Below are 43354 nucleotides of genomic sequence, written 5' to 3' on the forward strand. Positions count from 1 at the left end.
GGTGTACAGGGGGTGTACGGGGGGCACCCCCCTGTTTTCGGGGCAAACTCAGTCATGGGCGACCCCCAGATAGGCGTCGATCACTTCCTGGTTGTTGCGCACCTCGTCGGGCGTGCCGTCGCCGATCTTCTTGCCGTAATCCATCACCACGACGCGGTCGGACAGGTCCATGACCACGCCCATATCGTGCTCGATCAGCGCGATGGTGGTGCCGTATTCATCATTCACGTCGAGGATGAAGCGGCTCATGTCCTCCTTCTCCTCAACGTTCATACCGGCCATCGGTTCGTCGAGCAGCAGGAGCGAGGGTTCCGCGACCAGCGCGCGCGCCAGTTCCACACGCTTTTTCAAGCCGTATGGCAGGCGCCCCACCGGTGTTTTCCGAATGGCCTGAATCTCAAGGAAATCAATGATTTCTTCGGCTTTCTCGCGGTTCGCGACCTCTTCCCGCTCGGCCTTTCCCCACCAGATCGCCTGATCGAGGAAGCTGGCCGACATGTGGTTCAGGCGGCCGGTCATGATGTTGTCCAGAACCGTCATCCCTTCGAACAGGGCGATGTTCTGGAAGGTCCGGGCGATGCCCTGCCGCGCCACCTCGAACGGGCGCATCGGTCCGCGCTTTTCGCCCAGATACCAGACCTCGCCTTCCTGCGGCTTGTAGAAGCCCGAGATGACGTTCAGCATCGAGGATTTTCCAGCCCCGTTCGGGCCGATAATGGCGCGGATCTCACCCTCTCGGATGTCGAAGGAAATGTCCTTGATCGCCACCACGCCACCAAAGCGCAGGGTGATATTCTTCATTTCCATCATGGTGTTACCGATAGTCCGGCCATCGGCGGTCACATGGGGTTCGTAGTGCATCATGGTCATTCTGCGGCCACCTGCGCTTGGCCCGCGGCCTCCACGACTTTTGCGTCGCGGATCTCCAGCGTGGCGGTGATCTTGCCCTTGCGACCGTCTTCGTAGGTCACTTCGGTTTCGGTGTATTGTTCCGACTTGCCGGTGTAGAGCGCGTCGATCAGGTCGGCGAACTTCTCTTCCACGATGCGGCGACGCACCTTCCGGGTCCGGGTCATTTCACCGTCATCGGCGTCCAGTTCCTTGTGCAGCACGAGGAACCGATGCACCTGACAGCCCGACAGCATCGGGTCTTGCGCCACGGATTTGTTCACCTCTTCAACATGTTGCTGGATGGTATCCAGAACCTGCTTATGCCCGGCCAGTTCCTGATAGGACGCATAGGCGATGTTGTTGCGCTCGGCCCAGTTGCCGACGGCGGCAAGGTCGATATTGATGAAGGCGGTGCACATGTCGCGCCCGTTCCCGAAGACCACGGCCTCCAGAATGTTCGGATAGAACTTGAGCTTGTTTTCCACGTATTTCGGCGCGAACAGGCGGCCATCGGCCATCTTGCCCACATCCTTGGCGCGGTCGATGATCCGCAGATGCCCGCTGTCTTCCTCGATGAAACCCGCGTCGCCGGTCGCAACCCAGCCTTCGGGATCTTTGGTATCGGCGGTGCTTTCGGGGTTCTTGTAGTATTCCACGAAGGTGCCCGGGCTGCGGTAGTAGATTTCGCCGCTGTCCCCGATCCTGATTTCCACGCCGGGGCTGGGAACGCCCACGGTATCGGCGCGCACCTCGCCATCGGGCTGCTGCGTGATGAACACCGTCGCTTCCGTCTGGCCATAGAGCTGTTTGAGGTTGATGCCGAGCGAGCGGTAGAACTCGAAAATCTCCGGCCCGATCGCCTCACCCGCCGTATACCCGACCCGGACGCGGCTGAAGCCGAGCGTGTTCTTGAGCGGCCCGTATACCAGCTTGTCGCCGATCCAGTATTTCAGCTTGTCACCGAAGGAAACCGGCTTGCCGTCCAGAAGCCTGGGACCGACTTTCTTGGCGTGTTCCATATACTTGTGGAACATCTTGCGCTTGAATTCGCCTGCGTCCTCCATTCGGATCATGACAGTGGTCAGCGTCGTTTCGAACATGCGGGGCGGGGCGAAGAAGTAGGTCGGACCGATTTCGCGAAGGTCGGTCATCATCGTGTCGGGCGATTCCGGGCAGTTGGTGCAGAAGCCCGTCCAGTACGCCTGCCCGATGGAGAAGATGAAGTCGCCAACCCAAGCCATCGGCAAGTAGGCGAGAATTTCTTCCGAGGGGCGCAGATGATCGAATTCGGAGGACGCCCTGGCCGTCTCGATCACATTGCGGTTGGACAGCACCACACCCTTGGATTTACCCGTGGTGCCCGAGGTATAGAGCATCACGCAGGTGTCATCGTAGCCGATCGAGGCCTCGCGGTCGGCGAGTTCCTTTTCGAACCTCTCACTGGCCGCGCGGCCCTCTGCTTGCACGGAGGCCAGAGAGTGCAGCTTGGTGTGATCATATTTCCGCAGACCGCGCGCGTCCTGATAGATGATGTGTTCGATCTGGTGCACGGTTTCCTGCACCTCGATCACCTTGTCGACCTGTTCCTGATCGCCGCAAACGACGAAGCGGGCACCGGAATGATCCAGCGCATAGGTCATCTCTTCGGCCACGGCGTCCTGATACATGGGCACCGGCACGGCCCCCACCTTCATCGCGGCAACCATCGACCAGTACATGGCAGGGCGGTTGCGGCCGACAATGGCGATATGGTCGCCCTTCTCGACGCCAAGCGCCAGGAACCCAAAGGCAATTGCCTGGATCTCCTCGGCCGCTTCTGCCCAGGTCCAGCTTTGCCAGATACCGAATTCCTTTTCCCGATAGGCGGGCTTGCTTCCGAATTGTGCAACGTTCCGTGCGAGCAGTGCAGGAACGGATTCAGGCACGCCCGAAACCGCTTTCATCTCAGCCAAGTTCTGTCCTCCCTTCGCCGGTCATCCCGGCGGCCACGCGGTTCCATGACGAAAACGAATCCGCACCTCACCGTGTTGCCGCCATGGTTGAGCGTCAATTTTTACCTGACTTTTTCCCAATCCTAACGAATTGTAACACGCGGCTGGCAGGTCTTGGCGCGAGGGAACCAAGCGTGTAGCGGAAAGGCAGGAGGAGTTGACAGATGGCCAGATCGGACGCCACTGCGCATATGACCCGTGCCGGGTTGAACCTGATCCAGCAGGCGCTGACGATCTATGACCGCGACCTGAAGCTTGCGGTCTGCAACCGGCCCTTCCAGACCATGTTCGATCTGCCAGAATCTCTGGTCACCCCCGGTGCGACATTTCGTGACACGATCCGATTTCTTGTCCAGCGCGGCGAATATGGCGAGGTGGACGACCCCGAGGGATTCGTCACCGACCGTGTGGAACAGGCCCGTGCCTTTGAACCGCATTACATGGAACGCCGCCGGTCCAATGGCAGGATGATCAGTGTCGAGGGCAGCCCGCTGCCAGAGGGGGGCTGGGTCACGGTCTATACCGACATCACCTCGATCAAGAGCCAGGAGTCGCTGCTGCGCGCCCGGTCCGAGGAACTGTCCGATCAGTTGCTGACACATGCGGAGGAGCTCTCTCGCACCAACCGCCAGCTTGCCGCCACCATCGCACAGCTGGAAGAGACCAAGCGCGGGCTGGCCGAAATGGAGGCGCGCACCCGCCTGACCACCGAAATGACGCCCGCCCATATCGGCCATGTGGATACCGATGGCGTCTACACCTTCACCAACCGGCGCCTGTCTTCGGTTTTGCCGGGGCGATCGAACGAGATCGTGGGCCTGCATTTCTGCGAAGCGCTCGGGGTCAAGACATCGCGCCGCCTGCGCCCGCATCTGGACCGGGCGATGAAGGGTGATTCAAGCGTGCTGGAGTTCACCGACGAGGACTCTGGCCGCCGCATTCGCACGGCCTTTACCCCCGATCGGGTAGGCGAAACCGGTCCGATCAACGGCGTTTACCTGCTGTCCACAGATGTGACGGAAGAGGCGCAGGCGCGCGCGGTGCTGATCCAGACCAACAAGCGCGAACTGGCGGCGCAACTTACCAGCGGCATGGCGCATGACTTTTCCAACCTGCTGACCATCATCCTCGGCCTGCAAAGCCGCCTGTCCCGGATGGACCTGCCGGAGGCCGCGAAGGAGTTGACCAGCGCCACCACAGCCGCCGCCCGCCGCGGCGGGACGCTGCTGGACCGGATCGCGCGCATCTCCGGCCCGCGGGAACTGCACCCCGCCCCGGTTGATATGCGCCGCTTTTTCGAGACCTTCGAGGCGCTGGCCCGCGCGCCCCTGGCCGACAACATCCGCCTGTCGATCACCCAGAACGTGCCCGACCCGCTGTTGATGCTGGATGAAGGATCCTTGCAGGACAGTCTTCTCAACCTCGTGCTGAACGCCCGTGACGCGATTGGCCCGGAAGGAGGAGAGATTCGCATTCGCGCGCAGAAGGTGCGGGATACGTGGCTCGATATCGTGGTGGAGGATACCGGGCCGGGCTTTTCAAAAGAAGCGCTGGAATTCGCGCTCGACCCGTTCTTCACCACCAAGGGGCAGGCGGGGTCGGGGCTTGGCCTGTCGATGGTCTTCGATTTCGCCAAGCTGTCGGGCGGCAATGTACGTCTGGAAAACCATCGCGAGGGCGCGCGCGTCACCTACCGGCTGCCCTTCCGCGCGGTGCCCCTGTCCGAGGCCACACCGATGCTGATCCTGCTGGTGGAGGATATGCCCGATCTGCGCGTGTCGGTGCGGGAGATGCTGACCGATATGGGCCATCAGGTGATCGAGGCTGCCAGCTTTGCCGAGGCCGATGCGCTGGCCGACCTGCCCGCCATCAACATGGTTCTGTCTGATATCAAGCTCTCTGGCCATACGACCGGTGTCGATCTGCTGGCAAGGCTGGCCCGGCGGCGGCCGGAACTGCGGCTGGCGCTGATGACGTCCCTGCCCGAAACACACCCGCTGCGGCAACGGGGGGCGGCCTGCTGGCCCGTTCTGTCGAAACCCTTCGACAGCGGCCAGCTTCACGCCATACTGGCGCAGGAGGAAAGCGCATGAGCGAACCGCTGGTCACCATTCTGGACGACGAACCACAGATACGGCTGATGCTGTCCGAAGCGCTGACCGAAGCCGGGTTTCGCACGGCGGCCTATTCCCGCGCGACCGAGTTCGAAGCCGCCCTGCGCAAGACCACCCCCGATGTCTGCCTTGTCGATCTGGGCCTGCCGGACCGGGACGGGCTGGCCGTGGTGCACCGGCTGGCATTGGAATCGGGCGCGTCGATCATCATCATCTCGGGCCGCGCACAAGTACAGGACCGGGTGACCGGGCTGGAACTGGGGGCCGATGACTACATCATCAAACCGTTCGACCCCGCAGAGGTCGTGGCCCGTGTGCGCGCAAGGCTCAGGGATGTGCGCAGTCGCCCGGCGCAATCCGACACCGCCCGGTTCGAAGGCTGGACCGCCTATTTCGACCGCTACGTTATGGTCGATGAAGCGGGCGAAGAGGTCAGTTTTTCCCATGCGGAAGGCGAGGTTCTGCGGCTGTTCCTCGACAGCCCCAAACGCCTGATCAGCCGCCAGCAGATGCAGGAAGCGCTTGGCGGCGCGGCGGGCGAAAGCTTTGACCGCGCCATGGATGTCCGCATCTCGCGCCTGCGCACCAAGCTGAAGGAAGACCCGAAAAACCCGCGCCTGATCAAGACGATCTACGGCGCGGGCTATATCTTCCTGGGTGATGTGAAGTGGGACTAGGCGGCGATCCAGTCGTCAACTGCCCGGTCCAGCCCGGTCCAATCGGTATATTCCCGATCTGCGGTCAGGTCCTGACCGGGGTCTTTTGCGGCGATGATCCGGCGCATGGCGAAGCGTCGGATGATATCGTAGCGCGAGGGCGTGTAGGCCCCCGCCACCTGCTCCACCCTGTCGGGGGTCCAACCGGTGGCCTCGGTCATCTCGTTGGCGATTGTTTCAAGGCCGCGCCAGTCGTCGGCATCATGCCCCGCTGCGGACAGGGAAACCGACAAGAACAGGGTGGGCAGCGTTGCCAGCAATGGCGCAGCATCGGCCACAAAGTCCGATAGCGCCTGCTGGTAGTGGCCAAGGTGAACCGATGCGGCGAGGATGACCCTGTCGAACCGCGCAACGCCTGGGTCATCTGACTCCGAAAGAGGGAGCAATTCGACAGAGTGACCGCCATCAATCAAGTGATCTGCCACATGGCGGCAAATCTTGCGGGTCTGGCCCTCGGTCGTGGCATAACCGATCAGGATCTTCATGAGAACGCCTCCTTGCCTGCGATCCGCCGGGCAAGCGGCGATGCGCCCGACATCTGGCCGCAGTCTGCGCCCGAAGCCAGGCTGACGCCTTGACGAGAGTCAAAAAGCTCAGGAGGGCGCCAGATCCGCCGCCGCACGCGCCAGAACCCTGAGGCCGGTCACCAGGTCGGCCTCGGCGGTGTCTTCGGCAAAGTCGTGGCTGATCCCGCCGATGGACGGCACGAAAAGCATTCCCACCGGCATCATCCGAGACAGGTTCGACGCATCATGCAGCGCACCGGACGGCATCGACCGCCACTTGCCGGGCGCAATTTGTCCGGCGGCTCTCGAAAGCGCCTCTTGCATCCGCGCATCCATCGGCACGGGCACCAGATCGTGGCGCAGACGGTCGGCGCTGATGTTCAGGCCGGTGCCGTTCTCGACCTCCAGCAGGACGGAGTCGATCACCCGTTCCATCCGGTCCAGCCGATCCGCATCGCCATCGCGCCACTGGATGGTGAACACAGCCTTGCCCGGCACGATGGAAGATGCATTGGGCAGAAGCCGCATATGCCCGATGGTCCAGACGGTCTGCGGCGTCACCAGATTGCGGAACCGGTCATTCAGTAGCGTCGCAATCCGCACCGCCCCCTGAAACGCATCCTTGCGCATGGCCATGGGCGTGGTGCCCGCGTGGTTCTGTTCGCCGCTCACCGTGACCTGCAATTGCCTCAGCCCCACGATAGAGGTCACAACGCCAACCGCTTCGCCAACCTGATCCAGAACTGGCCCCTGTTCGATGTGGCATTCCAGAAAGCCGGTGAACCGGTCCGGGTCCACGAAATCGGGCTTGGCAAGATGGGCGACCGCCGCTCGGCCTTCCGCAAAGCTCTGACCGTCGGTGGCGCGGAACGCGTCCGCCTCGGCCAGCGTGGTGCTGCCCGACCAGATATCGCTGCCCGTGAGGGCGCCATAGCGGCCCTCCTCGTCCTGAAAGCTGACGCAGGAAATGGCAGGGCCACCGGCCTCTCGCGATGCACGAGCCACCTCCAGCCCCATGATCACGCCGAGCGCCCCATCGAGCCAGCCGCCTTCCGGCTGCGAATCGGAATGCGAACCGATCAGCAAAGACGGGCCGTCGACCAGCCCGAAGAGGTTGCCCGCCGGGTCCATATGCGGCGCAAGCCCCGCCTCCTGCATGCGCGCGGACAGCCATTCGCGTGAGGCCACATCAGCGGGCGAGAAGGCGGGCCGGACCACGCCGGACCCCTCTGCCCCGAAGCTGCGGAGATGATGCAGATCGGCCAGAAAGCGCGCGGAATCGATATCGAAAGTCTGTCCCATGTCCCATTCCTAGCCCGTTTTATGCTATCGTCTAGTCATGGACCCTGTAACGCTTACCTTTTACGCCGTGGTGTGTGGCCTTTTGGGCCTTGTCAGCCCAAACCTTGGCCGCCCGGCAATCCGTCTTGGCATCGGGACCATTGTGGGCCTGATCGCAGCCGGTGCCCTGCCCACGATCCGTGCCAGCCTCGGGCTCTGAGACGCTTCGCCCCTTTTCTTGCGCGCCCCGACGTCCTAAGCGGGGGGCAGACGGCGCGAGGAAATCCCCATGTCCTACATCACCCTCGTGCGCCACGGTCAGGCCAATACCGAAGCGCGCGACGAAGACAGCTATGACCGGCTGAGCGAGCTTGGCACCCGACAGGCCCAGTGGCTGGGGCAGCATCTGGCGCGCACCGGTGAGGTGTTTCCGCGACTTTACTCCGGCACGCTTCAGCGCCACCGGGAAACCGCCGCAGCCATCGGGCTGGACGGTCATGCAGAGCCCCAGATTGATGCGCGGTTCAACGAGATGGAGTTCTTCACGCTGGCCACGCTCTACCGCGACCAGCATGGCGTGCCGATCCCCGAGGACCGGGAGGATTTCACCGATCATCTGCCCCGCCTCTTCGCCGCGTGGCAGGCAGGCGAGATCGACAATCCGCCGGAAAGTTTTCAGGCATTCGAAGCCCGCGTTCGGGACGGCATGGAAGAGATTGGCGCCGGCGACGGTCGGGCTCTGGTCGTGACCTCTGGCGGGGTCATCGGCATGGCCATGCGGATCACCCTCGGGCTCGACCTGATGGGATATGCCCGCGCCTGCCTCGCCGTGGAAAACACCTCGCTCAGCCGCTGGCTGCCCCTGCGCGGTTCGCTGGCCCTGACCCAATTCAACGCGCTGCCGCATCTGGAGCACCCGGAACGGCAATTCGCGCGCACCCATCTGTGAGGAAACCGATATGACACATCTCTGGGTCCGGGCCGAACAGCGCCCGAACGAGGAACGCACCGGGATCACGGCAGAGGGCGTTCGCGCCCTGATCGCGGCGGGTATCCGTGTGACGGTCGAGGAAAGCTCCACCCGCGCCGCAGGTCTGACGGGCTATGCCGAGGCCGGCGCCGAGATCGCGCCGGAAAACAGCTGGCCAGACGCGCCTGCCGACGCGATCATCTTCGGGCTGAAGGAACTGCCAGAGGACGGCACCCCGCTGCCGCACCGTCACATCATGTTCGGCCACGCCTTCAAGGGGCAGTTTTCAGGCCGTGCGCTGCTGGACCGGTTCAAGGCCGGGGGCGGGACACTCTACGATCTGGAATACCTTGTGGACGAGACCGGCCGCCGCGTCGCCGCTTTCGGCTACTGGGCCGGGTTCGCAGGCGCGGCCGTGTCGCTGAAGGCCTGGATCGCGCAGCAATCGGGCGGCATCTGCCCGCCCGTCGAGGCCTATCCCGGCAAGGATGCGTTGCTGTCCGATCTGGCCAAGGGCATGGCGGGCCTGACCGCGCCCCGCGCCATCGTCATCGGCGCGCTTGGCCGCGTGGGCACCGGCGCGGCGGATCTGTGCGAGGCCATGGGGATGAGCGTGACCAAGTGGGACATGGCCGAGACCGCCAGCGGCGGGCCGTTCCCCGACATCCTCGACCATGACATCTTCCTCAACTGCATCTTCGCGCGCCCCGGAACGCCGGTCTTCGTCCCGCGCGAGGCGCTGACGCAGCCGCGCAGCCTGACCGTGATCGGCGACGTGGCCTGCGACCCCGACAGCGATTACAACCCCGTGCCGGTCTATGACCGCGCGACCACATGGGACGCGCCCGTGCTGCGCGTTCATGACATGCCGCCGATGGACGTGATGGCAATCGACAACCTGCCCTCGATGCTGCCGGTGGAGTCTTCGCAGGACTACGCGGCGCAGCTTCTGCCCTCTCTCCTGACACTGACCGATCTGGATAGTGGGGTCTGGGCGCGGGCGAAGGCGGAATTTGACAAGCACGTCGGCTGACCCGTCGGGCAAGGCCCTACATCAGGTCGTCTTCCGCCTCGGACGGATCGACGCCGAGCGCCTCCAACCCGGCTTCCAGATGGTCCGACAGGTGCGGGGTGCCGATCAGGTAATCGGCTGTCGGCGTCGTCGCCTCGTTGCGGGCGGTGGAAAGCGCCTCGGCGAAATCCTCGGGCTCGAAACTGCCGCGCCCGATCCACATGATGGCGACAACCTCGGCCTGCTCATCCTCGTTCAGGGTTTCGAGAAACCCGCGCAATTCACCCTCGGCCCGGTCGAGCTCGTGCCCCATCAGGATGATCTGTGCGACCTTGTGGGTGGAAATGGCCAGCATGTCGGGTCCTCCGGTTCTGTCCGAGTCTAGGATTGTTGCGCGCCCGGTTCAATCCTGCGCCGGTTTTGTCAGCCATGCAATGGCAGGCCGTGTCAGCCAACCGGGCAGGATATGCAGCAGCCGCACCACGGCCCCCGCCATGGCGGGAACCGTCCGGCGGAATCGCGGCGTGCCCATATGTTCGAAGATCTCGGCGGCGGCGGCGGCAGGGGCAACCGCCAGACGGCTTCCGGGCACCCCGAGCGTGACAAGCTGCACCGCCAGCGCCGACCCCTTCGCCTCGGCGCGCAGCGATTCGGCCATCAGGCGCACCCCGGCCTTGGATGCGGCATAGCCCGACTGACGGGGCGATCCGCCGATCCCGGCTAGGCTGTCCAGCAAAACGATATGCCCCCGCCCCTCGAAGATCGGCAACGCCACGCCAAGCGCATTTGCGATCCCGGTCAGATTGGATGAGATCATTCGTGCCACAACCGCAGCGCTCCACGCTTCCGCGCCGATCACATGGTGGTCATCTATGGCATAGACCAGTCCATCGACTGCACCCAGTTCAATGGCAATCTCGGCAAGCCTGTCTTCGTCCCTGACATCAATCGGGATGTAGCTTGCGCGCCCCGGCAGCGACACCACCAGGTCTTCCAGCTTGTCCTGATCGCACCCTGACAGGACAAGGGACACCCCGGCGCGGCTGAGCTTTTCGGCAAGCGCGGCACCGAGAGACGCGTCCGCCCCTACAAGCCAGTATCGCATCCCTGCCCAATCGCGCATGTCGACCTCCGGTTTCGCGTCGGAGGGAAGGTTTCACTTCGGCGCGAGCAGGTCCAGTACAGAAGGGACGTATAAATGTCGCAGCAATGCCCTGCCCCGCAGCATGTCGGGGCAGGTGAGGATCAGTCAGCCCAGAACACGGTTGCAGATGGTCCGGTCACGCATCTGAGCCTGCCCGCCAAGCAGCGACCAGATACGGAGCATGGTTTGCGCATCGCTGGCGCGGCCCAGTTCCTCTGGGTGGGTTTCCTTCAGTTTCAGGACGCGGATTTCCGAAGTTTTGTTGATCATGACGTTCACCTGCTGGTTCACGCCCCCACAGTCCGATCAGACTGCCCTCGCAGAAGTTACCCGGGACTTAACATCGGACGGGATAAAGCGTTCAATTGTAACGGATTCACGAAAGGCAACACCATGGACAGCGGCATTTTCATCCTTCTGATTGCGCAGGGACCATGCTTTGCGCTTTGGGCGGTGCTGTCCTTTCGGGCCGTGTTCCAGATCCGCGCCATCGCAGCGAGTCGCAGCGGACAGATGTTTCCCGGCCCCGTGTCGTTTCTGTCGGCCATGGGCGTCTGGCTGAAAGACCCCTCTCACCGGCTGACGCGGGGTCTCTGGACCCTGTCGCTGCTTGGGACAATGGCACCATCCCTCGTCATTGCCTTCGAAACCGGCGGCGTGGAATAGGCCTTTCGGAACCGCGCCGGAGCCAATAGACCAACCCCATGCAACCGCTCGACTACCGCCCCCCGCAGGAACCGCTTGAAATCCTGCACCACGACCATGAGCTCCTGCTGGTCAACAAGCCAAGCGGGCTGTTATCCGTGCCCGGAAAGGGCGATCACCTGTCCGATTGCCTGATCGCCCGAGTGAAAGAGGCCTTCCCGGAGGCGCTGCTGGTGCACCGGCTGGACATGGACACCTCTGGCGTCATGGTCTTCGGGCTGACACCCCACGCTCAGCGGCACCTGGGGCTGCAATTCGAAAAGCGCCAGACCAAGAAAACTTATGTGGCGCGGGTCTGGGGCGAAATGGCCGAGAAGACCGGTGAAGTGGATCTGCCACTGATCGTGGACTGGCCGAACCGGCCGTTGCAGATGGTCGACCACGAAAACGGCAAGCCTGCACAAACCGGGTGGCGGGTCATGCGAACCGGTAACGGGGAAACACGGGTTCGGCTCTATCCGCGTACCGGTCGCTCGCACCAGTTGCGTGTGCACATGCTTGCGCTCGGCCATCCGATTCTGGGCGATCCGTTTTATGCGAAGGGGCCAGCGCGCGACTTTCCCCGTTTGATGCTACACGCGGAATCGCTGCGCCTGCGCCATCCCGACGGGGGCAAGGGAATGAACTTCTCCGTCAAGGCCCCGTTCTGACCGGGGCGCGGGAAAGGATTTTGAAAATCCTTTCAACGATCTTTCAAGATCGTTCCAGCGCCCTCTACCCGCGCAGCACCCTGTCGGTGAAGTTCAGGCGCGTGGCCACGATCGGGCAGAGCAACGGCTCCAATTCCGGCTCTCTTCGCAAGACCTCTTCCAGATCGTCCAGCCGGTTGGTGGCGATCAGTTGCAGAACATCGCTTCGCACGCTTCCATCCTGCCGCCGGGGCAAGTCGGCCACGGGCTGAACCAGTTCGGCCCGCGCCTCGGGGATAAGGGCGCGTAGTTCAGCGGCATCCATGTCCGTTTCCGCAAAGACGTAAACCCCAACTCCACGCGCGGGCAGGGCGTAGGTGCACAAGGCCACATCGCGCAGGGCATCATGCCGGGCTGCCAGATCGCGGATCGCGGGACCGTCGCGGGCGATCCGGTCTTCGGTGCCTTCTCCGTCGGACCAGTTCATCAGCCGCCGGGTAATGAAGTTGTAGACAGGCTTGGCGGTCGCCATCCAGATGCGCGACGGCAGTGACTTGCGGGCCAGCAAGCGCTTTTCGGACGCGGTCAGCAGGTCCGGCGCAAAGGCGCGTTTCTGTTTCAGAAGATGCCGCAGATCCTCTCTTGCCATGGTGCGAAACATCACCCCGCGCCGCCGGTGGACGCTGGCCAGTTGAAAATCAATCACCGCCGCGCGGCCTTCGGGCGTGCGCAGCCAGTTCTGCGGTTTGGCTATATCGTTGTGAGTCACCCCGTGCCGCCGCATCTGACGCAAAAGCCGCTTGGCGTCGCGATAGAATTCGCGATCAACCGGGCGGGCCAGTTGCAGGGGTGTCCCCTCCGACCAGCTGCGCAGCAGCCCGACCTTGTCCACGCGCAGAAGCTCTGGCGTGCCCTCGATACCCTGCACCGCCCTAAGCCCCCGTATTTCCTTGCGGGCGAGATACCATGCGATCGGCCGCGCCCAGATCGGCACGCCATCGAGCTTGCGCAGGGCCACTTTGCGGGACGGATCTTCGGCCAGATGCCCGGCGATGGTTTCCGAGAACACATCGCGTTTGAGCACCGTATCCGGCACGAAGGTCAGGGGCTGGTCAGGCATGAAGGGCGAAACCCCCGAAAAGAAAGATCCGGGGGCGGTGATACCCCCGGATGCAAAGCTTTGTCCATGTTCACCGGTCAGGCGTCGTCAGTCGACCAGCCGGACACGGCCTTGACCTCGCAGAAATCCTCCAGCCCGAAGACACCGCCTTCGCGCCCATTGCCGGATTTCTTCATGCCACCGAAGGGGCTGCCCGCGCCGCGACCCTGGCCGTTCATTTCGACCATGCCGGACCGCAGCTTCCGCGCCAGACGGTTGCGCTTGGCCCCATCTTGCGTCTGGACGTAGTTCGTCAGGCCGTATTCCGTGTCATTGGCAATCGCCAGCGCCTCGGCCTCATCCTCGAAGGGGATGATCGACAGGACCGGACCGAAGATTTCCTCGCGCGCGATGGTCATGTCGTTATTCACATCGGCAAAGACCGTCGGCCGCACGAAATAGCCCTTGTTGAACCCCTCGGGCCGTCCAAGACCACCAGCGACCAGTCGGGCGCCTTCTTCGATGCCCTTTGCGATCAACCCTTGGATCTTGTCGAACTGCATCTGGCTGACGACCGGGCCGATATGACGCCCGGACTCGCTGGCCAAGCCAACGGTGGTGGCCTCTGCCGTCGCGGCGGCAATCTCTACCGCCTGATCGTAGACCTCGCGCTGCACCAGCATGCGCGTCGGCGCATTGCAGGACTGGCCGGAGTTGTTGAAGCAGTGGATCGCCCCACGCTTCACAGCCTTCTCATCGGCATCGGCGAAGATGATGTTCGCGCCCTTGCCGCCCAGTTCCAGATGCACAGGCTTCAGCGTGTCCGCCGCGTTCTTGGAAATCGCGATGCCTGCGCGGGTCGATCCGGTGAAGCTGATTGCGTCGATGCCGGGATGCGCGGTCATCGCAGAACCCACGCCCGCACCATCACCGTTGATCATGTTGAACACACCCGCGGGCACGCCCGCCTCATCAAGGATCTCGGCCCAGACAAGCGACGACAGCGGCGCGATCTCGGACGGTTTCAGGATCATCGTGCAGCCGGTGGCCAGAGCAGGGATCACCTTCAGCGTCACCTGGTTCATCGGCCAGTTCCACGGGGTGATCATGCCGACAACGCCAACGCCCTCGTAAATGATCCGGTCATTCGGCGCATGGTCGCCCAGGGGGCGTTCGAACTCGAAATCCTCCAGCGCCTTGATGAAATTCGAGATGTGCCACGTGCCCGCGCCGACCTGAGAGGACCGGGCCATGTCGATGGGTGCACCCATCTCGGTCGAGATTGCCTGCGCCATGTCCTCGCCACGGGCCTTGTAGACCTCCAGCACCTTGCGGATCAGGTCGAGCCGGTCCTGCTTGGACGTATAGGCATAACTTTCAAACGCCGTTCGGGCAGCGGCAACGGCGGCGTCCACATCGGCCTGCCCGCCAAGCGAAATCGTTGCGCAGACCTCCTCGGTCGAGGGGTTGACGACGTCGAAATCATTGGGCTGGCTCGGGGCCACCCATTGGCCGTTGATGTAGAAATCTGTGCTCTTGGGCATGATCTGTCTCCCTTGTTCGGCGCGGAGCCTGTCATCGACTGATGCCAAGGACAAGGCCCCCCGTTCGTGACGCGACGGAGTTGCGGGAACGCCTGTCACATCCTGCCGCAGTGCGGCGGAATGTCTGTCCCTATCTATAAGGATTCTAAATCTTGGCGGTGTAACTCCCCCTCGGAATACCCATATTATAATTGACGACTGCAACCGAATAACGAGGAGCCCGAGTATGGCCCTGCGCATCAACGACACCATCCCGAACCTTACCGTCGAAACAGATCAGGGCAGCTTTGCCCTGCATGACTGGATCGGCGACAACTGGGCGATCCTGTTCAGCCACCCCAAGGATTTCACCCCGGTCTGCACCACTGAATTCGGTGCCGTCGCCCAACTGGCCGACGAATGGGAAAAGCGCGGCACCAAAGTGCTTGGCATTTCCGTGGACAGCGTGGAAGAGCATGTGAAGTGGAAGGGCGATATTGAATCCGTGGGCGGTGCAAAAGCAGGCTTCCCGATCGTTGCGGACAAGGACCTGCAGGTTTCCAAGGCCTTCGACATGCTTCAGGCCGACTATTACCTGTCCGACAACCCGACACCCGCCGACAGCCAGACCGTGCGCACGGTCTTCATCATCGGCCCCGACAAGCAGTTGAAGCTGTCGATGACCTACCCGATGAATGTGGGCCGCAACTTCGCCGAGGTGCTGCGCGCGCTGGATGCGCTCCAGACCGCCGCGCGCGAAACCGTGGCAACCCCGGCCAACTGGACCCCCGGTGGTGACGTTGTGGTGCCGCTGTCGGTCAGCGACGAAGATGCCATCGCCAAATATGGCTCGATCGACAAGAAACTGCCCTATCTGCGTATGGCAAAGCTCTCTGCCTGATCTGCCTCCGGTCGCAGTAAAGAAGAGGCCCCTGGGATGGTTCCAGGGGCCTTTTGCGTTCCGGTCCGACGTTAGACGGGGTGCAACCGGACCGGCGTTCCCACATCCACCATGTCGTACAGTTGGATCACATGGTCATTCACCATCCGGATACAGCCAGAGGATGCCGACATGCCGATAGACCAGGGTTGCGGCGTTCCGTGGATACGCAAAAGCGAATCGCCATAGCCGGTATAGAGATACAGAGCCCGCGCCCCGAGCGGGTTGTCCGGGCCGCCCTCCATGCCACCGGCGAACTGCGAATAGACCTCCGGCTCGCGCGCGATCATGCTTGGTGTGGGTGTCCAGCTTGGCCATTCGGCCTTGCGGCCAACCCGGAAAGAACCGGATGCCTGACGGCCTTCGCGCCCCACGGCAACGCCAAATCTAAGCGCCGTGTCGTTCTCATGCACCAGATATAGGAAATGTGCGCCCATATCGACATGGATCGTGCCGGGGCGGAAGCCGGGGTTGATGTCAACCATTTGCGGCTCGTACCGGCTGGACAGCTGCCAGCTTTCGGTGGCGCCCGCGATGGTCGGTGTCAGGGCCAGCGCAGCCCCGGTCGAAATGAAATGGCGGCGGGTCAGCATCGGCAGCATCCCTCCCCTTCGGTAAAATTTCTGAACTCGGCAGAGTTTGACCGATCCTTTGTGAACCGGGCAAGTCTTTGTTTGATAACGTTTCTGTAATTCCACCCCCCGCGCAGGTTTCATATCGGTGATTCAAACCTGTCACACAGCTTTGACAGGCCCACGATAGCCACCACGCCAGTTGCAACCATCGCGCAAGAGGCCGCCATGAAAGAGTCCGATCTCAGCCACCTGTCCTGGGACGAATGGGATGAACACCACGACCCCCGCCCCGAGGAAACCGATTTCGACCGCGTGGTCGAGGCGGCCCTGTCGCGCCGCGGCTTCCTGTCTGGCCTTGTGGCCTTCGGATCGGGCGCTACTGCCATGGGCGCGGGCCTGCTGAATTCCACCGCGGCTATGGCCATGGGACATGGCGCGACGCGCTTTGCCTTCACCCCGATTGCCGCACAGACCGATTTCACCGTGCACGTGCCCGAGGGCTATTCCTGGGCACCGCTGGCCCGGTGGGGTGACCCCCTGTTTTCCGACGCGCCCGCCACGCTCGACCCCGCGACCGGCGTGACCGTCGAAGCCTCTGACCGCGTTTTCGGCGAAAACACCGACGGGATGGAGCTGTTCAGCGTCGATGGTCACGAGCTGATTGCCGTGAACCATGAATACGTGAACCCGGGCGTGAACCTGCCAGCCACGGGCGGCGAGATCGAAACCGCCGAGGCCGTTCTGACGCTTCAGAACATGCAAGGCGTCACGGTCATGGAAGTGGCAAGGGGAGAGGCCGGTTGGCAGATCGTCGTCGACAGCCCCTTTAACCGCCGCATCCACCACAACACCGAAATGCGCCTGTCCGGCCCTGCCGCGGGCGATGCGATGCTGCAAACATCGGCCGATCCGACTGGCACGATGGTTCTGGGCACACTCAACAATTGCGGGTCCGGCCGGACGCCCTGGGGCACCTACCTGACCTGTGAAGAGAACTTTAACGGCTATTTCGGCTCGACCGATCCGAACTTCGAGCGCCCCGCCGCCTTCCGCCGTTACGGCATCAACCTTGAAAGCCGCTACAACTACGAACATCACGATGCGCGTTTCGATATCTCGGTAGAACCGAATGAGCCGAACCGCTTCGGCTATATCGTCGAGATCGACCCGTCGGCCCCAGACAGCACCCCGGTGAAGCGCACCGCGCTTGGCCGCTTCAAGCATGAAAACGCCGCCTGCGCGATTGCCCCCGATGGCCGTGTCGCCGTCTATATGGGCGATGATGAACGCGGCGAGTTCCTGTACAAGTTCCTGTCCAACGGCGTTTATCAGCCCGGCGGCAACACCGATGGCCTGCTCGATGACGGGCAGCTCTACGTGGCCCGCTTCAACGAGGATGGCAGCGGTGAGTGGGTTGCCCTGACCCCCGAGGCAACCGGTATGTCCGAGGTCGAAATCCTGGTTCACACCCGTATGGCCGCCTCTGCCGTCGGTGCCACCACCATGGATCGTCCCGAATGGGTCGCCGTGAACCCGATCGCGGTCGAGGCCTATTGCGCGCTGACCAATAACAGCCGCCGCGCGCTGCTGAACGACGATGGCACCATGCGCGCCAATGCAGGCGGTGACGTGATGGAACTGAACGCGGTCAACCCGCGCGAGGGCAACCGCTATGGCCAGATCGTGCGCTGGCGCCCCGCGAATGACGACCACGCGTCGGACAGCTTCGACTGGGATCTCTACGTCATGGCGGGCAATCCCGAAGTGCATGAAGACGCCTATGCCGGATCTGAAAACGTCAACGCGGGCAACCTGTTCAACTCGCCCGACGGGATGATGTTCGACAGCGCTGGCCTGCTGTGGATCCAGACCGACGGGAATGACAGCAACGAGGGGGATTTCGCGGGCATGGGCAACAACCAGATGCTCTGCGGCGATCCTGAAACGGGTGAGATCGTGCGCTTCCTGACCGGCCCCAACGGTTCGGAAGTGACCGGCCTGACCTGGTCGTCGGACCGGCGCACCATGTTCGTGGGCATCCAGCACCCCTCTGCCCCGTTCCCGGATGGCGAAGGTCAGTTGGCCCGCTCGTCTGTCGTGGCGGTCTGGCGCAACGATGGCGGGCTTGTCGGCTAAGGCCAGCCCCGACAGGATTTCAGTACCTGATTATTTGTTTCAGCCCCGGCAGGCATTGCTTGCCGGGGTTTTTCCGTCAGGCCCGTGCCGCCATCAGCGGGTTGGACTTGCGGGCGATGGAATGCTCGGCCCCGATATGGCGGCAGCCGCCATCCTCCAGATAGCCCACATGCCGCCCTGCCGCGCGCATATGGCGCGAGATGTCCTTCTCCTTGCCGAACCGGCTGTAGCCGCCAAGATCCTGCCAGGTGCTGCGGCGGATCACATGCGGGTTGAAGGTGAACCCGTACCAGCGCATGTGCACGCGCGTCATGAGCGCGTAGGACACGCCACCGATCTCTTCGTATGTCACACGGGCCGCGCGCTGTGGCTCGATCGGCATGTCATCCAGCTCCCTGACGCAGACAGAGGTCATGGTCGGGTCGGAGTCCAGCAAGGCAATGGCTTCGGGCAGGAAGTCGGTGCGGGCGAAATGCCAGTCATCCTCGATATGGAAAATATAGGGGGTGTCCACGGCCTCATACATCGCGTCCACAGCGGCGTGATGGCCGACACGACCGCCAAGATCAATGCGCCGCCCATGGGGGCAGAGCCTGTCGAACATCCGGTTCGTGGGATCATCCCCGAAATCATTGATCGCCACGATCGGCAGCAGCCGCATCTGGGGCCCAAGACTTTCAATCGTCTGTTCCAGATAGTCGGGGCGCAGCCCCATCGTCATGCAAATCGTGATCTGCCCGCTCATGCCCTTGCCTCTTCTCTCTGCCCCCGGCGGTGTGCGCTCTTGCGGGCAGGTCTGCTCGTTATCCTTATCTTTACACAGTTTTTCCCAAAACTTCGGCAAAAAAATGACCCCGGAGAAATCTCCGGGGTCATGGGTATGTATCTGATGCTTGGGCTTACTCGCCAGCGTCCGGCGCTTCTTCCTTGCCGGTTTCCTGGTTGACCATCTTCATGGCCAGCCGGACCTTGCCGCGATCGTCGAAGCCCAGAAGCTTGACCCACACTTCCTGACCTTCTTTCAGAACGTCGGAGGGGTGGTTCAGGCGGCGGTTCTCGATCTGGGACACATGCACCAGACCGTCGCGCTTGCCGAAGAAGTTCACGAAGGCACCGAAATCGACGATCTTCACGACCTTGCCCTTGTAGATGTGGCCTTCTTCCGGCTCTGCCACGATCGCGTGGATCATGTCATAGGCCTTCTGGATGGCTTCCCCGTTCGGGCTGGCGATCTTGATGATGCCGTCGTCGTTGATATCGACCTTGGCGCCCGAGACTTCCACGATCTCGCGGATGACCTTGCCGCCCGAACCGATCACTTCACGGATCTTGTCGGTAGGGATCTGCATCGTCTCGATACGCGGCGCGTGGATCGAGAAGGACCCCGCTTCGGTCAGGGCCTTGGCCATTTCACCAAGGATGTGCAGGCGGCCAGCCTTGGCCTGTTCCAGCGCCTTGGACATGATTTCGGGCGTAATGCCCGCAACCTTGATGTCCATCTGCAGGCTGGTGATGCCCGCTTCAGTACCTGCAACCTTGAAGTCCATGTCGCCGAGGTGATCCTCGTCACCCAGGATGTCGGTCAGAACCGCGTAATCGCCGTCCTCTTCCAGGATCAGGCCCATGGCCACACCGGCAACCGGGGCTTTCAGCGGAACGCCCGCATCCATCATCGACAGAGAGCCGCCGCAGACGGACGCCATGGAGGAGGAGCCGTTGGACTCGGTGATCTCGGACACGACGCGCACGGTGTAGGGGAAATCGGTGGCAGCGGGCAGAACGGCCTGAAGGGCGCGCCATGCCAGTTTGCCATGACCGATTTCACGACGGCCCGGAGGGCCCACGCGACCGGCTTCACCGACCGAGTAGGGCGGGAAGTTGTAGTGCAGCAGGAAGTTCGATTTGAAGTTCCCATGCAGGGCGTCGATGAACTGCTCGTCGTCGCCGGTGCCAAGTGTGGTCACGACCAGACCCTGGGTTTCACCACGGGTGAACAGGGCCGAACCGTGGGTCCGGGGCAGAAGGCCGGTTTCGGACACGATCGGGCGCACGGTATCCAGTGCACGGCCGTCGATCCGCTTGCCGGTCTTAACCACGTCGCCGCGCAGAACGGCGGCTTCCAGCTTCTTCAGCGCGGTTCCGAGGTTCTCATCCTCGCGCTGTTCCTCGGTCAGGGCCTCGATGATGGCGGCCTTGGCGTCGGAAACGGCGGTGGTGCGTTCCTGCTTGTCGGTGATGGCGTAAGCGGCGCGGATCTTGTCCTCGCCAGCGGCCTTCACGGCGTCGTAAAGCTCCGAATAATCGGCAGGTTGGAAGTCGAAGGGCTCTTTCGCGGCATCTTCGGCCAGGCTGATGATCAGGTCGATCACCGGCTGGATCTGCTCATGCGCGAAGGTCACGGCACCCAGCATCTCTGCCTCGGACAGCTCGTAAGCCTCGGACTCCACCATCATCACGGCGTTCTTGGTGCCGGCCACAACCAGATCAAGACGCTGATCGGGGTTGTTGCGCAGGTCGTGCATGTCGTCGACTGTCGGGTTCAGAACGTATTCGCCATCCTCGAAACCAACGCGTGCGCCCGCAATCGGGCCACGGAACGGCGCGCCGGAGATGGTCAGCGCGGCAGAGGCGGCGATCATCGCGACGATATCGGGATCGTTGACCAGATCGTGGCTCAGCACCGTGCACATGACCAGAACTTCGTTCTTGAAGCCGGGCACGAAGAGCGGGCGGATCGGACGGTCGATCAGGCGCGCGGTCAGCGTTTCCTTTTCGGTCGGACGCGCCTCGCGCTTGAAGAAGCCACCCGGAACCTTACCGGCGGCGTAGTATTTTTCCTGGTAGTGCACGGTCAGCGGGAAAAAGTCCTGCCCCGGCTTGGGTTGCTTGGCGAAGGTCACTGCGGCCATGACCGAGGTTTCACCGAGCGTGGCGATGACACAGCCATCTGCCTGGCGGGCAATCTTGCCCGTTTCCAGTGTAAGCGTTTCCTCGCCCCACTGCATGGATTTCGTCGTAACGTTGAACATGTATCGTATCCTCGATGGGAGCACTCCCAGCCCCTGCCGGGTCTCCCGATTGCGTGGCGGCCCCATTGCCGCCGACCCCAATCCTGTTCATGCGCCCGGGGTCAAAGGCATCACGTCTCAGATGGCGGGGCCATACACGGATTTTCAGCGGTTTGAAAGCAATCTCTTTCATTTCGCGGCCCGTCCCCCTTGACCGGACCCCTTGATCGGCGCACCAAGCGCCCCGCAACCTATGCGAGAGCCTGTCCCGAAATGAACCCGCGCAATCGTATCCTGCTGCTTCACACTGGCGGCACCATCGGCATGGTTCCGACCGCGCGCGGCCTGAAGCCGGAGCTTGGGGTCGTCGAGTACGCCGTTGGTCGGTTGATGGCAGAACGCGGGAATGACCTGGATATTGAGATTGTCAGGCTGGAGCCGCTGATCGACAGCGCCAACGCGACGCCCGCAGACTGGAACCGGCTGGCCGCCGAGATCGTCGCGCGGGCGGACAGCTGCGATGCGATCCTGATCACCCATGGCACCGACACGCTCGCCTTCACCTCCTCGGCCCTGACCATGGCGCTTGAGGGATTGCACAAGCCGGTGATCCTGACCGGGTCGATGATCCCGTTGGGTGGGGACAACAGCGACGGGTGGGCCAATCTGCGCGATGCACTGGCGGCAACGCAAACGGCAGAGCCCGGCGTCTGGATCCAGTTCGCAGGCAAGCTGCTGCGCGGGCCAAGGGCGCGCAAGATCCACAGTTCCGCCCCCGACGCATTTTCCGCCATGCTGTCGGACAGGCCCCCGCGCCGCGAGGGTGAGACGCTGGCACAGCATCGCTTCGGAGAGGCGCGGATTGCCGTCGTCCCGGTGGCTCCGGGCTGTGACATGCGCGTGGTTGGGTTCGCGATGGACACCTGCGATGGTGTCGTCCTGCGTTGTTATGGCAGCGGCACCGTGCCCGACGATCCACTGCTGGAACAGGGGCTGGCGCGCGCCGCAGACCGCGGCATTCCCGTGGTTGCCGTCAGTGAAACGCTGGCAGGGGGCACATCGCTTGGCCACTACGCCGCCGGGGCGGTGTTGCTGGATCACGGGGTGATCGACGGGCGCGACATGACGCTGGAGGCTGCCTATGCCAAGCTGTCGCTTGCGCTGGCAACGGTCACCGGGCGGGCAGCGCTGGCGACGTTCCTCGAAACGCCCCTTTGCGGGGAATTCGGGGCGCCATTTCCGGTGCCCTGATCGTCACTCCAGGTGGTAGCCCTGAAATTCTTTCACCGTCGACAGGCTGAGCAGCGTTTTCATCTGAGTGACTGACGGGATCTCGGACAGGCGATCACGATAGAGCTTTTCGTAGGCTTCGGTGTTTCGCGCCGCAAGGCGGATCAGGTAGTCGAACTCACCCGAGATCATGTGGCATTCCAGAACCTCCGGCATGTGCCGGATCGCCTTTTCGAAAGCCGTGATGTGTTCCTTGCGCTGGCTCGCCAGCTTGACCTCGATGAAGATCTGGATTTCAAGCCCCACGGCCTTGCGACTGAGCCGCGCCGTGTAATTCGCGATCTTGCCGCTGCCCTCCAGCAGCTTGACGCGCCGGTGGCAGGCGGACAGGGACAGGCCGACCTGTTCGGATAGCCGAGCCATTGATATCTGCCCATCCCTCTGCAAGACGGAAAGAATTTTCACGTCCAAGTGATCCATCGGAAATTTTCCCTTTATTGAGCGAATTTTGCTCCATTTTTCGCAAATTATCTTCTTGTGCAAGAAATATGGGAATCTTTTTTGCCCCACCGATGGTATCTTTGAATTGTCTCGGAGGAGGCGAAAACAACCCAAGGGAGGCATGAATGTCCCAAAAAATCGTCGTCGGGTTCGACGGCAGCGAAAGCGGCCGAGCGGCCCTGACCTTCGCTGTCGAAGCGGCCCGCAAAAACGGGGGTGAGCTTCTCATCGCCCATGTCCTGGAATGGTCACCCTATTCCTTTCTGACCCCGACAGAGCTGGAAGAGCGTCACAAGCGGCGCGGGGAAGAGCTGGAACGCGCTGAAAAGGCGATCCTGGCCCCCGTGGTGGAAAGCGTGAAAGCCAGCGGCGTCGCGGTTTCCACCGCCCTTCGCTATGGCCATATCGCCGAAACGCTGATCAGCATCGCCAAGGAAGAAGGTGCCGACCAGATCGTCATTGGCCGGACCGGGCATTCCAGCCTGTCGTCCCGCCTGTTCGGATCAGTTGCGGGCAGCCTGGCGCAGGCCGCGCCGGTCGCCGTGACCATTGTTCCATAATCCTTAGTCAGGACACGTCATGAAAACGCATTACAAGGCCGCGGCAATCGCCGCGACGGCCTGGCTGGCTGCATCCGCACCCGCCATGGCCCAGTCCATCGACCAGCGCGTGAACGAGATTTTCGCGAATTCCACCGGCTGGTTCGTCAACTTCATCTTCAGCCCCTTCCCGGGTACGACCTTCCCTTGGATCGTGGCCTGGCTGGTGATCGCAGCGACCATCTTCACTGTCTATTTCGGGCTGATTCAGTTCCGCGCCTTCCCGCATTCCATCGCCCTCGTGAAAGGCGACTACTCCGACCCTAACGATGCGGGCGAAGTCAGCCATTTTCAGGCCCTTGCCACCGCGCTGTCGGGCACCGTGGGCCTTGGCAACATCGCAGGCGTGGCCGTCGCCATCGGCATTGGTGGTCCGGGGGCTACCTTCTGGATGATCCTCGCGGGCCTCATGGGCATGGCGTCGAAATTCACCGAATGTACGCTCGGCGTGAAGTACCGGAATGAATACGCGGACGGCACCGTTTCCGGTGGCCCCATGTACTACATGACCAAGGGCTTCGCGGAGCGTGGCATCCCCGGCGGCAAGGCCATGGCGATCCTCTTCTCGATCTTCTGTATCCTCGGCGCGCTCGGCGGCGGCAACATGTTCCAGGCCAACCAGGCCCATGCGCAGTTGACCAACGTCATTGGCGACTATCCCGGCTGGATCACCGGCGTGATCTTCGCGGGTATCGTGTTTGCTGTGATCGTCGGTGGCCTCAAGTCCATCGCGAAAGTGACCGAGAAAGTCGTGCCGATCATGGGCGTGATGTATGTGGTGACCGCGGTTGTCATCCTGCTGATGAATGCCAACATGATCGGTTGGGCCTTTGGCCAGATCTTCGAAGGGGCCTTCACCGGGCTTGGCGTTGCGGGCGGCATGGTCGGCGCACTGATCCAGGGCTTCAAACGGGCCGCGTTCTCGAACGAGGCGGGCGTTGGTTCCGCTGCGATCGCGCACTCGGCGGTTCGGACGAAAGAGCCGATCACCGAGGGCTTCGTGTCGCTGCTTGAACCCTTCATCGACACTGTCGTCATCTGCACCATGACCGCGCTTGTGATCATCATCACCGGGCAGCTGGTATCCGACCCTGAAACCGGGCTTTACCTGCTGAACGAAGGCGGCAGCGCGATCCAGACCGTTGACGGCAACTCGGGCGTGGCGCTGACCTCGGCGGCCTTCTCCTCTGCCTTTGGCTGGTTCAAGTATGTGCTGGCCATCGCGGTGATCCTGTTTGCCTTCTCGACCATGATCAGCTGGTCCTACTATGGCCTCAAGGCCTGGACCTTCCTGTTCGGCGAAGGCAAGACGACCGAGCTGGTGTTCAAGGTGATCTTCTGCATCTTCGTCGTTATCGGCGCGGCGGCCAGCCTTGGCCCGGTGATCGACTTCTCGGATGCGGCGATCTTCGCCATGGCCGTGGTCAACATCGTCGCGCTGTATCTGCTGATGCCGATCGTCAAGCGCGAGCTGGACAGCTACCTGTCGCGGCTGAAGTCCGGCGAGATCCGCAAGTTCCACTAACGGACCCGCATCATACGACATGATCTGCGCGCCTCCGGGGTATCGGGGGCGCGTTTTCAGTTCTACCCGCTGGCGGGTTTTCCGCGTGATTGCGGCGCGACGGCTGGCCGGCTTGACCCCTGCCCGCAAATGCCTAGGGTGCCGCCAAGCTGTGGCACCAACCCCCGAGGCCCCCATGACACAACGCCTGCACCTCGTCTTCGGCGGCGAGTTGATCGACCCGACCAAAAGCGCCTTCAAGGATGTCGACGCCATCGACATCGTCGGCATGTACCCCGATTACGCCAGCGCCTATGACGCGTGGAAGGACGCGGCGCAGCGCACCGTGGACAATGCCCATATGCGCTACTACATCGCCCATATTCACCGCCTGCGCGACGAAGAGCGTGAAGCGTCCCCGACCGAAGAACTCGACGGCTGAAAGACACCCCACAGATGCGGTTTTCCCTTGCGCTTTCGGCCTACATGGCCTTTTCGGCCCGCGCCTCGCGCTATGCCGAAAGGAAGCTGTCCGCGCGGCTGGATGCCGGCAAGGAAGACCCCGACCGCATCGACGAGCGCCGGGGCATTGCGGGGATGGAGCGGCCAGAGGGCGATCTGATCTGGTTTCATGCCGCCAGCGTGGGCGAATCCCTGTCGCTGCTGGAACTGATCCGCCGCATGTCCGAGGAACGACCCGATCTGCATTTTCTTGTGACCACCGGCACGGTGACCTCGGCGCAAGTGATGGCCGCGCGCCTGCCGTCCGCGGCCTTTCATCAGTTCATCCCGGTCGATGCCCTGCCCTATGTCCGCCGGTTCCTCGATCACTGGCGCCCTAACCTGGCCGTCTGGACGGAAAGCGAGCTGTGGCCCGCGCTGATCGTGGAAACCAAGGCCAGGTCAATTCCCATGGTGATCATCAATGCGCGCATGTCGAAAACCAGCCACGACCGCTGGCGGTTTCTGCGGGGCATGGTGCGCCGCCTGCTGGAACAGTTTGACGAGGCGCATGTTCAGGACGATCTGACCGCCTCTTACCTGCGCCATCTCGGCCTGCCGGGCGACCGGCTGCATGTTACCGGAACGCTTAAGGAAGGGGCCGCCGCCCTGCCCTGCGACGAGACCGTGCGCGCCAGGCTGGCCCGGCATCTGAACGGACGCCCCACATGGCTGGCGGCCTCGACCCATGAGGGTGAGGAACAGAAGATCCTCGACGCCCACAAACAGGCCCTCAAGGTCAATCCCCGGCTGCTGCTGGTGCTGGTCCCGCGTCACCCGCATCGGGGGGACGACGTCGCCGCGTTGATCGAAGCCCAGGGGTTCAGTTTCGCCCGCCGCAGCGCGGGGGAACAACCCGACCCCGATATTGCCGTCTATCTGGCCGATACGCTCGGTGAGCTTGGCCTTTGGTATCGCCTTGCCCCGATCAGCTTTGTCGGCGGCTCGCTGGAGCCCATTGGCGGACATAACCCGTTTGAACCCGCGGCGCTCGGCTCGGTCATTCTGCACGGGCCCTATGTCAGCAATTTCGTCGATATCTTTCAGCGATTGGCCGAAGCCAAGGCCTCGCGGCTGGTGTCCTCGCCGGATTCACTGGCGGCAGCTGTCAACGACCTGCTGAATCCCGATCGTGCCGCCGAGATGGCCCATGCGGCTTGGGAGGTCTGTTCCGCCGGGGCAGAGGTGACCGACAAGGCGCTCGACATGCTGTTGGACCATCTGGACCGCACCCCGCGGCTGACGGCGGACTGATGCAGGCGCCACGGTTCTGGCATGACAAACCGGGGCTGCTGAGCCTGCTGCTGTCACCGCTCGGGGCGATCTATGCAGGTGCCACGGCCCGACGGTTGCGCAGGGGCACCCCGCATCGCGTGGGGGTTCCGGTGATCTGCGTCGGCAACCTGAACGCGGGCGGCACCGGCAAGACTCCGACCGTGATTGCCCTGGCCGAGCGACTGACACAGCGCGGCATTGCCGCCCATGTGGTCAGTCGAGGATTCGGCGGAACGGTCGAAGGACCGCACCGCGTGGACGAAGCAAAAGACAGGGCAGAGGACGTAGGCGATGAGCCCCTGCTGCTGGCCGCCTTCCTGCCGGTCTGGGTCGCAAAGGATCGCGCGGCCGGGGCGGATGCCGCCGTTCAGGCCGGGGCCGAGGTGATCTTGATGGACGATGGGTTTCAGAACCCCGCCCTGCACAAGGACCTGTCGATCATCGTGGTGGATGCCGCGCGCGGCTTCGGCAATGGCAAGGTCATTCCCGCAGGCCCCTTGCGCGAACCGGTTGCGACCGGGCTTGCCCGTGCCGATCTGGTTCTGTCCATCGGTCCCGCAAAGGCGCAGGAAAGGTTCCGTCAGGACTGGGCCAGCGCAATCGACCTGCCGCATGTCACCGGCAGGTTGGAGCCGCTGCCCACGGGCATGCCCTTCGACGGGTTGCCGGTGCTTGCCTTTGCAGGCATCGGCCACCCGGGCAAGTTCTTCGCCACGCTTCGATCCATGGGGGCAGATGTTCGGCGCGCTGAACCTCTGTCAGATCACCAGCCCTTGACCGATGCCTTGCTGTCACGACTGGAACAGGATGCGTTCAACCTGGGCGCGCAACTGGTCACCACCGAAAAAGATGCCGTCCGCCTGCCCGACCGGTTCCGCCGCAAGGTGCTGACCCTGCCGGTCCGCCTGCGATTGGACAACCCGGACCCATTGGACGCAGCGTTGGATCGGCTGTTGGCCTAAGTCCTAAGCTTGGGCGAAGCCCGGTCCAGCTTAAGCTCCGCGTCAGAGAACCGGAACGGCGACCGCACGCCCGGCACGCCTTCGGGATCAATCCGCATCCCGCGCGCCTGAACCTGCGGGTCGGCAAAAACCTCGGCCATGTCGTTGATCGGCCCGGCGGGCACGCCCTCGGCCTCGCAGGCGGCCAGCAGGTCGGCCTTGCTGCGCTCTCGGGTGCGCGCCATCAGGCGGGCGATCATGGTCTCACGGTTGGCGATGCGATCGGCATTGGTCAGGAACTCTGGCGCCTCGGCCATCTCTTCCAGACCCAGAATGCCGCAAAGCCGCCGATACTGGGCATCATTGCCAGTTGCGATGATGATGAACCCATCCGCGCAATCGAAGACCTGATAGGGCGTCAGGTTCGGGTGATAATTGCCCGTCCGCCCCGGCGGCGTACCCGTCGCCAGATAGTTCATCGCCTGATTGGCCGTGATCGACACGGCGCAATCCAGCAGCGCCATGTCGATATGCTGGCCCTTCCCGGTCCGCTCCCGCTGATACAGCGCGGCAAGGATGCCGTTGACGGAATAGAGCCCGGTGAAAAGATCGGTGACCGCCACGCCCACGCGCTGCGGTTGGCCATCCGGGTCGCCTGTGATCGACATCAGCCCGGACATGCCCTGAATGATGTAGTCATAGCCCGCGCGGTGCGCATAGGGGCCGGTCTGCCCGAACCCGGTGATGGAACAATAGATCAGGCGGGGATTAATCTGCGACAGGCTGTCATAGTCCAGCCCGTATTTCTTCAACCCGCCGAGCTTGAAATTCTCGATCAGGATGTCGGACTCGGCGGCCAGCTTGCGGACCAGTTCCTGACCCTCGGGCGTGCGAAAATCGGCGGTGACCGTCCGCTTTCCCCGGTTGCAGGAATGGAAATAGGCGGCTGTTCTGTCGCCATCCCGCTCGATGAAGGGCGGGCCCCACTGACGGGTATCATCGCCCGCGGGGCTTTCGACCTTGGTCACTTCGGCCCCAAGATCCGACAAAGTCTGACCGGCCCAGGGGCCGGCCAGAATCCGTGCAAGCTCTAATACCTTGAGCCCTTCAAGCGGCGTGCTCATCCCTCGATTTCGGCCAGCAGCCCGTCAAGCACTTCGGAAAAGGCCGCGTAGCTCATGTTGGAATACGTCTCGCCGTTGATCACGAAGCTTGGGGTGCCCTGAACCTCATCGGCTTCCGCCTGTTCCTGCGACAGGGTCACCATGGCCTGCGCCATGTCGTTATTGGTCAGGCAGGCGTCCAGCGCCTCGTTGGACAGGCCCGCGCGCAGACCGAGACGGCGCAGGTTGGCGGCAACCTCGGCCGGTTCGCCCTGAACCCATTCGCGCTGCTCTTCCATGATCATCTCGGAGATACCGAAATAGCGCAGCGGGCCACCACAGCGGGCGACCATACCGGCCCACAGGCCATAGCGGTCGAAATACACCTCGCGCATGATGAAGCGGATATGGCCCGTTTCGACATAGTTCGTCACGAGGTCATGGTAGACTTCTTCGTGAAAGCGGGCGCAGTGCGGGCAGGTGAAAGAGGCGTATTCGATCACCGTGATCGGCGCATCCTCATCGCCCATCACCATCTCGATCACTTCAGCGGCGGCCTCCTCGACCGAATCGGCGGGGGCGGTATCTGTGCTGCCTGCCTCTTGCGCGCTGGCGGCCATCAGCGGCTGGCTGAGGGTCTGGTTCACCGACTGCGAGGCGGTCAGGTAAAGATACCCGCCCAATGCCACCATCGCAGCGGACAGGGCGGACAGAATAAGGGTGCGGGACATGAATGCTCTCCTCAATGGCTGTTCTTGGTTAAAACGTTACGGGCCAGACGTTCAAGCGCCTCTTTCAGACGTTCGTCGTGAATCGAGGCGGCGGCAGCTTCGGCGGCCTGCATGATCTCGGGGCTCGGTGTCGGTTTCGGCTTGGGCCGGGCGGTGAACTGAACCTGCCCCTCGGCAAAGCCGGTCGGCGCGGTCTGGGTGATTTGCACCTTGCTGACGGCGTTGTAGCCGTAGCAGGCATTGACCTTCTGGCGGATTGCGTCCTTCTGCATTTCCAGCAGCGGCGCATGGCCCCCGGTGGTCAGCAAAACCAGCGTCGTACCGATCCCGCCATGGGCGTGGCGGATCTTGACCGGCATGGCGCTGGCGGCGATTTCCTCGCCCACGATCTCGGGCCAATGGGTGATCAGCTTGGCCTCGGAAAACCCGCGCTTTTCCAGCGGCCCGCGCAGATGACCGGCGACCAGTTTGGACGCGGCCTCGAACCCGCGCTTGCGGCGGGGCGGCTTGGGCGGCATTTTGGGCCGGGCTGCGGGCATCGGGTTTCCTTTCATCCCTGTCAATCTATCCTTCCCAGGCGAGGGAACCAATGGGGCAGCAACGGGCGGAGAGATAAAACTTGCGTGACGAGGATTACAGCGCCGTCCTGCTGGACTGGTATGACCGGCACGCGCGCGTGTTGCCGTGGCGGGTTGCGCCCTCGGATCGTGCGGCGGGTGTGCTGCCCGATCCCTATGCGGTCTGGCTGTCAGAGGTCATGCTGCAACAGACGACCGTGGCCGCCGTGAAGGATTATTTTCGCCGGTTCACGACCCGTTGGCCGTCAGTAGGGGCGCTGGCGGCGGAAGAGGATGCCGAGGTCATGGGCGAATGGGCCGGGCTTGGCTACTACGCCCGCGCGCGGAACCTGCTGAAATGCGCCCGCGTGGTGGCGGATCAGCATGGCGGCGTGTTTCCCGACACGGAGGAGGGTCTGCTGACCCTGCCCGGCATCGGCCCCTATACTGCCGCCGCCATCGCCTCCATCGCCTTCGACCGGCCCGCACCGGTGATGGATGGCAATGTGGAACGGGTGATGTCGCGCCTCTTCGCGGAAACAACGCCGCTGCCAGAGGTGAAACCGGTCCTGAAAGCACATGCGACACGGCTGACTCCGGCGCTGCGCCCCGGCGACCATGCGCAGGCGGTGATGGACCTTGGCGCGACGATCTGCACGCCCCGCAATCCTGCCTGCGGCATCTGCCCCCTGCGCGATCCATGCCGGGCGCGCGCCGAGGGTATGGCCGCCGATCTGCCGCGAAAGTCCCCAAAGAAGGCAAAGCCGACCCGGTTCGGTATTGCATACTTGGCCCGCCGCAGCGATGGCGCTTGGCTGCTGGAGACCCGGCCGGACAAAGGGTTGCTTGGCGGGATGCTCGGCTGGCCCGGCACCGAGTGGACCGAGGACGCCCAACGGGAAGCGCCTCCTATAAAGGCCGATTGGCACGATCCGGGGTTGGAGGTGCGCCACACATTCACCCATTTCCACCTGCGCCTGTCGCTGCGGCTGACCACGGTAAGCGGCGCCGAACCCGACCGGGGCAGTTTCCTACCACGCGATGCCTTCCGCCCCGCCAACCTGCCCACGGTGATGCGCAAGGCCTTTGACCTTGCGCAAGGTGCGTGGCCAGAGGATTGAGATACGCTGCCGCTTGCGCAAGACTGCGTTCAACTCGTTTTCAGCAATCCGTGTCACCAGTTCCCGACGCTCTGTCACAAAGGCCCCCGCGATGATCCCCGCCTCTCAGGTTGCCAAACTGCAAAACGCCCTGCCCTTCTGGATGTCGGTCCTGCTGGTGCCGCTGGCGGTGTTCGGGGCCTGGGCCGGGGGGCTGGCGCTGCTGCTGCTGCCGCTCTACGCCATCGGGCTGACGACGCTTCTGGATGCCATCTCCGGTCTCAATCAGGAGAACCCAGATCCCGATACACCCGAAGACGGGCTGTTCTGGTATCGGCTGGTCACGCTTATCTGGTTCCCGGTCCAATTCGTCACCGTCCTGTCGCTGATCTGGTACGCGACCCACACGGACCATCTGGCGACATGGGAGAAGCTGCTGCTGTTCTATGGTGTCGGCGTCATGTCAGGCGGCATCGGCATCGTCTATGCGCATGAGCTGATGCATCAGAGAAACAACCTCGAACGCTGGTTGGGCGATTTGCTGATGGCCTCGGTCCTCTACAGCCATTTCCGCAGCGAACATCTGCTGGTTCATCACATCCATGTGGGCACCCCGCGCGATCCGGTGACGGCGCGCTATAACGAGGGCTTCCACCGGTTTTTCTGGCGGGTGCTGCGTGACTGCCCGAAATCCGCCTTCCGCGCCGAGAAGGCGATGTTGGCGCGAAAGGGGCGGCCCTGGCATGACGCGGCCAACCCGTTCTGGCGCTATTGGGCCTTGCAGGGGGCGATGATCCTGCTGGTGCTGATCGTCGGCGGATGGGCCGGGCTTGGCCTGTTCCTGTTCGCAGCCTTCATCGCCGTGTCGCTATTGGAGCTGACCAACTACATCGAACATTACGGGCTGACCCGAAAGCACCTTGGCAATGGCAAATACGAACATGTCCAGCCGCGCCACAGCTGGAATGCCTCGCATCGCGTGTCGAACTGGCTGCTGATCAACCTGCAACGCCATTCGGACCATCACTACAAACCGAGCCGCCGCTTCCCGCTGTTGCAGACCTATTCCGAGGCCGAGGCACCACAACTGCCACTTGGTTACCCGGCCATGACCCTATTCGCGCTGTTCCCGCCGCTCTGGCGCAGGCACATGAACCCGCGCGTGCGCCGCTGGCGGCAGATGTACTACCCCGAGATCACCGATTGGCGGGCCTATAACAAAGGCGAAACGCCCATGCCGCGCGGGGCTGCCTAGACATCGTTCAGTCCGGATCCACCGCATCTTGGACAGGTCATCGGTTGTGTTCCAGGCTGAACGACGCCGCGTCCACCACACATGTTGCAAGGCACTTTAACCATTGGTTTTCTCCACAGAACGATGAATCCAACAAGACCCTAGGCTGACCTAGCCTGTCAAACTCCCTAGTGGATCGACCTAGGCCGCCATCTCCGGCAGGTGCCCGGTCTTCACATAGATCAGGCAGCCCTCGTCCGACCACGGGTTGTGACGCGACAGGTGCGGGCTGCGGATCCAGGTGCCGGCGGGATAGTCGCCATGCTCGTCCTGAAAGGTGCCTTCGATCACGAAGATCTCTTCCCCGCCCCAATGGGCGTGATCGGCAAAGCGGGTTCCCGGCGCCCATCTGACGAGCGCCACATTCTCCGCCTCATGCGAATGCAGCGGCAGGACCGTCAGGCCGGGTCGCGAGCCTGGCTGGAATGCTGCATTGCGCGTGTCGATGGCCTTCTGTTCGGTATCCGTTTCGGAAAACTGGCACAGCTTTACCAGAGTCGTGCAGCCTTCCGGCCCGATATGCGGGCGGTGCGCAGTGCCGATCGGATTGCGCACATAACTGCCCGCCGGGTAGTCGCCGTGTTCGTCCGAGAAGACGCCCTCCAGCACCAGAAACTCCTCTCCTCCGCCATGGGTATGGGGATCGAACTGGCTGTTGGGGGCAAAGCGCACGATGGTCGTTGCGCGGGCGACCTCTTCCCCGATCCGGTCCAGCATCATCCGCTGCACGCCCGATGCGGGGGAATCGACCCAATCGTAATCCTCGGGCCGGATGACGACGCGTTTGGAGAAGTCGGCGTTGAGTTTCATGGGCGGTCTCCCTGTGATCGGTCGGCTTGTCGCGCTGTTGCTGCATCTAAGGCGATATCATCCACATATCCACTCGGGGGAAACGAAAAAGCCCCGCCAACGCGTTGCCGCGGGCGGGGATAGGTGTCGTGCCGCGACCTTTCAGACCACAGGCACGGGCGGTAATTTCTTGGTGTTCTCAGCCGCTGAGTTCCGACCGGACCTGCTGGCGCAGGATATCGATCGGCACGGTTTTGCCTTCACGCCGGAAATGCCAGTAGGTCCAGCCATTGCAGGACGGTGCGCCTTCCAGCTTGGCCCCGACCTGATGGATAGAACCCTTGGTGTTGGACACCACAAGCGTTCCATCGGCGCGGATCTTGGCGACCTTGCCCCGCGGGCTGACCAGCTCTTCGCCGGGGTTCAGCAACCCACGTTCGACGAGCTGCCCAAAGGGGATACGCGGCTCGGCCCGTTTGGAGGTGGTGACCTCCAGCGAAGACCGGTCGAACCGGCGGATGGACTTCAGGCGTTTCTCGGCTACGTCACGATAGGCCGCTTCACGCTCGATCCCGATATAGTCGCGGCCCAGTTTCTTGGCGACCGCACCAGTGGTGCCGGTGCCGAAGAACGGGTCGAGCACGACGTCGCCGGGATTGGTCGTGGCGACCAGAATGCGGTGCAGCAGGCTTTCGGGCTTCTGCGTCGGATGGGCCTTGTCGCCCTTTTCATCCTTCAAACGCTCATGCCCGTTGCAGATCGGCAGAACCCAGTCCGATCGCATCTGCACACCTTCGTTCAGGGATTTCAGCGCCTCGTAGTTGAAGGTGTATTTCGCGCCCTCGGATTTCGACGCCCAGATCATCGTTTCATGGGCGTTGGTGAGGCGCTTGCCGCGAAAGTTCGGCATCGGGTTCGACTTGCGCCAGACCACGTCATTGAGAATCCAGTAGCCCTGGTTCTGAAGCTCTGCCCCCACGCGGAAAATGTTGTGATAGCTGCCGATGACCCAGATCGCACCATTGGGTTTCAACAACCGCTGCGCCGCCTTCAGCCATTCCTTGGTGAAGCGGTCATAGACGGCGAAACTGTCAAACTGGTCCCAGTGATCGTCGACGGCATCCACCATGGAATTGTCGGGACGGTGCAGGTTACCTTTGAGCTGCAGGTTATAGGGCGGGTCCGCGAAGATCAGATCGACGGACGCTTCGGGCAGACTGTTCATCACATCGATGCAGTCCCCGGACAATATGGTGTTCAGCGGAAGCGCGGACGCCCCCGTGTCTTGCGTTTTCTTGGTCATTACTGCCTCTGACTTGGCGCCTCTTTCGGGCACTCATTTTGTGCCCCAAGGATGAGTCAAAGGTGATTCGCCGTCAATTTCTTTTTTGAATCAGGAGGTTATAGATTTTTCTTGATACAAGATATTGTGGACGGGCTTGAAGCTGCGTCTATGGTGAGGGGTCACCCCCAAATCTAGAAGCGCCTGTTTGTGGTCGGCTGTGGGGTAGCCTGCGTTCCTCTCCCAACCATAGCCCGGAAATTGCCTTGAAAGCGCCATCATGTGCGCATCTCGCCCCACTTTTGCCGCAATTGAAGCCGCCGCAATCGACAGGCTGCGCCCGTCGCCCTTGATGATCGTGGTGGCGGGACAGGGCAGATCGGGCGGCAAGGCGTTGCCATCCACAAGCGCGTGATCGACGGGGGCAAGTCCGGCCAGGGCGCGGGTCATGGCAAGAAAGGTGGCATTGCGGATGTTGAGCGTGTCGATCTCCTCGACACTGGCCCATCCGAGAGACACCTCGGCACTGGCCAGCAACGTTTCCAGCAGCGCCGTGCGCTTGCGGGCGGTCAGCTTCTTGGAATCGTTCAGCCCCTCGGGGATCGCGGCAGGGTCCAGCACCACGGCGGCGGCAGTCACTGGCCCGGCCAGCGGGCCCCGCCCCACCTCGTCCACGCCGGCCACGCGGCCGCCGATCTGTGTCTCGAAACTGAAATCCGGTCCCTCTGCCATGCGGCCAGAAACCATGGCAGAACTGCAGACACAACAAAAAGGCGACGGGGCCAAAGCCCCGCCGCCTTCCGTCGCACTGCTCGACGAAAGCTGGTCAGCCGTTACGACCGAACCCAGCCATGGCGGTAAAGGCATTGCGCATCATAGACATCGCGCCAGCCCTGATAGGTGAAGATGCGTTCGCGGCAGCTGCCGGGCAGGGCTGCATAGTGGGGCACGTGCTGCTGCAAACAATGGGCACCGAAAGCGCGCATATCGACATTCGGACCCTCGAAACGGCGGTGGCAGGACCTTGGGGCCACGAGGTTCGGCACGATCACCTGCGGCACCACATAATGCGTGGAGGGCGGGGCAACGTAGCGCGTGACCGGCGCGGGCGCATAATGGTGGGTACGGTTGTGACGGTCATTCAGGATGTTGCCGAGAATCACGATACCGGCAGCGGCACCCAGAAAGGTGCGCAGGTCATCGCGGTCGGCGCGGGCTTCGGTGGTGCTGGCGAAGGTGCCCGTCAGGGCGACGGTCACGGCCAGCCCCACGGCGGCAAGGGATTTGGGAAGGGATCTAAACATGGGTTGGTCTCCGGGTAGATGAGTGTTGGGGGCACGTCATGAAACACCGCGTGCGTGCGCGGCTGGTGCGTCCAAAATCCCTCCGACCCGGTCAGACAGGCAATATCAGCCCCGCGATATCGGATAACAGGCTGTTTTTGGGCGTCTGATATTGAATGACAGGGCCATCTGACACTAACTCAACCTCATGAAACAGCTTCTTCTTTCCCTCGCCCTGATGGGCCTCGCCACTACGGCCAACGCAACTTGCTTCGCCGATTACAAGGCAAAGATGGATAACCCGCTCCGCCTGCATTACGGTGTGATCGAGTTGCCGGATTCTGCCTGCTCTGTCGGCGCAGCTGCGTCCAACATCGCAGGTCGCCTGACGGGCGGCTGGCAGCTCCTGGAAGTTATGTCGGTCTTCGACGAGACCGGCCTCGATTCGAGGAGAGACCGTGCAGGACAATACTACCTCCGCTTCTGAGTCGCGGATCACCGGTACCCGGGTCGTACAGCTCGGGATCGTGGCAGTCGTCGCCATCCTCGCGGTGGCGGCGTTTTTGCTGTTCTCCTACCTGCCCGATGCAGGTGCGTTCAACGACGCGGTGGAGGAGATCTTCGTCGTCAACGATGCGTTGACCACCACGGAATCCATCAGAATCCTTGAGATTCTGGCGCAATCCGGCACCACCTTTTCCAAGGTTCTGGCCAGCTACCGGGCGATCATCTTCGTGCTGATCGTCTTCGCCACGGCGCTGCTGATCGCCTGCCTGGTCTTCCTTGTGACCATCATCACCCTGAACCGCCGGATGCATGAGATTGAACGCTCGGGCATTCAGGTGTCTTCGCTGGTCGTGAGCCGCGAAGAGGGTGTCGTCTACCTCAACAACATGGAATTCAAGCTGACCGCCGCCGCCATGGAAACCCTGTCGGTCCTGGCCGAGGCGCGGATGGATGACGACGTACTGTCGGGGGCGGAAATCGAATCAATGGTGTCGGGAAAACCGGCATCGGATTGCGAAGAGGCCGCAGGCGCCACGCGAATCAAACGCCTGCGCGATACGCTTGGCAATCAGATGGTCAGCGAATTGCTGGTCAAGAACATCGCCCGCCGGGGCTATATGCTGGCGATCGACAAGGACGTGATCAAGATGATCTGACCGGGGTCCGGCCTAGCAATTGTTGGGCCGCCCGCGACCATAGCCGGACCTGTCCGAGATGCTGCCATTGTCGCTGTCGGTATAGCCGGTGCGGGTGCCGCCCGGCCCACGCGGGCAGGCGTTGCCATCGTTCCACGATCCGGTATCGCCATCAGCGGCCTGCGCCTGACCCGGTAGAATCGCCACCGTGCCACCGGCAGCAGCCAGCCCAAGGAACCGCCGCCGTCCGCTGCGGCCCACCTGAATATCGCTATCCGTCAGGGTCTTGTCGGATTTGTCGGTCATATTGGCGGTCCAATCCTTTGGTCTGATGAATGCACGGGCCCCGAAGGACCCGCTGTGAACTATATCAGATGTTGCGCCGATATCAGCAGTAAGGCGCACCGCGCCCATATCCGCCACGATCCGTGATGCGGCCATTGTCGCTGTCGGTGTAGCCGGTATAGGCCCCACCACCGCCACGAGGGCAGGACCCGCTGTCGGTCCAGTTTCCGTTGTCCACGTCGCTGGCCTGTGCAGTTGTCGGGGTCAGCGCCACGACGCCACCCGCTGCCATCAGGCCAAGCACGGCCCGCCGGGCCGGACGCGCGGTTGAAATATCGCTGTCGGTCAGCGTCTTTTGGCCGGTCTTATCTTTTTTAGACATGGTGGCCTTCCTTGCTGCCAAATCATGTGTAATACTCACACGAACTATATGGACAACAGGTAAGCCCGTCAATGCCCGCCTCCGTCCATCGGCCAATTCACGCCGGTTGCGGCCCCTCCGGCACGATGCAGAGCTGACGCTCCAGTCAGCAGATGGGAGAGCGGACAGATGTCCATGAGTTTCGACAAGGCCATCGCGCCGGTCACCCCGCAGGAGTTTTTCGAACAGTCGTTTGAAAAGAAGCATCTGGTCATTCGCAGGGGGCAGGCGGATTACTATTCCAGCCTGCTGACGAGCGCCGATATTGACTGGGCGGTCTCAACGCTCGGCCTGTCCGTGCCCGAAGTGAACGTTGTCCAGGCGGATCGGGAGATTTCGGCCACCGATTTCGCCTATGACAGCGGCTTCATCGACCCGGTTGCTGTGAACCAGCTCTTCGCCGAGGGCGCGACGATCATCATGTCGAACCTTCAGGAACGGCTGCCGAAGCTGGCCATGTTCTGCCGGGAGCTGGAGAAGGTCTTTTCCGCCCGCGTGCAGACAAACATCTACATGACACCGGCAAACAGTCAGGGCTTCAAAGCCCACTACGATGGCCATGACGTTCTGGTGCTTCAGGTCGAGGGCACCAAGGAATGGCGCATCTACGACACGCCCGTTCACCTGCCGCTGGAGGAACAGGCCTTCAACCCCCATGACGTCCCGATCGGCGAGATGACCGACAGTTTCATTCTGGAACCCGGCGACATGGTCTATGTGCCCCGCGGGCTGACCCATGATGCCGTGTCGACCGACCAGACCAGCCTGCATATCACGACGGGGCTGATGATGCGGTCCTGGGCGGATGTGATGGTCGAGGCGGTGCGGAAAATGGCCCTGAGTGACGCCGAATTCCGCGAGGGACTGCCGCCGGGCTTTGCCAATGAGGGCTTTGACAGCAGCGGGGCCGAGGCCAAATTCGCGGCCCTTCTGGGCAAGCTGTCAGGTGCCACGCTGGACTCTGTCCTGAACGAGTTCCGCGAAGATTTCATCGCCACACGCCTCCCCCGCGCGCATGGCCAACTTGCCCAGATGGCGCGGCTTGACGGGCTTGGCCCCAATAGCGTGATGGGCGCCCGCCCGACGTTGATCTACCGCCTGACAGATGTGCCCGCAAAGGGCGACCAGCCCGACAGCGTTGCTCTGTCCTGCCAAGGCACCGTCATCACCCTGCCCGCCTATGCCCGCGAGCCGTTGGAATACGCGATCTCCACCCCAAGTTTTACGCTGGCTGATCTGCCGGGTGATCTGGATGATGCCGGCAAAACCGTCCTGCTGCGCCGATTGGTGCGCGAAGGGCTGGTTTATTTCATCGAGTGATCTGGTGACCCCGGCAGGATTCGAACCTGCAACCTGCCCCTTAGGAGGGGGCTGCTCTATCCAGTTGAGCCACGGGGCCGACCTTTGCCCGTTCTGGCCAATTCCGTCCGCGCTGGCAAGCGCTTGGCCGTGAAAAAACCGTCTGCGACGTTCTGGTTTGGACAAGCCGCCCGGAAGTGCGTAACAGTCGTGTTATCGCAATCAACCGGAGCCCGCCGCCTTGCCCCCCAGAAGCCAAGACCCAGGTCGACCTCAACTGACCCTTCGTGATGTGGCCGAGGCCGCGCGCGTGTCGGAAATGACGGTCAGCCGTGTGTTGCGCAACCGGGGGGACGTTTCGCAGGCCACAAGGGCACGCGTTCTGGAGGCAGCCCGATCGCTCGGCTACGTGCCCAACAAGATCGCCGGGGCCCTGGCCTCTTCACGCGTCAATCTTGTCGGCGTGGTCATCCCGTCGCTGTCCAACATGGTGTTCCCGCAGGTCTTGGCTGGGATCTCGGATGTGCTGGACGATACGCCCTTGCAACCGGTCTTCGGGGCAACCCACTACAAGCCGGAACGCGAAGAGGAAGTCATCTACGAGATGCTGTCCTGGCGGCCTTCGGGCATGATCGTGGCCGGGATCGAGCATTCCGAGGCGTCGGTTGCCATGCTTGCCAATTCCGGCATTCCCGTGGTCGAGATCATGGATGCCGATGGCGACCCGATCGACGCGATGGTCGGCATCAGCCACCGCGCCGCCGGGGCGCGCATGGCAAAAGAGATCCTGTTGCGCGGCTATCGGCGGATCGGCTTCATGGGCACCAAGATGCCGCTGGATTACCGGGCGCGGAAACGGCTGGAAGGGTTCGAAGCCGTTCTGAACGAGGCCGGAGTCGATCTGGTGGATCGCATCTTCTATTCCGGCGGTTCGGGCCTGGGCAAAGGCCGCGAGATGACGCAAGAGATGCTGACGCGGCACTCCGACCTCGATTTCCTCTACTATTCCAATGACATGATCGGCGCGGGCGGGCTTCTTTACTGTCTTGAGAAGGGCATTCGCATTCCCCAGGATTTGGGGCTTGCCGGGTTCAACGCGGTCGAAATCCTTGACGGTCTGCCGATGCGCCTGGCCACGATGGACACCCGCAGGCTGGAGATCGGCCGCGCGGCGGCCCAGATCATCGCCGCGCGCGTGGCCGGTGAAAGCTGCGACCAGATCATCACCATGGATGCCGGTTTCGACCCCGGAGATACCATGCGCGACCCCGTCTGACACATTCCGAACCCCTTCCAAGAAAAGGGGATTCATTTTTTCGTCATCTCTGCTACGATTCAGGAAAACCGGGCACAAAAGCCCGGATCGAGCAGAAGGTACAAGATGACCAAACTATTGGACCCGGCCGCGGTGACCAAGGCGGCAGATCGTGTGGCAGGCAACGAATCCACGAAAGAGGGACGTGTTCACCAGACATGGTTCCGGGGATCAAAGGGCAGCCGCCCGCCCAAGGCCATGCAGATGATGCCGGAAACGGCTGTTCTGGATTACGTGCTGAAAGGCTGGGAACCGCCTGCCCCCTGCATCAACGAAACCACGAAAGTGACGGCCTTCGGCAGCTGCTTCGCCGCCTATATCTCGGACTGGCTGGCCTCTCGTCATTACAACGTGCTGACCCGCAACAAGGAAAGCAACGCCTATGTGGTCAGCTGCGGCGAGGGTATGGTCAACACCTTCGTCATCCGCCAGCAGTTTGAATGGGCGTTCGAGGCCAAGAGCTTCGACGCGCCCCTGTGGCATGGCTACAAGTCTGAAGAATTCGGCTATGATGAAGAGGTGCGTCAGGAAACCCTGCGGCTCTTCAATGAAACCGACGTCTTCATCCTGACCCTTGGCCTGTCCGAGGTCTGGTATGACGAACCGACCGGAGGTGTCTTCTGGCGCACCCTGCCGAAGGACAAGTACGACCCTGAACGCCACAAGTTCCGTGTTTCGACCGCCCAGGAAAACGCCGACAACCTAAGGGAAATCTACCGCCTGATCCGCAAGCATCGCCCGGATGCCAAGATCATCCTGACCCTGTCGCCCATTCCGCTGATCGCCACCTTCCGCGATGAAAGCTGCATCAGCGCCAACAGCGTATCCAAGGCCGTGCTGCGCGTTGCCATCGACGAGGTGATGCGGGAATTCAAGGACGAGGGGCATATCTTCTATTGGCCGTCCTACGAAATCGTGGCCGACATCTTCAACTACCCCTTCAAGGAAGATCGCCGCCATCTGTACAAATCCGTACAGGATTTCATCATGATGACTTTCGAGCGCGTCTGGTGCGAACGGGCCCCGACCGATCACGAATACCTGCGCCAGTGGCTCCGCGCCAAGTCAGCCGCCGGGCAATTGAACGAAAGGCTCGACGGCGCGCTCGGTGCCCGCAACCTGCCCAAGCTGCGGCATATGCTCAACCGCAACCGGATCAGCGATTTCAAGGTCACGGACGAGGCGGCGAAGGAAATGCTGCTTCGATACATCGAAGAGGAAGAGCGGATTCAGGCGGCAGAAGCCACGGCAGCGGAGTAGTCAGATGTTCTCAGCATTCCGGAATATTCACGGCAAGGCCGCCACGGCTGGTCTCCTTGTAGTTCTCGCTCATGTCGATCCCGGTCTGGCGCATAGCCTCGATACAGTTATCGAGGGGCATAAAATGCTGCCCGTCGCCGCGCAAAGCCAGCGAAGCGGCGGAGACAGCTTTGATCGCCCCCAGGCCGTTGCGTTCGATGCAGGGCACCTGTACCAGGCCCGCGACCGGGTCGCAGGTCATGCCCAGATGGTGTTCGAGCGCGATTTCGGCGGCGTTCTCGATTTGCTCGTTCGTGCCGCCCAAAGCGGCGCAAAGCCCGGCAGCAGCCATCGCGGCGGCGGACCCGACCTCGCCCTGACAGCCGACCTCCGCGCCCGAGATCGAGGCATTATGCTTGATCAGGCCGCCTATCGCCGCAGCGGTCATCAGGAAGGTGCGCCGACCCTCTTCGGTGGCGCCGATGCAATGATCACGGTAGTAGCGCAGGACAGCCGGGACGACCCCGGCAGCTCCGTTCGTGGGCGACGTCACGACCTTGCCACCAGCGGCGTTCTCCTCGTTGACGGCCATGGCATAGACGCTGAGCCAGTCATTGACAGTGTGCGGCTGCGCCAGGTTCGTGCCACGCTCGGAGAGCAGCTGTTCGTGGATCGCCTTCGCCCGGCGTCGTACCTTCAGCCCGCCGGGAAGGATCCCCTCCTGGGAGAGTCCCCGGTCGATACAGGCGTCCATAGTTGACCAGATCGCATCCAGTCGCGTTTTGACCTCGGCGCGGCCACCATGTGTGGCCTCGTTTTCCCATTTCATCTCGGCAATGGATTTGCCCGAGATCTGCCCCATGCGCAGCATTTCCTCCGCCGAACCGAACGGATAGGGATACCCGTGTGCGGCTTTCTCCGCATGGAACTCCTCGGCCCCGCCCTGCTTGTGGCGATCAAGTTCTGCCGCGGTCATCACGAAACCGCCGCCGATGGAGTAATAGGTTTCCTCCATATAGAGGTTCCCGGCCGCATCGAAGCCCCGCAGGATCATCCCGTTGGCATGGCCCGGCAGCGGCGGCCCGAAATCGAACACCACGTCCTTTTCCGGATCAAATGACAGGGGGGGCAAACCTTCCGGCGTCAGGGTGTGGCTGTCTTTCAGCGCCGCTTCCGCCACTTCCGCCTTGTCCGGGTCGATCGTGGCCGGAAGAAACCCCAGAAGCCCCAGGATCACGGCCCTGTCCGTCGCATGGCCCTTTCCGGTAAACGCCAAGGACCCGTGCAAAGAGCACATGACCCGCGCCACATCGCCCGCGCCGGGTTCCCGCAGTCCGGTGCGCAGCTGTCCGAGGAACTGCGCCGCCGCTGTCATTGGCCCCATCGTGTGGGACGAGGACGGGCCGATACCGATCTTGAAGATGTCGAAAACGCTGAGGAACATGGAACCGCTTCCTGTTGGGATTGCCGCCTGTTTACCCTGTTTGCGGGCATCACGCCGGGGGAAACCGACATTGCGATCCATGCGACCGACGCACGTCCCCGTCAATGACAAAGCACGCTCCCCTTGGGACGGGGGAGCGTGCAGGTTTGGCGAGGGATCAGCCCGGGTCCAGGAAGGGCGTCTCCCTGCCGAACGGGAATTTCTCAGTCGAGTCCGAACTGGAAGAGGAGTCCTGTCTGGCATCCGTTTCCTTGTGCGACGTTTGCGTTTGCGCCGTTT

The 43354-nt window shown here is 62.5% G+C and carries 45 protein-coding genes and 1 tRNA gene; 22 read left to right on the top strand and 24 right to left on the bottom strand.

The window, feature by feature from the left end:
- Positions 1–48: 48 nt before the first annotated feature.
- Positions 49–864 carry an ABC transporter ATP-binding protein gene (locus RBB16_RS15885; protein WP_371931259.1) on the bottom strand — a complete coding sequence of 272 codons (816 nt, stop codon included), beginning with the start codon at positions 862–864 and terminating at the stop codon, positions 49–51.
- Between the two features lie 2 nt (positions 865–866).
- Positions 867–2834, bottom strand: coding sequence for an AMP-binding protein (locus tag RBB16_RS15890; RefSeq protein WP_306047134.1), 1968 nt, complete (start codon positions 2832–2834; stop codon positions 867–869).
- 212 nt (positions 2835–3046) lie between these two features.
- Here RBB16_RS15890 and RBB16_RS15895 point away from each other — a divergent pair, with 212 nt between their 5' ends.
- A complete protein-coding gene (locus RBB16_RS15895; protein ID WP_306047097.1) occupies positions 3047–4975 on the top strand; it encodes a PAS-domain containing protein in 1929 nt (642 codons plus the stop codon).
- Positions 4972–5673: a response regulator transcription factor gene (locus tag RBB16_RS15900; RefSeq protein WP_071691509.1), complete on the top strand. Its 702-nt coding sequence runs from the start codon at positions 4972–4974 to the stop codon at positions 5671–5673. The genes RBB16_RS15895 and RBB16_RS15900 overlap by 4 nt, the downstream gene beginning before the upstream one ends.
- On the opposite strand, the gene RBB16_RS15905 is transcribed toward RBB16_RS15900, so the two are convergent.
- A complete protein-coding gene (locus RBB16_RS15905) occupies positions 5670–6197 on the bottom strand; it encodes a flavodoxin domain-containing protein (protein WP_306047098.1) in 528 nt (175 codons plus the stop codon). The genes RBB16_RS15900 and RBB16_RS15905 overlap by 4 nt on opposite strands.
- 108 nt (positions 6198–6305) lie before the next feature.
- Positions 6306–7520, bottom strand: coding sequence for a hydantoinase/carbamoylase family amidase (locus RBB16_RS15910; protein WP_306047099.1), 1215 nt, complete (start codon positions 7518–7520; stop codon positions 6306–6308).
- Positions 7521–7557: 37 nt separating this feature from the next.
- Here RBB16_RS15910 and RBB16_RS15915 point away from each other — a divergent pair, with 37 nt between their 5' ends.
- From RBB16_RS15915 to RBB16_RS15925, 3 genes are all read left to right on the top strand, one after another.
- On the top strand, positions 7558–7719 hold the full coding sequence (locus RBB16_RS15915; RefSeq protein WP_306047100.1) for a hypothetical protein: 162 nt from the start codon (positions 7558–7560) through the stop codon (positions 7717–7719).
- A gap of 69 nt (positions 7720–7788) precedes the next feature.
- Positions 7789–8448 (top strand): histidine phosphatase family protein, encoded by a 660-nt coding sequence (locus RBB16_RS15920; protein WP_306047101.1) that lies wholly within the window; start codon positions 7789–7791, stop codon positions 8446–8448.
- Positions 8449–8458: 10 nt separating this feature from the next.
- Positions 8459–9502, top strand: a complete 1044-nt coding sequence (locus tag RBB16_RS15925; RefSeq protein ID WP_306047102.1) for a saccharopine dehydrogenase — start codon at positions 8459–8461, stop codon at positions 9500–9502.
- A gap of 16 nt (positions 9503–9518) precedes the next feature.
- Here RBB16_RS15925 and RBB16_RS15930 read toward each other — a convergent pair whose 3' ends face one another.
- The 3 genes from RBB16_RS15930 to RBB16_RS15940 all read right to left on the bottom strand — a co-directional run bounded on the left by RBB16_RS15930 (position 9519) and on the right by RBB16_RS15940 (position 10895).
- A complete protein-coding gene (locus RBB16_RS15930) occupies positions 9519–9836 on the bottom strand; it encodes a DUF3775 domain-containing protein (RefSeq protein WP_071691504.1) in 318 nt (105 codons plus the stop codon).
- A 48-nt stretch (positions 9837–9884) separates the two neighbouring features.
- Positions 9885–10604, bottom strand: coding sequence for an SDR family oxidoreductase (locus RBB16_RS15935; protein WP_306047103.1), 720 nt, complete (start codon positions 10602–10604; stop codon positions 9885–9887).
- A gap of 126 nt (positions 10605–10730) precedes the next feature.
- Positions 10731–10895 (bottom strand): hypothetical protein, encoded by a 165-nt coding sequence (locus RBB16_RS15940; protein ID WP_158514352.1) that lies wholly within the window; start codon positions 10893–10895, stop codon positions 10731–10733.
- A gap of 123 nt (positions 10896–11018) precedes the next feature.
- Between RBB16_RS15940 and RBB16_RS15945 the strand changes: the two genes are divergently transcribed.
- Both RBB16_RS15945 and RBB16_RS15950 read left to right on the top strand, forming a co-directional pair.
- Positions 11019–11291 carry a hypothetical protein gene (locus RBB16_RS15945; protein WP_306047104.1) on the top strand — a complete coding sequence of 91 codons (273 nt, stop codon included), beginning with the start codon at positions 11019–11021 and terminating at the stop codon, positions 11289–11291.
- Between the two features lie 38 nt (positions 11292–11329).
- The gene (locus RBB16_RS15950) at positions 11330–11980 is read left to right on the top strand and encodes a pseudouridine synthase (protein WP_306047105.1); all 651 of its coding nucleotides are present in this window, start codon (positions 11330–11332) and stop codon (positions 11978–11980) included.
- Positions 11981–12044: 64 nt separating this feature from the next.
- Here the strand turns inward: RBB16_RS15950 and RBB16_RS15955 are convergent, their stop codons facing one another.
- Both RBB16_RS15955 and RBB16_RS15960 read right to left on the bottom strand, forming a co-directional pair.
- Positions 12045–13079, bottom strand: a complete 1035-nt coding sequence (locus RBB16_RS15955; protein ID WP_306047106.1) for a serine/threonine protein kinase — start codon at positions 13077–13079, stop codon at positions 12045–12047.
- A gap of 77 nt (positions 13080–13156) precedes the next feature.
- Complete coding sequence (locus tag RBB16_RS15960; protein ID WP_306047107.1) at positions 13157–14602, bottom strand: aldehyde dehydrogenase family protein; 1446 nt, start codon at positions 14600–14602, stop codon at positions 13157–13159.
- Positions 14603–14828: 226 nt separating this feature from the next.
- Here RBB16_RS15960 and RBB16_RS15965 point away from each other — a divergent pair, with 226 nt between their 5' ends.
- The gene (locus tag RBB16_RS15965; protein WP_306047108.1) at positions 14829–15482 is read left to right on the top strand and encodes a peroxiredoxin; all 654 of its coding nucleotides are present in this window, start codon (positions 14829–14831) and stop codon (positions 15480–15482) included.
- 71 nt (positions 15483–15553) lie between these two features.
- Here the strand turns inward: RBB16_RS15965 and RBB16_RS15970 are convergent, their stop codons facing one another.
- Entirely contained in the window at positions 15554–16114 is a 561-nt protein-coding gene (locus RBB16_RS15970) for a L,D-transpeptidase (protein WP_306047109.1), read from the bottom strand.
- A gap of 207 nt (positions 16115–16321) precedes the next feature.
- Here RBB16_RS15970 and RBB16_RS15975 point away from each other — a divergent pair, with 207 nt between their 5' ends.
- Positions 16322–18232 carry a PhoX family phosphatase gene (locus tag RBB16_RS15975; protein WP_306047110.1) on the top strand — a complete coding sequence of 637 codons (1911 nt, stop codon included), beginning with the start codon at positions 16322–16324 and terminating at the stop codon, positions 18230–18232.
- 76 nt (positions 18233–18308) lie between these two features.
- Here the strand turns inward: RBB16_RS15975 and RBB16_RS15980 are convergent, their stop codons facing one another.
- The gene (locus tag RBB16_RS15980; RefSeq protein WP_071691497.1) at positions 18309–18977 is read right to left on the bottom strand and encodes a glycosyltransferase; all 669 of its coding nucleotides are present in this window, start codon (positions 18975–18977) and stop codon (positions 18309–18311) included.
- A 154-nt stretch (positions 18978–19131) separates the two neighbouring features.
- Positions 19132–21261, bottom strand: a complete 2130-nt coding sequence (gene pnp, locus RBB16_RS15985) for a polyribonucleotide nucleotidyltransferase (RefSeq protein WP_306047111.1) — start codon at positions 21259–21261, stop codon at positions 19132–19134.
- 189 nt (positions 21262–21450) lie between these two features.
- Between pnp and RBB16_RS15990 the strand changes: the two genes are divergently transcribed.
- Positions 21451–22491, top strand: coding sequence for an asparaginase (locus tag RBB16_RS15990; RefSeq protein ID WP_306047112.1), 1041 nt, complete (start codon positions 21451–21453; stop codon positions 22489–22491).
- 3 nt (positions 22492–22494) lie between these two features.
- Here RBB16_RS15990 and RBB16_RS15995 read toward each other — a convergent pair whose 3' ends face one another.
- Complete coding sequence (locus RBB16_RS15995; RefSeq protein ID WP_306047113.1) at positions 22495–22950, bottom strand: Lrp/AsnC family transcriptional regulator; 456 nt, start codon at positions 22948–22950, stop codon at positions 22495–22497.
- A gap of 146 nt (positions 22951–23096) precedes the next feature.
- Here RBB16_RS15995 and RBB16_RS16000 point away from each other — a divergent pair, with 146 nt between their 5' ends.
- From RBB16_RS16000 to lpxK, 5 genes are all read left to right on the top strand, one after another.
- Positions 23097–23531 (top strand): universal stress protein, encoded by a 435-nt coding sequence (locus RBB16_RS16000; RefSeq protein ID WP_071691493.1) that lies wholly within the window; start codon positions 23097–23099, stop codon positions 23529–23531.
- A 19-nt stretch (positions 23532–23550) separates the two neighbouring features.
- A complete protein-coding gene (locus RBB16_RS16005) occupies positions 23551–25095 on the top strand; it encodes an alanine/glycine:cation symporter family protein (protein WP_306047114.1) in 1545 nt (514 codons plus the stop codon).
- Positions 25096–25270: 175 nt separating this feature from the next.
- The gene (locus RBB16_RS16010; RefSeq protein WP_127562649.1) at positions 25271–25516 is read left to right on the top strand and encodes a DUF4170 domain-containing protein; all 246 of its coding nucleotides are present in this window, start codon (positions 25271–25273) and stop codon (positions 25514–25516) included.
- 14 nt (positions 25517–25530) lie between these two features.
- On the top strand, positions 25531–26829 hold the full coding sequence (locus tag RBB16_RS16015; protein WP_306047115.1) for a 3-deoxy-D-manno-octulosonic acid transferase: 1299 nt from the start codon (positions 25531–25533) through the stop codon (positions 26827–26829).
- Positions 26829–27812, top strand: coding sequence for a tetraacyldisaccharide 4'-kinase (lpxK, locus tag RBB16_RS16020; protein ID WP_306047116.1), 984 nt, complete (start codon positions 26829–26831; stop codon positions 27810–27812). The genes RBB16_RS16015 and lpxK overlap by 1 nt, the downstream gene beginning before the upstream one ends.
- Here lpxK and RBB16_RS16025 read toward each other — a convergent pair.
- The 3 genes from RBB16_RS16025 to RBB16_RS16035 are packed head-to-tail and all read right to left on the bottom strand — an operon-like array spanning position 27809 to position 30164.
- Positions 27809–28915, bottom strand: coding sequence for a CaiB/BaiF CoA-transferase family protein (locus tag RBB16_RS16025; RefSeq protein ID WP_306047117.1), 1107 nt, complete (start codon positions 28913–28915; stop codon positions 27809–27811). The genes lpxK and RBB16_RS16025 overlap by 4 nt on opposite strands.
- The gene (locus tag RBB16_RS16030; RefSeq protein WP_306047118.1) at positions 28912–29625 is read right to left on the bottom strand and encodes a DsbA family protein; all 714 of its coding nucleotides are present in this window, start codon (positions 29623–29625) and stop codon (positions 28912–28914) included. Before RBB16_RS16030 ends, RBB16_RS16025 begins: the two co-directional genes overlap by 4 nt.
- Before the next feature lie 11 nt (positions 29626–29636).
- Positions 29637–30164 (bottom strand): DUF721 domain-containing protein, encoded by a 528-nt coding sequence (locus RBB16_RS16035; protein WP_306047119.1) that lies wholly within the window; start codon positions 30162–30164, stop codon positions 29637–29639.
- Positions 30165–30244: 80 nt separating this feature from the next.
- Between RBB16_RS16035 and mutY the strand changes: the two genes are divergently transcribed.
- Entirely contained in the window at positions 30245–31303 is a 1059-nt protein-coding gene (gene mutY / locus RBB16_RS16040; RefSeq protein ID WP_306047120.1) for an A/G-specific adenine glycosylase, read from the top strand.
- 91 nt (positions 31304–31394) lie between these two features.
- Positions 31395–32537, top strand: coding sequence for an alkane 1-monooxygenase (locus RBB16_RS16045; RefSeq protein ID WP_306047121.1), 1143 nt, complete (start codon positions 31395–31397; stop codon positions 32535–32537).
- Between the two features lie 180 nt (positions 32538–32717).
- On the opposite strand, the gene RBB16_RS16050 is transcribed toward RBB16_RS16045, so the two are convergent.
- The 4 genes from RBB16_RS16050 to RBB16_RS16065 form a co-directional block, all read right to left on the bottom strand.
- Complete coding sequence (locus RBB16_RS16050; RefSeq protein ID WP_306047122.1) at positions 32718–33386, bottom strand: cupin domain-containing protein; 669 nt, start codon at positions 33384–33386, stop codon at positions 32718–32720.
- 178 nt (positions 33387–33564) lie between these two features.
- A complete protein-coding gene (locus RBB16_RS16055) occupies positions 33565–34668 on the bottom strand; it encodes a site-specific DNA-methyltransferase (RefSeq protein WP_306047123.1) in 1104 nt (367 codons plus the stop codon).
- A gap of 90 nt (positions 34669–34758) precedes the next feature.
- Positions 34759–35394: a ribonuclease HII gene (locus RBB16_RS16060; protein WP_306047124.1), complete on the bottom strand. Its 636-nt coding sequence runs from the start codon at positions 35392–35394 to the stop codon at positions 34759–34761.
- Between the two features lie 86 nt (positions 35395–35480).
- Positions 35481–35951, bottom strand: coding sequence for a hypothetical protein (locus RBB16_RS16065; RefSeq protein ID WP_306047125.1), 471 nt, complete (start codon positions 35949–35951; stop codon positions 35481–35483).
- Between the two features lie 187 nt (positions 35952–36138).
- Here RBB16_RS16065 and RBB16_RS16070 point away from each other — a divergent pair, with 187 nt between their 5' ends.
- Both RBB16_RS16070 and RBB16_RS16075 read left to right on the top strand, forming a co-directional pair.
- Positions 36139–36417 (top strand): hypothetical protein, encoded by a 279-nt coding sequence (locus RBB16_RS16070; RefSeq protein WP_306047126.1) that lies wholly within the window; start codon positions 36139–36141, stop codon positions 36415–36417.
- Entirely contained in the window at positions 36389–37093 is a 705-nt protein-coding gene (locus RBB16_RS16075; protein ID WP_306047127.1) for a hypothetical protein, read from the top strand. The genes RBB16_RS16070 and RBB16_RS16075 overlap by 29 nt, the downstream gene beginning before the upstream one ends.
- 12 nt (positions 37094–37105) lie before the next feature.
- Here RBB16_RS16075 and RBB16_RS16080 read toward each other — a convergent pair whose 3' ends face one another.
- The gene (locus RBB16_RS16080) at positions 37106–37378 is read right to left on the bottom strand and encodes a hypothetical protein (RefSeq protein ID WP_306047128.1); all 273 of its coding nucleotides are present in this window, start codon (positions 37376–37378) and stop codon (positions 37106–37108) included.
- Between the two features lie 82 nt (positions 37379–37460).
- Positions 37461–37739, bottom strand: coding sequence for a hypothetical protein (locus RBB16_RS16085; protein WP_306047129.1), 279 nt, complete (start codon positions 37737–37739; stop codon positions 37461–37463).
- A gap of 174 nt (positions 37740–37913) precedes the next feature.
- On the opposite strand from RBB16_RS16085, the gene RBB16_RS16090 reads away from it, so the two are divergent.
- Complete coding sequence (locus RBB16_RS16090; RefSeq protein WP_306047130.1) at positions 37914–39098, top strand: cupin domain-containing protein; 1185 nt, start codon at positions 37914–37916, stop codon at positions 39096–39098.
- 2 nt (positions 39099–39100) lie between these two features.
- Here RBB16_RS16090 and RBB16_RS16095 read toward each other — a convergent pair.
- Positions 39101–39177, bottom strand: a tRNA-Arg gene (locus RBB16_RS16095).
- Positions 39178–39318: 141 nt separating this feature from the next.
- Here RBB16_RS16095 and RBB16_RS16100 point away from each other — a divergent pair.
- Both RBB16_RS16100 and RBB16_RS16105 read left to right on the top strand, forming a co-directional pair.
- Entirely contained in the window at positions 39319–40353 is a 1035-nt protein-coding gene (locus tag RBB16_RS16100) for a LacI family DNA-binding transcriptional regulator (protein ID WP_306047131.1), read from the top strand.
- Positions 40354–40458: 105 nt separating this feature from the next.
- Complete coding sequence (locus RBB16_RS16105; RefSeq protein WP_306047132.1) at positions 40459–41652, top strand: GSCFA domain-containing protein; 1194 nt, start codon at positions 40459–40461, stop codon at positions 41650–41652.
- Positions 41653–41662: 10 nt separating this feature from the next.
- On the opposite strand, the gene RBB16_RS16110 is transcribed toward RBB16_RS16105, so the two are convergent.
- On the bottom strand, positions 41663–43075 hold the full coding sequence (locus RBB16_RS16110) for an L-serine ammonia-lyase (protein ID WP_306047133.1): 1413 nt from the start codon (positions 43073–43075) through the stop codon (positions 41663–41665).
- Positions 43076–43354: the final 279 nt, after the last annotated feature.

It is taken from the genome of Nioella sp. MMSF_3534 (genome assembly GCF_030732985.1).
Classification (GTDB): Bacteria; Pseudomonadota; Alphaproteobacteria; order Rhodobacterales; family Rhodobacteraceae; genus Nioella.

What these genes read in the sequence shown, in the direction of transcription:
- RBB16_RS15885 (WP_371931259.1), bottom strand. Translation starts at nt 864, where the DNA reads ATGATGCACTACGAACCCCATGTGACCGCCGATGGCCGGACTATCGGT.
- RBB16_RS15890 (WP_306047134.1), bottom strand. Translation starts at nt 2,834, where the DNA reads ATGAAAGCGGTTTCGGGCGTGCCTGAATCCGTTCCTGCACTGCTCGCA.
- RBB16_RS15895 (WP_306047097.1), top strand. Translation starts at nt 3,047, where the DNA reads ATGGCCAGATCGGACGCCACTGCGCATATGACCCGTGCCGGGTTGAAC.
- RBB16_RS15900 (WP_071691509.1), top strand. Translation starts at nt 4,972, where the DNA reads ATGAGCGAACCGCTGGTCACCATTCTGGACGACGAACCACAGATACGG.
- RBB16_RS15905 (WP_306047098.1), bottom strand. Translation starts at nt 6,197, where the DNA reads ATGAAGATCCTGATCGGTTATGCCACGACCGAGGGCCAGACCCGCAAG.
- RBB16_RS15910 (WP_306047099.1), bottom strand. Translation starts at nt 7,520, where the DNA reads ATGGGACAGACTTTCGATATCGATTCCGCGCGCTTTCTGGCCGATCTG.
- RBB16_RS15915 (WP_306047100.1), top strand. Translation starts at nt 7,558, where the DNA reads ATGGACCCTGTAACGCTTACCTTTTACGCCGTGGTGTGTGGCCTTTTG.
- RBB16_RS15920 (WP_306047101.1), top strand. Translation starts at nt 7,789, where the DNA reads ATGTCCTACATCACCCTCGTGCGCCACGGTCAGGCCAATACCGAAGCG.
- RBB16_RS15925 (WP_306047102.1), top strand. Translation starts at nt 8,459, where the DNA reads ATGACACATCTCTGGGTCCGGGCCGAACAGCGCCCGAACGAGGAACGC.
- RBB16_RS15930 (WP_071691504.1), bottom strand. Translation starts at nt 9,836, where the DNA reads ATGCTGGCCATTTCCACCCACAAGGTCGCACAGATCATCCTGATGGGG.
- RBB16_RS15935 (WP_306047103.1), bottom strand. Translation starts at nt 10,604, where the DNA reads ATGCGCGATTGGGCAGGGATGCGATACTGGCTTGTAGGGGCGGACGCG.
- RBB16_RS15940 (WP_158514352.1), bottom strand. Translation starts at nt 10,895, where the DNA reads ATGATCAACAAAACTTCGGAAATCCGCGTCCTGAAACTGAAGGAAACC.
- RBB16_RS15945 (WP_306047104.1), top strand. Translation starts at nt 11,019, where the DNA reads ATGGACAGCGGCATTTTCATCCTTCTGATTGCGCAGGGACCATGCTTT.
- RBB16_RS15950 (WP_306047105.1), top strand. Translation starts at nt 11,330, where the DNA reads ATGCAACCGCTCGACTACCGCCCCCCGCAGGAACCGCTTGAAATCCTG.
- RBB16_RS15955 (WP_306047106.1), bottom strand. Translation starts at nt 13,079, where the DNA reads ATGCCTGACCAGCCCCTGACCTTCGTGCCGGATACGGTGCTCAAACGC.
- RBB16_RS15960 (WP_306047107.1), bottom strand. Translation starts at nt 14,602, where the DNA reads ATGCCCAAGAGCACAGATTTCTACATCAACGGCCAATGGGTGGCCCCG.
- RBB16_RS15965 (WP_306047108.1), top strand. Translation starts at nt 14,829, where the DNA reads ATGGCCCTGCGCATCAACGACACCATCCCGAACCTTACCGTCGAAACA.
- RBB16_RS15970 (WP_306047109.1), bottom strand. Translation starts at nt 16,114, where the DNA reads ATGCTGACCCGCCGCCATTTCATTTCGACCGGGGCTGCGCTGGCCCTG.
- RBB16_RS15975 (WP_306047110.1), top strand. Translation starts at nt 16,322, where the DNA reads ATGAAAGAGTCCGATCTCAGCCACCTGTCCTGGGACGAATGGGATGAA.
- RBB16_RS15980 (WP_071691497.1), bottom strand. Translation starts at nt 18,977, where the DNA reads ATGAGCGGGCAGATCACGATTTGCATGACGATGGGGCTGCGCCCCGAC.
- pnp (WP_306047111.1), bottom strand. Translation starts at nt 21,261, where the DNA reads ATGTTCAACGTTACGACGAAATCCATGCAGTGGGGCGAGGAAACGCTT.
- RBB16_RS15995 (WP_306047113.1), bottom strand. Translation starts at nt 22,950, where the DNA reads ATGGATCACTTGGACGTGAAAATTCTTTCCGTCTTGCAGAGGGATGGG.
- RBB16_RS16000 (WP_071691493.1), top strand. Translation starts at nt 23,097, where the DNA reads ATGTCCCAAAAAATCGTCGTCGGGTTCGACGGCAGCGAAAGCGGCCGA.
- RBB16_RS16005 (WP_306047114.1), top strand. Translation starts at nt 23,551, where the DNA reads ATGAAAACGCATTACAAGGCCGCGGCAATCGCCGCGACGGCCTGGCTG.
- RBB16_RS16010 (WP_127562649.1), top strand. Translation starts at nt 25,271, where the DNA reads ATGACACAACGCCTGCACCTCGTCTTCGGCGGCGAGTTGATCGACCCG.
- RBB16_RS16015 (WP_306047115.1), top strand. Translation starts at nt 25,531, where the DNA reads ATGCGGTTTTCCCTTGCGCTTTCGGCCTACATGGCCTTTTCGGCCCGC.
- lpxK (WP_306047116.1), top strand. Translation starts at nt 26,829, where the DNA reads ATGCAGGCGCCACGGTTCTGGCATGACAAACCGGGGCTGCTGAGCCTG.
- RBB16_RS16025 (WP_306047117.1), bottom strand. Translation starts at nt 28,915, where the DNA reads ATGAGCACGCCGCTTGAAGGGCTCAAGGTATTAGAGCTTGCACGGATT.
- RBB16_RS16030 (WP_306047118.1), bottom strand. Translation starts at nt 29,625, where the DNA reads ATGTCCCGCACCCTTATTCTGTCCGCCCTGTCCGCTGCGATGGTGGCA.
- RBB16_RS16035 (WP_306047119.1), bottom strand. Translation starts at nt 30,164, where the DNA reads ATGCCCGCAGCCCGGCCCAAAATGCCGCCCAAGCCGCCCCGCCGCAAG.
- RBB16_RS16045 (WP_306047121.1), top strand. Translation starts at nt 31,395, where the DNA reads ATGATCCCCGCCTCTCAGGTTGCCAAACTGCAAAACGCCCTGCCCTTC.
- RBB16_RS16050 (WP_306047122.1), bottom strand. Translation starts at nt 33,386, where the DNA reads ATGAAACTCAACGCCGACTTCTCCAAACGCGTCGTCATCCGGCCCGAG.
- RBB16_RS16055 (WP_306047123.1), bottom strand. Translation starts at nt 34,668, where the DNA reads ATGACCAAGAAAACGCAAGACACGGGGGCGTCCGCGCTTCCGCTGAAC.
- RBB16_RS16060 (WP_306047124.1), bottom strand. Translation starts at nt 35,394, where the DNA reads ATGGTTTCTGGCCGCATGGCAGAGGGACCGGATTTCAGTTTCGAGACA.
- RBB16_RS16065 (WP_306047125.1), bottom strand. Translation starts at nt 35,951, where the DNA reads ATGTTTAGATCCCTTCCCAAATCCCTTGCCGCCGTGGGGCTGGCCGTG.
- RBB16_RS16070 (WP_306047126.1), top strand. Translation starts at nt 36,139, where the DNA reads ATGAAACAGCTTCTTCTTTCCCTCGCCCTGATGGGCCTCGCCACTACG.
- RBB16_RS16080 (WP_306047128.1), bottom strand. Translation starts at nt 37,378, where the DNA reads ATGACCGACAAATCCGACAAGACCCTGACGGATAGCGATATTCAGGTG.
- RBB16_RS16085 (WP_306047129.1), bottom strand. Translation starts at nt 37,739, where the DNA reads ATGTCTAAAAAAGATAAGACCGGCCAAAAGACGCTGACCGACAGCGAT.
- RBB16_RS16090 (WP_306047130.1), top strand. Translation starts at nt 37,914, where the DNA reads ATGAGTTTCGACAAGGCCATCGCGCCGGTCACCCCGCAGGAGTTTTTC.
- RBB16_RS16105 (WP_306047132.1), top strand. Translation starts at nt 40,459, where the DNA reads ATGACCAAACTATTGGACCCGGCCGCGGTGACCAAGGCGGCAGATCGT.
- RBB16_RS16110 (WP_306047133.1), bottom strand. Translation starts at nt 43,075, where the DNA reads ATGTTCCTCAGCGTTTTCGACATCTTCAAGATCGGTATCGGCCCGTCC.